A 42,715-nucleotide genomic window follows, 5' to 3' on the forward strand; every position below is an offset into this window, starting at 1 on the left:
TCTGGACGTCGCGCAGCATGCGCTCGGCGGCGTCGATCAGTCCTCGTTGGGCGACCCGCATGAGGTCGGCCAGCAGGGCTTCCTTGCTCGACACGTGGTGATAGATGCCGGCATTGGTCATGTTGACCTCTTTGGCCAGATCGCGAATGCTCGTCGCCGCGTAGCCCCGTTGGGCGAACAGCAGCACCGCCGCCGTCCTGATCCGCCGGCTCGCGTCCGCGTCCCGGTCCTTGAGATCCATGATCCTCCTACCGAACGTTCGGTAGCATCCAATTTAGCCTCTCTCCCCTTGAATCGCCATAGGTTGACCCTGACACCGTGTCAGCCCCTAGACCTGGAGAGGCCATGTTCAGCATTGGAGACTTCGCCAGGTTGGGGCTCGTGTCTGTCCGCATGTTGCGCCACTACGACGCCATCGGCCTGCTGCGGCCCGCCCACGTGGACCCGGTCACCGGCTACCGGTCGTACCAGGCCGCGCAGTTGTCCAGGCTCAACCGCATCGTCGCGATCAAGGACCTCGGTTTCACGCTGGAGCAGGTCGGGGCGATCCTCGACGAGAAGGTGAGCACGGAGGAGCTGCACGGCATGGTACGGATGCGCCGTGCCCAGCTGGAGGCGCAGATCAGCGCCGATCTGGCCAGGTTGCGCAGTGTCGAGGCGAGGCTCCACACGATCGAGACGGAGGGACACATGCGTACTACCGAGGTCCTCTTGAAAAGAGTGCCCCCGGTGTGGGTGGCTGAGCTCAGCGCCAGGGCGGCCAGTTACGAGGGCGAGGACATCGGGCCGGTGATCAAGCCGCTGTTCGGGGAGATCTGCCGGCGGGTGGAGGCGGCCGACGTGTCCGTCGTCGCTCCCGGCCTGGCCTATTACGTGCCGGAGGAGGACGGCTCCGTCATGGTGCACACCTGCCTGCCGGTCTCCGTGCCGCCAGGCTCCTATGACTTCGAGGTCGTCGAACTGCCTGCCATCGAGCTGGCGGCCACGATCATCCATCAGGGGTCGATGGAGGCGGTGGGGCCGACGTTCCAGACGTTGGCCCACTGGATCGAGGAGAACGGCTACCGTTCTCTCGGATTCGCCAGGGAGATCTCCCTGCACTGCCCGGAGAACGAGGACGAATGGGTGACGGAGCTGCAGATCGAGGTGACCCCGGCATAGTGGACGCGGCGGATTTCGAGCGGCACCGGATCGAGTTGACCGGCTACTGCTACCGCATGCTGGGCTCCGGCTTCGAGGCCGAGGACGCGGTGCAGGAGACGTTCGTGCGGGCGTGGCGCACGTACGATCCGGTCAGGGGCCCGCTGCGGCCGTGGCTGTTCCACCTGGCCATGAACATCTGCCTGGACATGCTCCGCGGCCCGCAGCGCCGCGCCCGCGCCATGGACCTGGTCCCTGACGCGATCCCCGGCGCCGACTTGGGGGCACCGCTCCCTCCGGACCGCTGGATCCAGCCCATCCCGGACAGCCGCGCTCTCGACCCGGCGGACCTGTCGGTGTCGCGGGAGACGATCCGGCTGGCGTTCGTGGCGGCGCTGCAGCACCTGCCGCCCCGCCAGCGCGGCGTGCTCATCCTCCGCGACGTGCTGAAATGGTCCGCCGCCGAGACGGCGCAGTTGCTGGGCACCACGGTCACGTCTGTCAACAGCGCCCTGCAGCGCGCCCGCGCCAAACTCCCGCCGGTCGGACCGGCCGACGAGGACGTAGACGAGGGGCTGCTGTCCCGCTATGTGTCGGCGTTCGAGCGTTACGACGTGCAGGCGCTCGTTTCGCTGCTCCACGAGGACGCGACCTCGTCCATGCCGCCGTTCACGTGGTGGCTGCGCGGGCGCGAGCACATCCGCACCGTTCTGCTCGCCGCCGAAGCCGACGCCCCGTGCGCCGGCTCCCGTCTCCTACCGACCAGGGCCAACGGCTCCCCGGCCTTCGGCCAATACCTGAACGGCGAGCCATTCGCCCTGGTCGTTCTCGACGTCGCCGACGGGCTGATCACTGGCGAGACCACGTATCTGGACCCTGGCCTGTTCCCGTATTTCGGCCTGCCGATGAGTTTCGAGTTCGTACTCGGTCGATGAGTTTCGAGCCCGGACTTCGTACTGAGAGGTGAAGGAGGAAACAGAGAAACATGCCAGAGATCATCGAACTTCCTGAGCGCCCGTACGTCGGGGTGCGCAAGACCATCACCATGACCAGTTTCAACCTGGTCGGAGACCGCATCGGCGAGATCATCGGCTGGCTGATCGAGCGCGGCGCGTATCCAGCCGGGGCGCCGTTCTTCAAATACGACAGCATCAACATGGACGCCGACCGGCTGGTGGTGGTGGCGGGGGTGCCGGTGGCCACACCGGTCGAGGGGGAGGGCGACATCTTCGCCGCCACCCTTCCCGCGGGCCGCTACGCCACCGTCTCCCACCACGGCCACCCTGACCAGCTCATCGACGTCACCGGCAAACTGCTGAAATGGGCCGCCGGACAGGGACTGACCTGGGACAAGACGGCCGACGACGACGGGACGGAGCACTGGAGCTCCCGCCTGGAGCTCTACAACACCAATCCCGCCGAAGAGCCCGACATGAACAAGTGGCACACCGACCTGCAGTTCCGCCTCGCTGACTGACCTCGGGGCGTGCCGGGGACCGCACCGGTTCCCGGCACGCCCGCCACGCCGCACCCGCTGGTAGTCACGCACCAAGGTCCTGGCCGCCCATGCCGCCAACCGCGCTAGCGGCGCGCTAGCACTGGGCTAGCGGGCCGAATGAGCATTTAGTCATGCCGCACGTTCTGGTGGCCAGTCAAGTCCTGCTCACCACGGTCTTCGTTGTCTCCGCGTACTCGAAGCTGCGGAGCCGTACCGCACTACAGTCTTTCGCCGTCACCCTGCGATTGCTGCCCGGCCCGGCCCGGTTCCCGGCTGCCATGGCAACGGTGGCCATGGAAGTTGTTGCTGCGGCCACCTTGATCGTGCTTCCACGCACGGGGCTGGCCGCCAGCGGGATGCTGTTGATCGCGTTCTCCATGTGGATCGCCGTTTCCCTTCGCTGGGGGCAGCGCGAGCCATGCCGGTGCTTCGGCGTGTCCGCGACCCCGCTCGGCCCGGTGCATCTGATCCGCAACGGGCTTCTGCTACTCGTTGTCGTGCTGGGTTGGGTGACGCTGATGTTCCCCGGCGGTCCGGTCACCGTGGCCGGTCTCGCCCTGGCAGTGCCGGTCGGGCTGGTCGGCGCCATCCTCTTGATCGTCTTCGACGATATCGCCGATCTGTTCATGGAAGTCTCGGGGAGTTCGTGATGCCGTACCTGATCGCCGCCGTCGTCATGGTCGGCATGCTGTGCATGCTGAATCTCTTGCTGACGGTGGGAGTGATCCGCCGACTGCGGAAGCAGGCCGCGTCAGCGGCATTCTTGCCCGTGGCGGAAGGGCTCGCCATCGGGGAGAAGATGCCGGAGTTCGCCGCCACCACCACCGATGGCGAGCCGATCTCCGATGAGCTGCTCGATGGGCCCGCCCTCATCGGTTTCTTCTCTCCGTCCTGCCAGCCCTGCAGGGAACTGATGCCGCGCTTTATCGACCATGCCCGCCAAACCTCGGCCGCGGTGCTCGCCGTCGTTGTCGCCGGCAGCGACGAGGAGGCCGCCGCCGACGTCGAACGCCTCGCTGAGGTGGCACGTGTAGTGGTCGAGGCACCTCAGGCCGCCATCCAGAGCGCCTTCAAGGTCGCCGGCTATCCGACCCTCTTCGTGATCGGTGCGGACGGGAGGGTCACCGACAACGATCCCACGTTGCCCACCACGGTCAGCGCATGATCGGAACGGCAAAGGTGGCCGCGGGGGTCGCCCTTCGCGCGGCCCCGGGATTGATGGCGGTCTACGTCCTGGTGATGCTGGCTGAGGCGATCGCGCCGATCGCGGTGGCGTGGCTGACCAAACTGGTGGTCGACTCCCTGGCGGGACAGGGATCGGCGGCCGAGCTGAGCACCCTCGCGGTGGGTCTGGCCGCCGCCGGCATCCTGATGACGGTACTGCCCCAGCTCGTGCACTACCTCAACAGCGAGATGGGCAGGTTGTTCACCGCTCGGACCACCGCACAACTGTTCTCCGCGACGCTGCGGTTCGCCGGGTTACGACGGTTCGAGGACCCCAACTTCCACGACCGGCTGCGGTTGGCAAAGAACAGCCTGTCGACGGGGCAGGAAGTCGTCACCGGATCCCTTGGGGTGGTGAGCGCGGTGATCACGTTGACCGGGATGGTCGGCTCCCTTCTGGTGATCAGTCCGGTTCTCACCGGGATCGTCCTGGCAACCGGGGTTCCTGCGCTGGTGGCGCAGTTGCGGCTGTCGCATCGTCGCGCCTCGATGATGTGGGACATCGGCCCGGCCGAACGACGCCAGATGTTTTACGGCGATCTGCTCACCACGGTTGCGGCGGCAAAGGAGATTCGTCTGTTCAACAGCGGCCGTTTCCTGCAAGGCCGCATGATGACCGAGTTGCGCACGTCCAACGCCGCACGCCGCCGGATGGACATCAAGGAACTGTCCGTCGAGAGCCTGCTGACGCTGCTGGGCGCGGTGGTCGCGGGCGGTGGGCTGATCTGGGCCGTCATCTCCGCCGGCTCCGGTGCGTTGAGCGTCGGCGACGTGACCCTGCTGATCGCCGCCATCGGCGCGGTCCAGGCCGCCCTCAGCGGTCTGATCGTCGGTATCGCCGCTCTCCACCAGGATCTGCTCATGTTCGGCCATTACGTGGCTGTGACCTCGGCCGAGCCCGACCTTCCCATTCCCGCCGAGCCTGCGCCACTGCCCCGGCTGAAGCACGGCATCCAGCTGACCAACGTGTGGTTCCGCTACAGCGAGGATCACCCGTGGATCTTGCGTGGCCTGAACCTGTTCATCCCGGCTGCCTCGTCAGTCGCCGTCGTCGGTCTGAACGGTGCCGGCAAGTCCACGCTCGTCAAGCTCCTGTGCCGGTTCTACGACCCGCAGCACGGGAGCATCACGTGGGATGGCGTCGACATCCGTGACGTGCACCCCGATGATCTGCGGCACCGCATCACCGGGGTGTTCCAGGACCATATGGCCTACGACATGTCCGCAGCCGACAACGTCTCCATCGGCTTCGTCCCCGCCCGTGAGGACGAAACCCGAATCCGTGGGGCTGCTCACGAGGCTGGGATCGACGACAAGCTCTCCTCCCTTCCTCGCGGGTACGACACCCTGCTCACGCGGACGTTCTTCAGTGAAGAGGACAAGGACGACCCCGACACGGGTGTCGTGCTCAGCGGCGGCCAGTGGCAGCGCACGGCCTTGGCCCGCGCCATGTTCCGCGGCCACCGCGACCTCGTGATCCTCGACGAGCCCTCCGCCGGGCTGGACCCGGAGGCCGAGGCCGACGTGCACGCTCGGACCCGACGCCGGCGCCACGGCGCGACCAGCCTGCTCATTTCTCACCGGCTCAACACCGTGCGCGACGCCGACCTCATCATCGTTCTGGAGCACGGCGCCATCCGGGAAGCCGGAACGCACGACGCCCTCATGTCCGCCCGCGGCCCCTACGCACGGCTCTTCAACCTCCAGGCGAGCGGGTACCGCGAGCCGGAGGAGGCGGTGGCCCTGTGAGGTGGGTGCTCCTCGTCGTGAGTTGCGCGATCGCGGCTTTGGCCTTGCTGATCGTACGGCTGCGCGCGAGGTATTCCGTGATCCGTGTCGACGGCAACAGCATGGCCCCCACACTGATCGACGGCGACCGGCTTCTGGCCCGGCGAGTGGCCCCGGCGGCCCTGCGAAGCGGCCATATCGCCGTGGTGCTCAGCCCGCTGCCGATGGGTGGCCCGTTCCTCATCAAGCGCATCGCCGCGCTACCCGGTGATCCCATCCCCGAACCGGTGCGGCCACTCGTCCCCGATGCCCGTGTACCCGACGGACAACTCATTCTGATCGGCGACAACACCGACGCGAGCTTCGACTCTCGCGACCACGGTTACTTCCCCATCGCCGATATCCAAGCCATCACCCTTCGAAAACTAACCGCTGCCAGAGACCCCAGCAGAACGGAGAGCGAGCCAGTAGGAGAATTTTGCGACGGAAATCCAATCGGTAACAAAGAAAGGGAACAAACGAAGTGATGCGGTTCATCGAAAATATCGGCGATCGTCTTCTCGCGCTGGTCGTTCCAGAACACCGCGCTGCGGCGGACGAGTGCTACAACCAGACTCGCTGCGGCCCGTACGCCTGTACCTCGAACATGGATCATATGGTCAGGAAGCAGGTCAGAACTGTCTGCCGGGTGTCCGGTACGCAGCCGTGGCGGAATACAAATTATTGCTGCTACATCTGATTGCCGGCTGGGCTCTTGGAGCACCTGGAGACGTGCGCGCAGGTATGTCTGCAGGGCGCCTGGCCCTAAGCCTGGATCCACGGCATGAACATGGGAGCCAGGGTCCGATAGGCAAGCGAGGAGCCCTTTGAGCTGGGAGGATGGGAGTTCTTGACGCTTCCATCCGCCCGCTCCAAGGGGCACTTCGCCCTAATCAGAAATGATCACAATAAGTCAAGCCGTGGATTCGGACTGAGACCGCAACGAAGAAATGGATTTAGCGCGTGAAGATCATAACCAGGCTCGCGGACCGCGCCGTGGCATGGGTCCTTCCCGAGGACTCTGCCGATGCCGTCGTCAAGTGCTACAACAAGCCCATCGGGGGCTATTGGTGGGGGCGGTGTTATTACAACCCCGGCTGCAGTAGCAGGTCAGAGCAGACGAAGTACGCGTGCAACTGGGGGCCAGGAAGCACCTATGGCGTGCGGAGTATTCTCGGCCGCCGGTGTTGCTAGCCGCGTAGCGACCATCCAGGGGTCGGGCAAGTGCCGCAGCGCGGGAAATGCCCGACCCCTGCGCCGGCCAGACCTGAGACGGCAGCTGCCGGAACGGCCAACCAGCCTGGGCAACGGCCGCACGTGCATCTTCTCAAACAGCTGATCAGCTCTGACGCCGGCCGCCCGAGAGGATCAGGCTGCCAGGGTGCCCGTGAAGGATGTCCTGGTAAAGCCGCTGCATTTCGGCGTTCGGCTGAATGCCGAGTTCCTGATCGAGGACCCGGTAAAGCCTCCGATACGCGTCGAGGGCTTCCATGCGACGGCCTCCGGCGTTCAGGGCCCGCATCAGCGTGGCCCACAAGGTCTCCCTGAACGGCTGGGCGGCGATGAATTGCTCCAGTTCGGGGACGAGGTGGATGTTGAGGCCGAGCCGCAGCTCCGCATCAAGGCGCATCTCATAGGCGTTCAGGCGAATCTCTTCCATTCGGCGGCGTTCCTGGCGGACGACTTCGACATCCACATCGGCCAGCAACGGCCCGCGCCACATCCCGAGCGCTTCTCGCAGGCACTCGGCTGCTAGGCCGGGGTCTCCCGTGTTCAAGGCTTCGGCGCCGGCGGTGGTCAGTTTCTCGAATATCCCAAGGTCAACGACGCCGTCCGGCACGGCCAACAGGTATCCGGAACCTTGGGTTCGGAGCTCGACGCCTCGTGCGGCGAGCGGGGCGATCGCCCGCCGTAGGCGATAGACATATGTCTGCAGGCTCGTCTTCGCCGTGGCCGGTGGACCGGCTGCCCACAATTCCGACGTGAGAAGGTCGAAGGTGACCACCCGGTTCGATCTCAGCAGAAGCATGGCCAAGATGGCCCGCTGCTTGGCAGCCTGAACAGGGATCTCTCTCGCGGGGTCCACCACCCGCAACGGCCCCAGCAACGAGAACATCCATTCGCCTCCAAGCGTTTCGAGCACGTAAGGGACGGCGCAGCCGTACCTGGCCGACGCGTAGGTGGCCAGGAACGCGCGATACATGTACACCTGGCCGCCGGTGCCGCAAGACGGGCGCGGACTACGCTACGTTGAGCCGGTTTACTGCTGGTATGTCGCCGGTATGTCGGGTCTTCGAAGGCAAGCGGTTGTGCCATGAGGCGCTGTGTTTGGAGTGGAGGCGAAAGACCTCGGGACGGAGCTGCGCCTCTCCTCCCGCCTACCTGCCGCGGCAGTTAGGTCTCATTGTTGAGACCAAGGGCTATCGCCAGGCGGCGAGCAGTTCCTCAGGGGTCAGGTGCCTGACGCCCTCCACGTCGCATCCGCTACGCGAAACCGCGTAGAGCGGTGTGGAGTCGTCAGCCCCCGGCATCTTCCAACGGTGAACGACGAGCTCGTTCAGATCGTGACGGTCGAATGGCCGGTTCTCGAGCCACTTCACAGAACCCAGCATGGTGATCCGCTTGCCGATCGGCTCGCGATCGGCACCCACGAGGTCGATTTCGGGGTCGTTGGTCCTCGTCCAGAAACCGCCGATCGCTGCGGTCCCCTCGGGCAGGCCCTCCATTCGCCGCAGAGATTCGTGGATGAGGGGCTCGATGGCCGTGCCTCTCCATGACGTCCAGGATCTCCGGATCCGCTCCAGTGCCTTGTCCCCCAGGCCGCGGTCGATGTCGATTCTGCGAGCCTCGATGAAAGGGATCCAGAACCGCAGATGAGTGTCGATCACGCGGTATCGCGACTCGCGGGATGGCCGGGTCGAGAGGGGCCGGTCCATGGCGATCATGCGCTTCTCCAGGAGGAGTTGGAGAGCGCGGTTCATCGACGCGCGGGAGATGCCCGGGGTGGCGGCGGCGATGTTGGCGTGCGTGCGCTGACCGGACCCGATGGCGCCGAGGACCTGGCGGGCGAACGCGTCCGGCGGAAACTCTGCCGCCATGGCTCGTTCCCCGCTGACGATCAGGGCCGAGATCGGGTCTTCGAGCGCTTGCTCCAGGTAATCCCAGAGCGATCTGCCCTTGGCCATTCCTCGCAGATCATTGGCAGGCCACCGGTAACCAGATGCGCGTCGAACGCCTCAGCCGCGGGCAGATCGAGTGCCTGCCCCACGTCATAGGGAGTGAGCGGATTGATTACGAAGTCGACGGCGCGCTGATAGAAGGGGCGGCTGTAGGTGTTGATCGCCTCCATCATCGACAAGTCGGAGCCTATGAGCAGCAGCAAGACGGGCCGCCTGGAGAACTCCTTGTCGAAGAGCTTCTGCAGTACACCCTCGAGGGAGGGGTCGGCCTTGATCAGGTACGGAAGCTCGTCGATGACCACGATGCTGGGGGAGTCTTCGGGAAGGGCACGCGCCAGGAGAGAGAGTGCCTCATGCCATGACGTGGGCCTCCCGAAGTCTCAAGGATGAGACTATCGAGGTTCATTAGTATCAGCAGGCGGTCCTCGCGGTCCTCGAATTCCAGATGGTCTCAAGCGTGAGACTAAGAGCTCTCAAGATTCAGGCGAACCGTCAGATCGTGTTTCAAAGATTCCAGGGACTCCTCGGCTTGGGCTCTGGCCTGTTGCATTTCGCCAGTCACCGGAACCACGACCTCCAGGTAGCACTTCAGCTTGGGCTCCGTGCCCGAAGGGCGGACCACCACGCGGGAGTTCCCAGACAGCCGGTAGCGCAGGCCGTCGGTGGGTGGGAGACCGCCTTCTCCCTTGTTCAGGTCGTCGATGTGCTCCACCGCGCACCCGCCGAGGATCGTCGGAGGGTTCGCACGCAGGCGGGACATGGCGTCCGCGATCAGGGACAGGTCGGCCACGCGGAACGACAGTTGGGACGTGGCGTGCAGGCCGTAGCGGCGGGCCTGGTCGTCCAGGAGGTCCAGCAGGGTGCGGCCGGCGCGTTTGGCTGCGGCGGCGATGGCCGCCACCGTCAGGGCGGCGCCGATTCCGTCCTTGTCCCTGACCGGGAGGCCGGCGTCCGAGCCGACGCTGTAGCCGATGGCCTCCTCGTAGCCGAAGACCAGGCCAGGGCCGGCCTTGATGATCCATTTGAAGCCGGTCAGGGTCTCGCCGTAGCGGACGCCATGCCGTTGAGCGATCTTGCTGAGGAGGGTGGAGGAGACGATGGTGGTGGCCACCATGCGGTCGCCGGTGGTGTGTTTGATCACGTGCTCGGCCAGCAGGCCGCCGACCTCGTCGCCGGTCAGCATGCGGCACGTGCCGTCGGGCAGGGGCACGCCCACTGCGCAGCGGTCGGCGTCCGGGTCGTTGGCGAGGACCAGGTCGGCGCCCTGCTTGGCGGCCAGGGCGATGGCCAGGTCCATCGCCCCCGGCTCCTCCGGGTTGGGGAAGGACACCGTGGGGAAGTCCGGGTCGGGGTCGCGCTGCTCCTCGACCGCCATGGGGCTTTCGAAGTCGGCGGCCAGGAAGGCGCCGGTCAACGTGGCCGCGCCGACCCCGTGAAGGGGCGTGTACGCGACTTTGAGGTCGCGGGCGTCGCCCAGCGGCAGGGACGTGACGGCCTCGATGTAGTCGTCGATGACGCCCTCGCCGAGCTCCGTCAGCGTGCCGGGGCCGTGCAGCGGCAACTCGTCCACCCGGCCGGCGGCGTCGATGGCGGCCGAGATCTCGCTGTCGATGGGCGGCACGATCTGGGAGCCGTCGCCCCAGTAGACCTTGTAGCCGTTGTCGCGGGGCGGGTTGTGGCTGGCGGTGACGGTAACCCCGGCGTCCGCCCTCAGGTGGCGGACCGCGAAGGCGAGGATCGGGGTGGGCAGGGGGCACGGCAGGAGCGAGGCGTGCAGGCCGGCGCCGGTCAGGACGGCCGCGGTGTCGCGGGCGAAGACGTCGGACTTGTGCCTGGCGTCGTACCCGATGACCACGTGCTTGCCGGGGCCGAGGACCTTGGCCAGGCCGGCGGCGGCGCGCATGACGGTGACGCGGTTCATCCGGTTGGGGCCGGCTCCGAGTTCGCCGCGCAGGCCGGCCGTGCCGAACTCGAGCTTGGCGCCGAAACGGTCCTGGAGGGCGGCCATGTCCTCGCGTTCCAGCAACGCGGCCAGCTCGGCGCGGGTGTCGGGGTCGGGGTCCTGAGCCAGCCAGGAGCGGGCCTCGTCGATGAGACTCACAGGCGCTCCACCACCTTGGCGAGCAGCACGCCCATGCGGGCTGCCGTCGCGCGGCCGACCTCCAGGACCTCCTCGTGGTTGAGCGGCTCGCCGGACAGGCCAGCGCCGGGGTTGGTGACCAGGGAGACGCCGAGCACCTCCAGGTTCGCCTCGCGGGCGGCGATGGCCTCCAGAACGGTGGACATGCCGACCATGTCCCCACCCAGCGTGCGGAGCATGCGGATCTCGGCGGGGGTCTCGTACGTCGGCCCGCGGAAGGCCACGTACACGCCCTCGGCGAGGGTCGGGTCGATCTCCCTGACCAGGGCGCGCAGGCGGCGGGAGTAGACCTCGGTGAGGTCGATGAACGTGGTCCCGGTGATCGGGTTGGCGCCGGTCAGGTTGATGTGGTCGCTGATCAGGACCGGGTCGCCGACGCTCTGCGTCTCGGGGCGCAGCCCGCCGGCCGCGTTGGTGAGGACGATCGTGCGTACGCCGGCCGCGGCCGCCGTACGCACACCGTGCACGACCGCGTCCACCCCGAGCCCTTCATACAGGTGTGTACGCCCGAGGAACACCAGCGCCTGCCGCCCGCTGGAGGTGCGGACGACTCGGATCTTGCCGCCGTGCCCGGCCACGGCGGGGGCCTGGAAGCCGGGCAGATCGGTGAACGGGATCTCGCTCACCGTCTCGCCGATCGCGTCGGCGGCCGGCACCCACCCCGACCCCATGACGAGCGCCACGTCGAAGGTGTCGAGGCCGGCGGAGCGGTGCAGCGCGGCGGCGGCCTCACTGGCCAGGGTGTATGCGTCGTTGGTCACAGCTCAGTAGTTTAGGAGGAGCCGGTCCAGCACCCGCACGCCGAACTGCAGCGCCTCCACCGGCACCCGCTCGTCCACGCCGTGGAACATCGAGGCGAAGTCCATGTCCGCAGGCAGCCGCAGCGGCACGAACCCGAACCCGCGCACCCCCAGTTCGGCGAAGAACGTCTTGTTGTCGGTGCCGCCGGACATGCAGTACGGGATCGCCCGCGCCGTGGGGTCCTCGGCCTTCAGTGCCGCGATCATCGACTCGACCAGCGCACCGTCGAACGTCGTCTCCAGCGCGATATCGTGGTGCACGAACTCCCGCCGGACACGCGGCCCGATCAGCGAGTCGACGGTCTTGAAGAACTCCTCCTCGAAGCCCGGCAGGAACCGCCCGTCCACCACGGCCGTGGCCTGGCCGGGGATCACATTGGACTTGTAGCCGGCGCCGAGCTGCGTCGGGTTGGTCGTGTGGCGCAGGGTCGCGCCCACGAACCGCACCAGCGGCCCGATCTTGTCGAGGATCGGCTGGGGGTCCGACTCGTCGAAGGGGATGCCGAACGCGTCGGCGACCTCGGTGAGGAACTGACGCACGGTCGGCGTGTACGTCAGCGGCCACTCGTGCTCGCCGATCCTGGCCACCGCCCTGGCGATCTCGGTGACGGCGTTGTCGGAATTGAGCATCGAACCGTGCCCGGCGGTGCCGTCGGCGATGAGCTTCATCCAGGCCAGGCCCTTCTGGGCCGTCTCGATCAGGTAGAGCCGCAGCGACGGGTCCACTTCCAGCGAGTAGCCGCCGACCTCGCTGATCGACTCGGTGACGCCCTCGAACAGCTCGGGGTGGTGCGCGGTGAGGTATTTGGCGCCGTACACACCGCCGGCCTCCTCGTCGGCCACCCACGCGAACACGATGTCGCGGCGCGGCCGGCGGCCCTCGCGCTTCATCTGGCGCAGCACGGCCAGCATCATCGCGTCCATGTCCTTCATGTCCACGGCGCCGCGGCCCCAGATGTAGCCGTCGCGGGTCTCGCCGCCGAACGGGTCCACCGTCCAGTCGGCGGCGTTGGCCGGCACCACGTCCAGGTGCCCGTGGACGAGCAGGGCGGGCAGGGACGGGTCGGTGCCCTCGACGCGGGTGATCACGTTGCCGCGTCCTGGCTCGCTCTCGACGTACGTCGCCTCGATCCCGACCTCGGCCAGCCTGGCCAGGACGACCTCCGCCGCGGCCCGCTCGCCGGGGCCGCTGCCGTCTCCGTAGTTGCTGCTGTCGACGCGGATCAGTTCCACGCAGAGGTCGGCGACTTCCTTCTCGGCAGGTGTCATGGCGTTTTCTCCAGTGTGAGCAGTCCGGACTTGTGCAGGTGCCCGCGCTTGTAAGCGCGGGTGATGAGAGTGAGGTCGCTGTCGGTGACCTCGTCGAGGGACCCGACGACGCCGGTCATGAAACGGTAGAGGTCCGCCTCGTGGGCGGCCACCACCTGAACGATCAGGGAATGGGTGCCCGAGGTGGCCGCGCAGTAACGCACGTTCGGGTGCCCGGCCAGCCGCTGTCCGACCTGATCCAGCCCGTACGGGCGGACCTTCAGCCACAACATGGCCTCCACCTCCAGGCCGAGCAGCGCGGGCTCCACCTCCGCGCGCGGAAGCAGCAGCCGCCGCTCGATCAGCGAGGTCACCCGGCGGCGCGCGGTCGGCAGGGAGATGCGGAGGCGCTCGGCGACCGCGGTGAAGGCGATCCTGCCGTCGGCGGCCAGAAGCTCGGCGATCTCCAGCTCCAGAGGTGACAGGCCCTCCTCGTCGGGCAGGCCCTCAGGGGGCGGCGCCGGGCGCAGCTCGGCGACCTCCTGCTCGGTGAGGTATGGAGCGTGCCACTCGGCGACGGTCCTGAACGTGTGGAGCACGACTTGAGTCTGCGTCTGCGACACCCCGTCGATCGCGCTGATCTCCGCGGACAGGATGTGGTGCAGCGCCTCGCGCGACGGCGATACCAGCTCGCAGCCGAGGTCGGCGACGCCGGTCAGGGCGTAGACCGAGCGCGTGTCGGGCCGGTCGGCCAGCGCCTTGGCCACCTGGGCCGTGGCGCCGGGGCGCACCTGGACGTCCAGGTGGACGGGGCGGCCGTGCCCGGTACGCAGGTCGTCGTAGATCGCCGTGACCCGCACCACCCCGTCCGTGATCAGCCGCTGCAGGCGGCGGGCCACGGTGCGTTCGTGCTCGCCCACGGCCCTGCCGATCTCGCCCCACGAGGCACGCGGGCTGACTTGGAGCGCGGCGACGAGGCGCCGGTCGAGAACGTCCACCTGCAACCATTTCTGTGTCGGGAATGTAAATCCGCACTCGCAAATTTGACTGTTTCGGTCGTCCAATAGCAGAGTAAGGCATACCGCATATGTCAGCAAAGGAGCCCCGGTGGCGACCTCCCCCGTAACCGAATCCCCCCTCGGCATCCCCAAGAGCCGTTCCCGCCAGCTCATGGCGGCCAGCATCGGCAACGTCGTCGAGTGGTACGACTGGTACGCCTACACGTTCCTGGCCCCCTACTTCTCTGTGCAGATCTTCTCCGAGATCTCCGACAACAGCCTGGTGCCACTGCTGGGCTCATTCGCGGTCTTCGCGGTCGGCTTCTTCATGCGTCCGCTGGGCGGTCTGCTGGTCGGCGCGTTCGCCGACCGGTACGGTCGCAAGTCCGCCATGACGTTCACGATCGTGCTGATGGGCGTGGGGTCGCTGCTCGTCGGGCTGACCCCCACCTACGCGGCTGTGGGCATCCTGGCGCCGATCATCCTCACCCTCGCCAGGCTGATCCAGGGGCTGTCGGTGGGCGGCGAGTTCGCCGCCGCCACCACATTCCTGGTGGAGTCGGCCCCGCAGGGACGCCGCGGCCTGTTCTCGAGCTTCCAGTACGTCAGCACCACCGTCGGCCAGTTGCTCGCCTCCGGGCTGGCGGCACTGCTGGCCACCGTCCTGATCAAGGCCGACATGGAATCCTACGGCTGGCGCATCCCGTTCATCGTGGGCGCGGTGCTCAGCCTCGTGGGCCTGTGGATCCGCAAGAGCGCCGACGAGACCTCGGCCGTGGCGGAGGAGATCCAGCGGGGCAGGGCCGAGCGGCCGAAGATGTTCGAGTTCCTCAAGCACTACCCGAAGTCCGCGCTGATGATCGTGGGTATCACGATCGCCGGCACCGTCGCGTACTACACCTGGACCACGTTCCTGCCCACGTACGCGCAGATCACCGTGAACTTCGACAAGGCGGACTCGCTGCAGATCGGCACGATCTCGCTGGTCTTCTTCATGATCCTGCAGCCGCTGCTGGGCATGCTGTCGGACCGGGTGGGGCGCAAGCCGATGCTGATCACCTTCGGTCTGGGGTTCCTGATCCTGCCCGTGCCGCTGCTCGGCCTGCTCACCGACGCCTACGGCAGCCTGCTGATCGTGCAGCTCATCGGCATGGTCTTCCTCGGCTGCTTCACGTCGATCTCCGCCGCGGTGAACGCCGAGATGTTCCCCACGCGGGTCCGGGCGGCCGGGATCGGGTTCCCGTACTCGGCGACTGTGGCGATCTTCGGCGGCACTGCCCCGCTGATCGGCACCGCGTTCCGGGAGGCCGGGAACCCCGGGTTGTTCCCGTGGTACATGTCGGCGCTCGCGCTGATCTCCACCGTGGTCTACATCTTCGTGCTGCGCGAGACCAAGGACCAGCCGCTCCGCTAGCCGAACGAGGTGCAGGGGCGCTCCCGCAGCTCCTTGACGTAGTCGTCGGGGGCGCCCGCCCGCTCGGCCGCCTCGGCCAGGCTGCCCAGGTAGCGGGCCGAGGGCAGGCCACCCTCGTAGCCGTCCAGCACGTAGAACCAGGCCACGACCTCGCCGTCGAGGGTCTGCACCCGCAGCCGCACCTTGTGGTAAGCACCGCGGACCGCGCCCTCCCACTGGTCCAGCGAGGTCTCCTCCCAGTCCGGCACGTCGTAGAGTACGACGAACACGTGCTCGTCCGGATCCTCGACGATGGTGGCGAGCGCGCCGTCCCAGGCCGGGTCGTAGCCCCCGAACGTCAGCCGCCAGCCGGTCAGCCAGCCGACACCCCAGATGGGGGAGTGCGGGGCGCGCATGGCCATCTGCTCAGGGTCCATGTTCGAGCCGTACGCGGCATAGAGCCTGGGCTCCCCCGAATCTGAAGACCACGCCACGATCCACCCCTCTCGCTGGGTGCTGCTCGTCGTCCAGCTACCGCGACATCCTGCCATGCCGAAGAGCCGAGCCGATCCATCATGACGTTCATGTGCAGCAGAAGGATCCGTCATCCCTCGTCGCTGAGCTGGATGAGGACGCGAGACCGGTCGAATGTCGGGCGGCGATCGGGGCCATCGTTGAAACGCCTGATGCGGATCGTGCGAAACGCCTGACTGATCATTCGTCGCCTGTTGGCCCGCCTGGCGGGATCGTGGTCGTCCATACCGATGTTCCAGTTCCCTATGACAGCAGCCTCGGTGATCTTGATGAGGTCATTGGCCGAAGTGCGCTGCTCGATCTCTGTGCGTAGTCTTGTGATCTCATTGACCAGGACGGTGAGCAGATGGTGCATGTCAGGGGCGAGCCGTTCCAGCTCCTGAACGTATGTTTGCTGCACGATCTCCAGCCTGCGACGCAGGTGCTGGATCTCTTGATCTAGATCCATAGGACGTGCGTGATGCCCTCGTCGGGCGGCTCTGATCCACCATTCAAGTGCGGCCTCCTGGACGAGCTCTTCAAGGCCTGCTGCGCTTATTGACTGGCCACACCCTTTCGCGCCGACATTGTTGGGGTTGTAGCAGCATCGGTAGCGGGGGGCGCGATCTGTAGGACTGTGGCCGCTCATGCGGGAGTCGCAGGAGTCGCAGGTCACCAGCTTCAGGCTGGTCAGTAGATACTTGTCGTCCGTCGCGGGGCGTCCACGGCGAGCCGAGCCTAGAGTGCTCTGCAGTTCCAGCCACGTTGGAATATCCAAGATCGTTCTTTCGCCGGGCATGCGTCCGACGAGAACACCCTCGGAGAAACGAGTGTGCCCTGTGAGCGCGGGACGGCGCAGCTGCTGCTTGAGCGCTTGAATGGTGAAGTTCACGCCGCCCTTGTGCACGATTCGAGTGCCATCGTTGGTGCGGATCTCCGGAGTGGTGATTCCGCGCTCCGCCCAGTCGCGGGCCACCGCTCCGATCCGCTCGCCGGCCAGGATACGGGTAGCCGCTTCTCTGATCAGGGCGGCTTCCGCCGCGTGGAGCGTTCCCGTGGTGATATCGACGAAGCCGAAACGGCGGCGAGGTCCCCCTGTGGTCTCTCCCGCCTTCGCTTTCCTTCTCATGCGACGCGCCACGCGTCTGCGTAGCTTGATGACTTCGCGTTCTCCGTCCATGACGCGGGTCATGAATGCCGCGGCACCTTCCTGAGCTGAGAGATCGAACACCTCATTCGTGCTGGCGGATATAACGCGGAACCCGGTAAGCCGGTGTTGGCCGACGATGTCGCACATCGAGGCGCCGACCACCCCGTCTCTCGTTGCCCGATCGATGTCCCAGACGCAGACCCCGCCCCAGAGTCCAGCACGAACCGCATCCATGAGCCGATTCCATTGCGGACGTTCTGGCGCTCCCGGGGATGCCTTCCTGCCGGGGTCGGAGTACCGCGCGCCCCGCTTGAGATTCAGCTCGTTCAGGCAGTCCGCGTTGTCCTTGTGCTGCTCCTCGCAGCTGACGGATCGACCGTTTCTGCTCACACTGACGCGGTCGTAGGTGGCGACAGGAAGATCGGACACACCTGGCATGCGGAGACCTCGCCTTGGCCGAGAACTGTGCCCTAAATCATTCGCCCCTGTCCTGTCGATATAGATACTGCAAGGTAAGAGCCCGGTTGCAGCTTGGCCGAACTCGTACGGGAGAATGGGACACGTGACGAGGATCGTGATCATCGGTGGCGGACCAGGCGGCTACGAGGCGGCGCTGGTGGCGGCTCAGCTAGGCGCCCAGGTCACGATGATCGAGCAGGACGGGCCGGGCGGCGCATGCGTGCTGACCGACTGCGTGCCGTCCAAGACGCTGATCGCGACCTCCGTCCGCAAGCAGGCGCTGCTCGACGCGCCCTCACTCGGCCTGTCGTTCGACGGCGGGCCCGACGGCGAGGCCGGGACGGTCGGCGTCGACCTGCCGATGGTCAACAAACGGGTCAAGGAGCTGGCCCAGGCTCAGTCCGCGGACATCGCCACCCGTGTCGAGGCCGAGGGCGTCGAGATCATCAAGGCCCGTGGGCGGCTGGTGGATCCGCAGGTCGTGCGGGCGGGGGACCGGACCATCCGGGCGGACGTCGTGCTCGTGGCCACCGGCGCGACGCCGCGGGTGCTGCCCGGGGCCGAGCCCGACGGCGAACGCATCCTCAACTGGCGCCAGCTTTACGACCTGGAGGAGCTGCCCGAGCACCTGATCGTGATCGGGTCGGGCGTGACCGGAGCGGAGTTCGCCGGTGCCTATCGGTCCCTCGGCGCCGAGGTCACGCTGGTCTCCAGCCGGGACCGGATGATGCCCAACGAGGACGCCGACGGTGCCGAGGTGCTCGAAGAGGTCTACCGGCGGCGTGGCATGAACGTCATGGGGCGTTCGCGCGCGTCCTCCGTCAAGCGCACCGCCGACGGAGTGGTGGTGACCTTGGAGGACGGGCGCACGGCCGAGGGGTCCCATGCGCTGATGACGGTCGGCATGATCCCCAACACGTCCGGGATGGGGCTGGAGGAGGCCGGGGTCCAGCTGGACCGGGGCGGCTTCATCAAGGTCGACAAGGTCTCGCGCACTTCCGCGCCGGGCGTCTACGCGGCCGGTGACTGTACGGGTGTGCTGATGCTGGCGTCGGTCGCGGCCATGCAGGGGCGGATCGCCGTGTGGCACGCGCTCGGGGAGGCCGTGCAGCCGCTGCGGCTGGCCACGGTCGCCTCCAATATCTTCACGGACCCGGAGATCGCGGCGGTGGGGGTCGCCCAGCGGTCCATCGAGGCGGGCGAGATCGAGGCGAACGTCGTCAAGCTGCCGCTCGCCACGAACGCGCGGGCCAAGATGCAGGGCTTCAACGACGGCTTCGTCAAGCTGTTCTGCCGGCCGCACACGGGGATCGTGCTGGGCGGGGTCGTGGTGGCGCCGCGCGCGTCGGAGCTGATCCTGGCGGTGTCGGTGGCCGTCCAGCAGCGGCTGACGGTTGATCAGCTGGCGCACACGTTCGCGGTCTACCCGTCGATGTCCGGCTCGATCACCGAGGCCGCCCGCCGCCTCATGCAGCCTCAGACGGCCAGCGGCATCTAGGTTCGCCTACGCCCGGGATCGCCCGCCGGTCCGACGATGGCGCGATCGCCCGCCGGTCCGACGACGGCGTCGGCGGTGTCGGACTGCTTGTGGTGCGCCTGACGCATGCGCTCCCGGTCCTCGTGCGCTGCACCTGATACACCTTCTGTCCGGCGCGGACGCGCCCGCAGGCTGAAGGCTGTGGCGGTGCGGCGTCCACGGCGCGGACCGCCCAGTTGGGATGGAAAGCAAACTAATCGACGGCTCGTTGCCGTTGACGTTTGTTGGTATGGACAGCAAACTAACTCACGAGTTGGCGCAGCCGTTTCGTAAGGAGCTTCCATGCCCTATCGCCCTCCCTTGGTCGCGCATGAGTACTTCGTCGCGGACCCGCCCGAACTTCCGGTTCGCGCACGCGGCGAGGGCGGCCTGTCGGCGGTGACCGCGGCCGAGCTGGTCGCGGCCGACGGCGCCGAGGTGATGCTGAAGGCGGTCACCACGGCGGAGGAGACGCTGGTCGTGCAGGTGGGTGTGGCCGGCGAAGGTGTGATCCGGGTGCGGTTGTCGGAGGACGCGGCCGCCAGGCCACGGTCGGAAGGGGCCATCTCGCTGGTGACCCCCGGCACGTACTCAGGGGCCCGTGCCGGGGTCACTCCAGGTGAGCCGATTGTGATCGACGCGGGATCCCTGAAGGCCGAGATCAGCCTCGCGCCGTGGCATCTGCGCTTCACCGACGCCTCAGGAGCCACGCTGCTCGAGCAGGACGGTGGGCACACCGACATCAGCGGACGGCTGCGTACGCTCCCGTTCGGCCGCTCGAGCGCCGGCGGCGCCGCCGTGGCGTTCCACGAGAGCTTCACCGCCGCGCCCGACGAGGCGTTCGCCGGGTTCGGGGAGTCGTTCGCGCGGCTGGACAAGCGCGGCCAGCGGCCGGTCATGTGGAACTTCGACGCGTTCGGCGCCGAGTCGCAGCGGGCGTACAAGAACGTGCCCATGTACGTGTCGAGCCGCGGCTACGGCGTGCTGGTCGACAGCGGCGCGCCCACCGAGTTCGACGTGTGCCAGTCCACCCACAGCGTCGTGCAGATCCTGGTGCCCGACGACGTCATGGACTACTACGTGCTCGCGGGGCCGACGCCGTCAGACGTTCTGGATCGTTACGACCGGTTGACGTGCCGCCCGTCGCTGCCGCCCAAGTGGGCGTTCGGGACCTGGATCTCGTCCGGGTTCTGCGTGGACAGCCAGGAGCGGGTGCTGGCCAGGGCGCGCACGATCAGGGAGCGCGGCATCCCGTGCGACGTGCTGCACCTGGACACGTACTGGCAGACCGACGGGCACTGGTCGGACCTGCAGTGGGATCCTGCCAACTTCCCGCAGCCGGAGCGGATGCTGGACGAGTTGCATGAGATGGGGTTCAAGGTCTGCCTCTGGATGAATCCCTACATTTCCCATCTCAGTCCAGCCTTCGAGGAGGCGGCCCGCGCTGGATATTTCCTGAAGAAGCAGGACGGGGAGGCGTACGTCGCCGACTGCTGGCACGGGTCGTTTCCGGCCTGCGGGATCGTGGACTTCACGAATCCGGCGGCGACCGGCTGGTTCAAGGGGCTGCTGAGAGACCTGCTGCGCCAGGGCGTGGACGCGTTCAAGACGGACTTCGCCGAGGGCGTTCCCGCGGACGCCGTCGCGTACAACGGGATGAGCGGGACCGACCTGCACAACGTCTACACGCTGCTCTTCAATGACGCGGTCGCCGACGTCACCCGTGAGGTCAACGGGCACGGGCTGGTGTGGGCGCGGTCGTCGTATCTGGGTGGGCAGCGGCACAGCGCCCAGTGGAACGGCGACACCTTCACGAGCTACGCCGCCATGGGCAGCACGATCAGGGGCGGGCTCGCGCACGGCCTGTCCGGGGTGCCGTTCTGGAGCCACGACGCGGGCGGGTTCACCGGCCGGCCGTCGGACGATCTGTACGTCCGCTGGACCCAGTTCGGCGCCCTGTCTCCGCTGGTGCGGCTGCACGGCACGACCACTCGCGAGCCGTGGGAGTTCCCGGCCGTCGAGGAGCTGGCCGTGCAGGCACTGAAGCTGCGTTACCGGCTGATGCCGTACATCTACTCGGCGGCCGTCGAGGCCGCGCGCACCGGCGCGCCCATGATGCGGGCGCTCTGCGTGGACTACCCGGACGACCCCGTGGCCTGGCAGGCAGATCTGGAGTACCTGTTCGGCCGCGACCTGCTCGTCGCCCCCATGGTCGCGCCCGAGGGTGTCAGGCAGGTGTACCTGCCGCACGGCCGGTGGGTCGACTACTGGACGGGCGAGGTGCTGGAAGGCTCCCGCTACGTCCGGGTCAGCAAGCCGCTCGACCAGATCCCCCTGTTCGTCCGGCACGGCGCGCTCATTCCGGTCTCCGAGCAGGGAGACACGATCGACGTGCCGCAAGAGATCACCCTCGTCGCCTTCGGGGGCGGCGACGGCACCACAGAGATCCACGACGAAGACGGCGTGACGGTCGCCGTCGCAACCAGGGACGGCGACGAACTGCGTGTCGCCGTCACCGGCCCGAAGCGCGTCACCGCGGTCGAGATCGCCTCGGTGGCCGGAGCTCCCGCGCGGGCTGAAATCTCGTAACACCCCCTGGAGGGATCATGCGCAAACTCAGAGGCGCGGCGGCGCTGGCCGCCGCTGTCCTGGTCCTGACGGCCTGCGGCTCCGGCGGCACCGAGAGTCCTCCGACGCAGGGCAACCAGCCCCGCGTGCTGAAGCTCTGGCACTACGAGTCGAAAGACAGCGCCATGGCCAAGGCGTGGGCAGAGGCCATCAAGAAGTTCGAGGCGTCGCACCCGAACGTGACCGTCAAGTTCGAGGAGAAGGGCTTCGAGCAGATCCAGAAGACGGCGAGTATGGTGCTCAACTCCGATGAGGCGCCCGACATCATGGAGTACAACAAGGGCAACGCCACCGCCGGCCTGCTGTCCAAGCAGGGCCTGCTGACGGACCTCTCCGAGGAGACCACCAAGCGCGGCTGGGACAAGCTGCTGCCCGGTGGCCTGCAGACCACCGCCAAGTACGACGACCGGGGAGTCATGGGCTCCGGCAGCTGGTTCGGCGTGCCGAACTACGGCGAGTTCGTGATGGTCTATTACAACAAGGACCTGTTCGACAAGCACAAGGTCAAGGTCCCGACCACGTTCGAGGAGTTCACGGCCGGGCTGGACACGTTCGTCAAGGCCGGGGTGACGCCCATTTCGAATGCCGGTGCCGAATACCCTGCGCAGCAGATCCTCTACCAACTCGCGCTCACCAAGGCGCAGAAGCCGTGGCTCGATGCGTTCCAGTCCTACAAGGGCAAGGTCGACTTCCACGGTCCTGAGTTCACCTACGGCGCGGACACATTCGCCGACTGGGTGAAGAAGGGCTACATCGCCAAGAACTCGGCCGGGCTCAAGGCCGAGGACATGGGCGTGGCGTTCATGAACGGCAAGTTCCCCATCATGATCAGCGGCAGTTGGTGGTACGGCCGCGTGGCGTCCACGATCAAGGACTTCGAGTGGGGTCACTTCCTGTTCCCCGGCGCCACCATGTCGCCGGGTTCGAGCGGGAACCTATGGGTCGTGCCCGAGAAGTCGAAGAACAAGGACCTGGCCTACGACTTCATCGACATCACGATGAGCAAGGAGATCCAGAACCTGCTGGGCAACTCCGGCGGCGTTCCCGTGGCCGCCGACCCGGCTGCGATCACCGACGCCAAGAGCAAGGAGCTCATCGAGTCCTTCAACAAGCTGACCACCGCCGACGGCCTGGCCTTCTACCCCGACTGGCCGGCGCCCGGCTACTACGACGTGCTCGTGGCCGGCGTCCAGGAGCTGATCAACGGCAGCAAGGCCCCCTCCGCGGTGCTGGACGAGATCGCCAAGCCCTACGAGGACAACCTCGCCGACATTGGCAACTGAATGAGAGTGCGTACGAGGGGGTACTGGCTCTACCTCATCCCCAGCCTGCTGCTCTTCCTGGGCGTCATCGTCGTCCCGTTCCTCATGAACGTGGGCGTGAGCTTCACCCGCTGGTCCGGGGTGGGCACGCCCAGGTGGATCGGGTTCGACAACTACACCAGGCTGCTCCAGGACGAGCGGTTCTGGCAGTCGTTCCAGCACAACGTGGCGCTGATCGTGGCCATGGCCATCGTGCCGACCGCGATCGGCCTCGTGCTGGCGGCCGCGTTGTTCGACTACATCGGCAAGCGGTTCGGGGCCCGTACGGCCTCGGCGCTGCGTGCGATGTACTACCTGCCGCAGGTCCTGCCGGTTGCGGTGGCCGGCGTGGTGTGGGGCTGGATGCTGCACCCGTCGTACGGCGCGGTCAACCAGATCTTCGGGCTGGAGCTCGACTGGCTCGGTGATCCCGACCTGGCGCTGGCCACGGTCATGGCGGTCATGGTCTGGTTCCAGCTCGGATACCCGGTCGTGATCTTCATGGCCGGGCTGCAGCGGGTGGATCCGGCCTACTACGAGGCGGCCGAGATCGACGGGGCCTCGTGGTGGCGCAAGTTCTGGCACATCACGATCCCGCAGATCCGGCCGGAGATCTTCGTGGTGCTGCTGACGTGCACGATCGCCGCGCTGAAGGTGTTCGGGCCGATCTTCGTGCTGACGCGGGGCGGACCGGGGAACGCCACCATGGTCCCCTCGTACTTCTCGTACCTGAATTTCTTCCAGAAGAGCAACGTCGGGTACGGCTCCGCGATCGCCACGGTGCTGGCGCTGATCATCATCGTGGTGACGTTCCTGTTCCTCCGTGTCCAGGAGCGTGAGCAATGAGGGGTCCCGGACGCTGGGCGGTGCTGTTCGCGCTGGTCGTGCTCGCGGTCGTGATGGTGTTCCCGTTCGCGATCGTCGCGATGAACGCGGTCAAGTCGCCGGCCGAGTACAGCACGCAAGGGCCGCTGAGCCTGCCGGACGGGCTCTATCTCCAGGGCATCATCGACTTCTGGAACCGGGTCGACTTCGGCACCAAACTCTGGAACAGCTTCATCATCAGCGCCTCCGTGGCGGTGCTGGCCGTCGTGCTGTCGGTGCTCAACGCGTACGCGCTGGGCATCGGCAGGGTGAAGGGCCGGTTGTCCATCCTCGTGTTGTTCCTGGTGGCCAACACGCTGCCGCAGGAGGCGCTGGCCTACCCGCTGTACTACCTGTCCAAGGCGGTCGGGCTCTACGACACGCAACTGGCCGTGATCATCGTCATGACCGTGATCCAGGCGGCGTTCGGCACATACCTGCTGAGCGCGGTCCTGGGGCAGTTCCCGAAGGAGATCCTCGAGGCCGCGGCGATCGACGGCGCGGGGCGGCTGCGGTCGCTGTTGCGGATCGTGGTGCCGATCAGCAGGCCCACCATCAACGTCCTGCTGATCTTCTTCTTCATCTGGACCTGGAACGAGTTCTTCCTGCCCCTGATCTTCCTGATCTCGAACGACACCCAGACGGTGCCCGTCGCGCTCGCCGTCCTGCAGGGCGAGAAGTTCATGGACGCCACCATGTCCAGCGCTTCGGCCCTGCTCGGCGTCGTGCCGGCGATCGCCTTCTTCCTGATCTTCCAGCGAACGCTGACCCGAGGTGTGACGGTCGGCGCCATCAAATGATGGAGACCTTTATGCGTTCAAGAATCCCGTTGTTAGCGACCCTCACCCTGGCGGCCTCGCTGCTCGCCGTGCCGCCCGCCCAGGCGGTGGACTACCCCTTCCAGAACCCGAGCCTGCCGCTGGAGCAGCGGGTGAACGACCTGCTCGGCCGGCTCACGCTGGATGAGAAGCTGAGCCTGCTGCACCAGTCACAGGCGGCGATCCCCCGGCTGGGCATCGCCTATCACAAGAACGGCACCGAGGCGCTGCATGGCGTCGCCTGGTCGAACCACCTCAACGACGGCTGGAGGCAGAAGCTCGCCAACGGCACGGTGTTCCCGCAGGCCGTGGGCCTGGCCAGCACCTGGGACCCGAAGCTGATGAAAAAGGTCGGCTCCGCGGTCGGCGACGAGGTACGCGGCTTCAACGACGTCGACCCGATCCTGTGGGGTCTACAGGTATGGGCGCCCGTGGTGGACCCGCTGCGTGACCCGCGGGCGGGCCGCAATGAGGAAGGATATTCGGAGGACCCGCTCCTGACCGGAGCCATGGCGACGGCCTACGGCAAGGGCCTGCAGGGCGACGATCCCTTCTACCTGAAGGCCGCGCCCGTGCTGAAGCACTACATGGGCTACAACAATGAGAACAACCGCAGCCTCACCTCCTCCAACCTGACGCCGAAGCTCAAGCGCGAGTACTACGAGCAGGGGTTCAAGGCGCCGATCTCGGCGGACGCCGCCACCGGCGTCATGGCCTCGTACAACCTGGTCAACGGGCGGCCCGCGCACGTCAACCCCGACCTGAACACCGAGGTCAGGTCGTGGACGGACAAGACGCTCTACAACGTCAGCGACGCGTGGGGCCCGCACGCGCTCACCGACCTGCAGAAGTACTTCGACAACAAGCCCGAGGCGTTCGCCGCCGTGCTGAAGAGCGGGCAGGACAGCTTCACCATCGACGACAGCAACAGCGGGCCGCTGGTCACGAACCTCAAGGCCGCCCTCGACCAGGGCCGGATCGCTGAGGCCGACGTGGACAACGCGGTGCGCCACGTCCTGTCGATCCGGACCCGGCTGGGACACTTCGACCTGGACGGCGGGCCGTACAAGAAGATCACCAAGGATGTGATCAACAGCCAGGAGCACCAGAAGCTCAACCGCGAGACCGCGGCCAAGGCCGCGGTGCTGCTCAAGAACTCCGGCGTGCTGCCGCTGGCCAAGCCTCAGTCCGCGGCCGTGGTCGGCCCGCTGTCGGCCAAGCTCTACCGCGACTTCTACTCCGGTCAGATGCCCTACCAGGTGACCCCGCTCGACGGGATCAAGGAGCGGGTGAGCGACGTCAGCACCGGTGAGGGCCTGGAGCGGATCGCGCTCAAGCACCTGGCCACCGGCAAGTACATCACCGCCACCGGCACGGGCGCCGACGACAACGCGGCGCTCACCGACACCGCGCCCACGGCCGCCTCCCAGTGGGACCTGACCGACTGGACCAGCGGCGTGTCCACGCTGCGCAACGCGGGCAACGGCAAACTGCTCGGCGGCGACTGGCGCTCGCTCGACACCGACGACGCCGAGCCCGACGGCTGGTACGTGGGGCAGCAGTTCGCGCTGGAGCGCCAGCCCGACGGCAGCTACCTGATCAGGTATGCCGGCTACGAGAACGTCGAGGGCTGGTACGGCCTGCCGGACCCGTACGTCACGGTGACCGCCGATGGCGCGCTCGCCCTGGCCCCGAAGGCCGAGGCGGCGAAGTTCGGCAAGGAGGTCGTCGCCGACGGCATCGCCGCGGCCGCCGCGCAGGCCGCCAAGGCCGAGGTCGCGGTCGTGGTGGTGGGCAGCCACCCGTTCGTGGCCGGGCGCGAGTTCCACGACCGCGACAACCTGCAGCTCGGCGACGGGCAGAAGCGGCTCATTGAGGCCGTGCGCAAGGCCAACCCGAAGACCGTCGTGGTTCTGGAGACCAGCTACCCGGTGATCGTGGATGCGCCGAACCTGCTGTGGACCACGCACGCGGGCGCCGAGACCGGCCGCGCGGTCGCCGACGTGATCTTCGGCGATGTCAACCCGGCCGGCCGACTTACCCAGACCTGGCCCGCGTCGGACAACCTGCCGAACAAGCTGGACTACGACCTGACCAAGACCGGCATGACCTACCTGTACGGGAAGGGCAAGCCGCTCTACTCCTTCGGCCATGGGCTCAGCTACACCACGTTCGGCTACCAGGGCCTGGAGGTCCGGGGTGACAAGGTGAGCGTGAAGGTCACCAACACCGGCAAGGTCAAGGGCGACGAGGTCGTCCAGCTCTACACCCACCAGCGCGAGTCCCGCTTCAAGCAGCCGGTCAAGCAGCTGCGCGGCTTCGAGCGGATCACGCTGAACCCGGGCGAGACCCGTACCGTCTCCTTCACCCTGAAGAAGCCGGACCTGGCCGTCTGGGACCACACCCGGAACAAGTGGGTCGTCGAGAACGCCACCCACGACGTCCTCGTCGGCTCCGCCTCCGACCGGATCCGCCAGACGACCACCCTGCGCGTGTCCGGTGAGAGCGTCCCGGTCCGCGACCTGGCCAAGACGACCAGGGCGATGGACTTCGACGACTACTCGGGGATCTTCTTCGCCGACGAGACCAAGGTGAGCGGCGAGGTCGTCGAGGGCTCGGCGGGTGACTGGATCTCCTTCACCGGCGCTTCCTGGGGCACCCGCCTCACGGCCTCGGTGTCCTCGGTGAGCGGCGGCTCGGTCGAGGTGCGCAGCGGCTCGCCGACGGGCACGCTGCTGGGCACCCTCCAGGCGCCCGCCACCGGCGGGATCTACCAGTACGGCACGGCGAGCGCGACCGTGAAGGCGGGCACGGGGAGCCTGTTCCTCGTGTTCAAGGGCGACCTGCGCATCAAGGACTTCGCCCTCACTCGGTGATCATGTCGTGATCGGCGTCCGGCAGAATCTGCGATCCACTCCGCGGACATAAAAGGAGATCCATGAAGCGGATGATCGCAGGCGCCGTCGTGGCGGCCATGGCCGTGCTCATGGCCGCCACTCCGGCCGAGGCGTCCGACCCCCTTGCCGCGCTCAAGTCCAAGCTGGGCGCGGGCAAGGGGGTGACGTTCACTGAGGCCACGTCCCACGTGGACGACACCGGGACGACGACGTTCCTCAAGCGCACCGGGAAGATGCAGTTCGGCAAGTCCGGCATCGTCGCGTCCGACATCACCGCCGACTTCAAGCGGTACCAGGGCGGCATCTTCGACTACATGTACCGGCTGCGCTCGGGACGCACGATCTGGGTCGGCGGCAAGACCTACAGCACGGCCCCGATGCTCTATGAGGTCCCCGAAGGCAAGAAGTGGCTCAAAGAGCCGCTGGGCACGACCGGCGGCTGGCTCGGCACGTTCGCGCAGCTGGTCAATCCGGCCGAGCCGGCGACGCTGAAGGTGCTGCTCAAGGGGAAGAAGCAGGGCCGGACGTACTCAGGGAAGATCACCTACAGCGCGCTCGCGAAGGTGTCGCCGTGGTTCCGCGTGTCGTCGCCGTTCAGCGAGAAAGAGAAGACGGTGATCGAGTACAAGCTCACGCTCGGATCCGACAATCTGCCTAAGAAGCTTGTCACCTCCCACCTGGCGTCCAGTCACGTCGCCGAGGGCGTCGAGGTCGGGGACGGCAAGTTCAGCACCGAGACCCGCTATGAGCGCTGGGGCGCTCGGGTGAGCATCTCCGCCCCGCCGAAGAGCCAAGTCGCGAGCTGACGAAATAAAGATTCCCTCCCACGCTGTTGGATAGTATCGTTATCCAACAGCAGGATAGTCCTGCTATCTAAAGGGGGAAGTGAATGACCGTCATCGTTCTACTGGTCGCCACGCTGGTGTTCCGCCTCCTCGGCGTGCTGGGCGTGGCCCGCTTCGCCACCTGGCGGGTCAGCGCCGCCCATGGACTAGCCGTCATGCTGGTCATGACGGCCAGTGCCCATTTCGTCCCGGCGGGCGTCACCTTCATGCCCAACCATGGCGACATGGTGGCCATGGTGCCGCCGTTCGTGCCGTTCCCCGCCTTCATGGTCTACCTGACCGGTGTGCTGGAGCTGGCCGGGGCCGTGGGGCTGATGCTCGAGAAGACCCGCAAAGCCGCCGGCGTCTGTCTGGCGGTGCTCTTCGTGGCCATGCTTCCGGCGAACGTGCACGCCGCGCTCAATGACGTCACTCTCGGCGGCGAGCCCGCGACGCCGCTGTGGCAGCGCGTCCCCGAGCAGGTCCTCTACATCGGGATCGCGTTGTGGGCCGCTCGTACACGTATCCAGTCCACGGTGAACTCCTTCGGGTAAGTGCCTCCTGGCTGGAACTCGTAGATGTTGAGCATGAGCTGCATCGGATACGCCGGCGACTGGTTCACCGTCCGCACGTGCCGCCCGTCCACGGAGAAGGAGACGTGGCCGGGCGTCCAGTCGGCGGCGTAGACGTGGAACTCGCGGGCGTCGATGGGCAGCGTCTCCCCCGTGAAGTCGTCGGTGATGGCCGGGTCGCCGAACGGGTGCACGCCCATGCCGATCCGCGCCTCGGTCGGCGTGACGTCGCGGCCGAAGATCTCCGCGACGCAGATCTCGGCTGAGTGCTCGGGCACGGCCTCGAAACCGATCAACCACAGGGCCACCATGCAGTTCGGGTCGTCGATCGCCTTCGCGCGCATCTCGATCCGGCCGTACTGGGGGGTGTAGAGCCGGGCCTCGGGGTGTTCCTCGCGGACCACGGCGCCGCGGCCGTGCTGCCCGATCCGGCTGCCGACCGGGCCGGAGAAGAGGCCCGTCTGGAGAGAGGACACCCGCAGGTCACCCTCCAGTTCGGGGGACCACGGCGGCTGGTCCTCCTCGATCAGCAGGGTCAAATGGCCGTCTTCGAGCCGGTAGCGGGCCGCCGCGGCGGCGCGGGTGGTCCACTGCGGCAGGTAGTAGGGGATCCACTTCGTCTCGTCCAGGCGGTCGCCCTCGAAGGTGTCCTCGAAGTCGCTCATCGAACCGTCCACCCCCCGTCCACGACCAGCGTGTGCCCCGTGACCAGGGACGCGGCGGGCGAGACCAGGAACAGCACGGCCCCGGCCACGTCCATGGGCTCGCCGATGCGGTGCAGCGCCGCGATCCGCTCGATCACGTCCGCCTCGAACGCCGGGTCGGACAGGGCCTCGGCGGTGCCCGGCGTGCGGATGAACGTCGGCGCGACGTTGTTGACCGTGATGTCGTGCGGGCCCCACTCGACCGCCAGGCAGCGGGTGAGGTGGGCGATCGCCGCCTTCGTCATGCAATAGATGGATTCGCCGGGCAGGGCGACCTCGCCGGCCTGGGACCCGACGTTGACGATCCTGCCGTGCTGCTGCTGGATCATGACCCGGCCCGCGGCCTGGGTGGCCAGGAAGGTGCCCTTCAGGTTGACCGCGAGCGTGCGGTCGAAGTCCTCCTCGGTGACGTCCTCCGCCGGGTTGCCCGGCGCGATCCCGGCGTTGTTGACCAGGATGTCGATCCTGCCGAACCGGTCCACAACGTCCCGCACCGCCTGGGCGATCTGCTCCGGGACGGTCATGTCCATCTGGAGAGGCAGCGTGGAGCGCCCTAGGCCGGCGATCTCGCCGACCAGCCCGCCGTCCTCGTCGGCGTCCCGCAAACCGATCGCGACGTCGGCCCCGGCGTTGGCCAGCGCCAGTGAAATGGCCCGGCCGAGCCCTCGCGCCGCCCCCGTGACCAGGGCGACCTTTCCGTCCACCCGAAACTCGGGAAACACTGCCCTCACCCCTTAATTCGTTGTGTATCCAAACTATTGACCTCCACCTCGCACGTGTGTGAGCCTTCTAAATGAGCTCATGCGCGAAGGCGCGGTGACGGTCAGGGTCCTGCAATCTGATCGTGCATGGCGGTCATCTGACGCCTTTGGGGCGCCTGTTGGCGTGCCTGGAAAGGGAGAGCCGCGCATGCGAAGAAGATTATTCGTCATGCTGACGACCGCCGCCGTCCTGCTGGTGGCGGCTGTCGTGAGGATGTCGCCGGTTTCGGCCGTCGCCTCGGATCCGTACGCGTACAAGAACGTCAGGATCGACGGTGGCGGCTTCGTACCGGGGATCATCTTCAACCAGACGGAGCGGAGCCTCATCTACGCCCGCACCGACATCGGCGGGGCATACCGCTGGAACCAGTCCACCAAGTCCTGGACCCCCTTGCTCGACTGGGCCGGCTGGGACAAGTGGGGCTACAACGGCGTGATCAGCCTCGCCACCGACCCCGTGCAGACCAACCGCGTGTACGCCGCCGTCGGCATGTACACCAACAGCTGGGACCCGAACAACGGCGCGATCCTGCGCTCGACCGACAAGGGCGACACCTGGCAGGCCACGGCGCTGCCGTTCAAGCTCGGCGGCAACATGCCCGGCCGCGGCATGGGCGAGGCACTGTCCGTCGACCCGAACGACAACCGGGTGCTCTACTTCGGCGCCCCCAACGGCAACGGCCTGTGGCGCAGCACCGACTACGGCGCAACGTGGGCCAAGGTGGCGAGCTTCCCCAACCCGGGCAACTACGCTCAGGACCCGAACGACGCCAACGGCTACTTGAGCCACAAGCCGGGCGTGGTGTGGGTGACCTACGACCCACGCTCGTCCACCAAGGGCACGGCGACCAAGACGATCTACGTCGGCGTCGCCGACAAGGAGAACACCGTCTACCGCACCACGGACGGCGGCGCCACGTGGTCGCGGCTGGCCGGGCAGCCCACCGGCTACCTGGCCCACAAGGGTGTGCTCGACACCGTCAACGGCTACCTCTACATCGCCACGAGCGACACCGGCGGCCCGTACGACGGCGCCAAGGGAGACGTGTGGCGCTACGCCACTGCGACCGGCACCTGGACCCAGATCAGCCCCGTCCCGTCCTCCAGCAGCGACGACTACTTCGGCTACAGCGGCCTGACCATCGACAGGCAGAACCCGGGCACGATCATGGTGGCCACGCAGATCTCGTGGTGGCCTGACGTGATCTTCTTCCGGTCCACCGACTCCGGTGCCACGTGGACCCGCGTGTGGGACTGGACGTCGTACCCGAACCGCAGCTTCCGCTACAAGATGGACATCACCGAGAACCCGTGGCTGACGTTCGGCGGCAACCCGCAGCCGCCCGAGGTCACGCCGAAGCTCGGCTGGATGACCGAGTCGCTGGAGATCGACCCGTTCGACTCCAACAGGATGATGTACGGCACCGGCGCCACCATCTACGGCACCGAGAACCTCACGCAATGGGACGCGGCGGGTGGCCAGTTCACCATCAAGCCCATGGCCAAGGGCCTGGAGGAGACGGCCGTGCTCGACCTGATCAGCCCGCCCAGCGGCGCACCCCTGGTCAGCGGCCTCGGTGACATCGGCGGGTTCCGCCACACCAACCTGGACGCCGTACCGCCGATGCTGTTCACCCAGCCGAACTTCACCTCCACCACCAGCCTCGACTACGCCGAGAAGTCGCCGTCGATCATGGTAAGGGCCGGCAACTTCACCGACGCCGACCGCCCGAACGACAGCCACGTGGCCTTCTCCACCGACGGCGGCGCGAACTGGTTCCAGGGCTCGGAGCCGGGCGGCATCAACGAGGGCGGCACGGTGGCCGCGGCGGCCGACGGCTCCCGCTTCGTGTGGGTGCCCAAGGGCGTCGCACCCGTCTACTCGGTCGGGTACGGCAACTCCTGGCAGCAGGCGTCCGGCCTGCCCACTGACGCCGTCGTGGAGTCCGACCGGGTCAACCCGATGAAGTTCTACGGCCTCAGCGGCGGCCGCCTCTACGTCAGCACCAACGGCGGCGCCACCTTCACCGCCACCACGGCCACGGGCTTGCCCACCAGCGGCAAGTTCAAGGCGGTCCCCGGCATCGAGGGCGACCTCTGGCTGGCCGGCGACGGCGGTCTATGGCACTCGACCAACAGCGGCGCCTCCTTCACGAAGGTGTCCGGGATCACCAAGTCCGTGAACGTCGGCTTCGGCAAGGCCGCCCCCGGCGGGAACTACATGGCGATCTTCGCGGTGGCCACGATCGACGGCGTCACCGGCCTGTACCGCTCGGACGACGGCGGGTCGAGCTGGCTGCGCATCAACGACGACAAGCACCAGTGGGGCAACATGGGCGAGGCGCTCACGGGCGACCCGCGCGTGTACGGCCGCGTCTACCTGGGCACCAACGGCCGCGGCATCATCTACGGCGACCGCACCGGCCCGCCCGTCACGGTCACCCCGACGGTCACCCCCACCGTCACGGTGTCGCCCACGGTCACTCCCACCGTCACCCCGACCGTGACCCCGACGACGGGCACGGGGTGCACCGCCACCTACAAGCCCGGCAACCAGTGGCAGGGCGGCTTCCAGGCCGAGGTGTCGGTCCAGAACAGCGGCTCGTCGGCGATCACCGGCTGGAAGGTCACCTGGACGTGGCCGGGTGACCAGAAGATCACCCAGCTGTGGAACGGCACCCCGACCCAGACGGGCGCCAACGTGAGCGTGACGAACGCCAGCTACAACGGCAACCTGGCGGCGAACGCGTCCACGTCGTTCGGCTTCACGGGCAGCGGCACCGCAGCCACTCCTCCCACCCTCACCTGCACCCCCGCATAGGACGAGAGGGCGCCCCGGCACGCGTACGTGCCGGGGCACCTCGCGCAAGTAGTCGACCTTGCGATGCAGCTCGCGGCGGGGTCCGCGGTAACCCGGGAACGCTTGGTGGAGTCCGGGACGCCAGAGCTGTTGGTCATAGTTGTTGCCGCGCCCGAGCAAGGACACGTAGAAGCCGAAGGAGAGCTCCTCGGCGACTGACAGTGGGTTGGGAGGCAAACCGGTGCGTTACATCTGCTGCTCGGCTTCATCGATCCTCTGCCGGGCGCCGTAGGTCAGGGACACTCGGGGATGGGTCCACCAATCCCGGCGTCCGAACATGGCCGAGAGCTGCCTCGTCATGGCGGTGCGCAGAGAGATCTCCAAGTACTGAAGCGGCCCGTAGAACGCCTCGCTGATCTCGGTGTTCCAACAATGCAGGCGCAGGGCGGCGACAGGGTCGTCCGGGCAACGCAGTTCGTACTCGGCCATGCGAATCGGGGAAAGCAGATCCCTCAGCCGCTTGGCTTCCGCTTCCTGCATCCGAACTTCCGTCTCGACGGCGTGGTACGGTAACTGCATAAGCCCCGGTGTTGCCTCTGCTCAGCAAGCAGCCGGGGCACAGCTCTGTATGGTGACTGAGCCGAAACACCCAGAGCGCGTGAAACGGCTTCGGTCCTCCTGCAGCTGACGAGCGCAAGGCGCATGATCGCGAATTTGGCAGGGTGGTGGCGCGGACGCCGACTGTCATACATAGGTTACGGTACGTGGCCATGCCTCAGCCGCCGCCATGTTCTCCGAGGCAGTGACGCATGCCGACCTGCTCCAGCGTAAACCCCGAGATGGGGGCCCAGGTGGCACGATCCGTGGGGTAGCGGTCGTTGACGCCATCACCCCGGCGGTCGGAGGGTGGAGGTGTGCAGCAGCGCCGCATCGTATTCGTGATCTTCGACGGGTTCCAGTCCCTCGACCTGGTGGGCCCGCTCGAGGTGTTCCAGCACGCGGGCGGCTACCTCTGCCAGATCGTGGCCCCCCGTCCAGGCGCGGTGCGGGCCTGGAGTGGCCTCCCGGTGCACGCAGAACACGGCGTCACAGATCTCGACCCCACGGGCATCGACACCCTCGTGGTGGCCGGCGGAACCGGAGTGGACCAGGCCCGGCACGATCCCACGCTGATCGCCTGGATCAGGGCGGCCGCCGCCGGGGCCCGCCGCGTCACCTCGGTGTGCAGCGGCGTGTTCCTGCTGGCCGCTGCGGGCCTGGTCAGCCGGCGGCGGGTCACGACCCACTGGGCCCGCGCGCGGCAGCTCGCCGAGGAGCATCCCGACGTGCGGGTCGACACCGACCCGATCTTCATCAGGGACGGGAACGTGTGGTCGTCGGCCGGGGTGACCGCCGGCATGGACCTGGCACTCGCCCTGGTGGAGGACGACCTGGGCCAAGACGTCGCGCTGCGGGTGGCCCGCTACATGGTGCTGTTCCTCCGCAGGCCCGGCGACCAGTCCCAGTTCAGCGTGGCGTTGTGGTCGGCACAGCCGTCCAGCGACCCCATCCGCGCGGCCGTGGCCGCCATCCACTCCGATCCAGGCGACCGGCACGGCATCGCCGACCTGGCGGCGCACGTCGGGCTGAGCCCGCGTCACCTGCAGCGCCGCTTCACCGCCGAACTCGGCGTGCCGCCCGGCGCCTACGTCGAGCGCGTACGGGTGGAGGCGGCGCAGCGCGCCCTGGTCGCCGGCGACGACCCCGTCGAGGCCGTCGCCCGCCGGTGCGGCTTCGGCAGCGCCGAGACCCTGCGCAAGACCTTCCACCGGCACTTGGGGGTCGCGCCATCCGACTACCGCGACCGTTTCCGTACCACTGTCAGAAAGTGAGGCTCACCCGTGGCCACCTATGGACTGTTGATCTTCGATGAGGCCGAGGAGCTGGACTTCGTGGGCCCCTGGGAGGTGTTCACCTGCTCGTCGCGGGTGCGGGGCGGCACCGACACGGCAGTGCTCGTCGCCGAACGGCCCGATCCGGTGCGCTGCGCCAAGGGCATGCGGGTCCTGCCCGATCACACCCTTGACGACCACCCGCCGCTGGACGTGCTGCTGGTGCCGGGCGGCCGGGGCGCGCGCGAGGTCCAGGTGCACAACGAGGCGGTGAAGGGCTGGATCGCCAAGACCGCCGCGCAGGCCACGTGGGTCAGCAGCGTGTGCACCGGCGCGCTGCTCGTGCACGCCGCCGGACCGGGGCGCGGGCGCCGCATGGCCACGCACTGGGCCTTTGAGGACGCGCTGGAGGAGCAGGGCGACGTCACAGTCGTCCGCGACGCCCGCTACGTCGTGGACGGCAACCTCGTCAGTAGCCAGGGCGTGTCGGCCGGGATCGACAGCGCGTTGTGGCTGATCGGACGGCTGCACGGGCGCGAACACGCCCGCGCGGTGCGCCGCCACCTCCAGTACGACCCCGCGCCTCCGTACCTGGCGGACGAGCCGAGCTAGCCGACGAAGATGTCCTCGGGCAGGAACGCCGACACCAAGAAGCTCGGCACGTCGACCAGCTGGCTGACCTTGAGGTCGACGGCGACGCTGCAGAGCGCGTACGCCTGCTGCGCGCTCCACCCCCGCTCCCCGAGATGGTCGATCATCTCGAGCAGCGCGTTACGTGCCGCCAGCGTCGCGTCCTCGGCCGCCACCTGCCCGTCCCGGCGTGCACCGCGAACCGAACCCGCAGCGTGGCGTTCATCTCGATGGCGGTCCCACAGGCCTCGCAGTCGCCCTGCGCGAAGTGCGCGTCCCCCGCCGAGAACAGCACCCCGGCGTGTCCAAAGCGGCATCTTCGACTACATGCAGGACCAAGAAGCGGTCAACCGTCACCCCGCACCCACCCCGCGGCAACTCGTCGAGGTCGCCCTGGCCCACCCGCCCGCCTTCCGGCCCGGCCAGGGCTGGCAGTACTCACAGACCAACTACGCCCTGTCGGCATGCTCATCGAGCGGGTGACCGGCGGCGCTCTGGCGGACGAGATCTCCAAGCGGATCACCCGTCCCCTCGGGCAGACCGGCACCTACCTCCCGCGCGGCGCCGACACCAAGATCCGCGGACCGCACTCACGGCACTACTTCAAGCTCCACTTGCCCGACCCCAACGCCAAGATCTACGACCTGACCGAGCTCAACCCGTCAACGTTCTGGGCTGCCGGCGGCATGATCTCCACGGTCGGAGACCTCAACCGCTTCTTCGGCGCTCTCCTGAGCGGCCGCCTCCTCCCGCCCAAGGTCCAGCGGGAGATGTTCACCACGGTCCCGACCAAGGACTGGGTTCCCAACGCGGCCTACGGCCTGGGAGCCTCCTCGGTGAAACTTTCGTGCGGGAGGACGGTCTGGGGGATGGGTGGCGCCATCTTTGGCTCGTGGTCGTACGCCTACGGCAGCCGCGACGGAAAGCACCTGATAACGACCAATGTCAACGCCGACTGGGTCGGCTGGCCGCCGCCTCAACCTTCGCCGCGTCGCGTTCGGGGTCGACCAGCAAGGCGAACAGCGCTCCTCCCACGATGGCGACACCACCGGCCAGCATGAACACGGTGGCGTAGCCCTCGGCGAGCGTGCCCGCCGCTCGTGCCGTGTCGAGGACGTGACCCGTGATCAATGGCCCGGTGGCGGCCAGGAGACCGGCCACGGCCAATCCGGCCGACAGCACGCTCCTTTGCTGTCCCGGTGGCGCTATCAGCACGAGAACCGGATTGAGCACGGCGTTGACGCTGATGGCCAGTCCATAGCCCAGCATCAGCAGGGCGAACGGCACCACCGGCCCGGAGGCGAGCGGCAGGGCGGCGAGAAAGGCGCCGCCCAGCGCGAGCAGCACACCGCCCCACAGCCCGCGGGCGCGGCGGGCCGACGTCCCCCTCCTGAGCATTCGGTCGCTCCATGCGCCGTACCCGTACAGGAACACCATGGCGGTGATACTCGGCACGCCGAACAGAGAGCCCGCGGCCACCGCAGAGAAGCCCAGGCTCACCTGGAAGTAGGACGGCAGCCAGGTGAGGACGACGATCGCGAGCATCGCCACCGCGGTGTACGCGGCCACGAAACCGGCGAACGTGCCCGTCAGCAGGATGGAGCGAAGCGGCGCACGCGATCCGGTTTCCGCGACGGTCTCGGTGGCCGCCGCCTGGCCATGTGGCCCCTCTCGCCCGATCAACAGCCAGCCCACGCCCCAGGCGAAGCCCAGGAGGGCGACGGCGAGGAATCCGGCCTCCCAGCTGAAGGCGGCGATGAGGAAGGCCAGAGGCGGGGCGAAGAGTAGTTTGCCGAAGGAAGCTCCGGTCGTGAGCAATGCCGTGGGCAAGCCGCGCCGCTCGTTCGGCCACCAGGTGTAGGCGGTGGCGTACGCCGCCGGTGCCGCAGGGCCCTCGGCCGCGCCGAGCATGAAACGCGTCGCCAGGAGCAGCGTGCCGGAGGCGGCGAAGACGATCGGCAACTGGAGCAGCGACCAGATGACGACGACCGTGAAGAGGGTGACTTTGACCGGCAGCCGGTCGGCTACCAGGGCGTACAGGAGTGCCGAGAGCGGACCGAGCAGGCCCGCGGCGCTGCTGATGGCGCCGAACTCGGCTGCCGAGAGCCCGAGATCGGTCATGGCCGGCTGGGCGACGAGCCCGAGGATCGCCTTGTCCAGATATGAGATCAGCATGACGCCGATCAGCATCACCGTAATGCTCCAGGCCGGCACCGGACGAGGCTTGGTCGCTGTGATCGGCGCGATGATCGGCTCGCGATGCGGCAGAACATGCTCGCTCACCATGATGGGCTCCTCCCTGGGAGGCCGACGTTGAGCGCGGCGTTGATGAGGACGTCGAGCTGGAGTTCGCAGCCGCCGGAACCGGTCCGGGCTCCGGGAGCCGTGGCGGGCTCAGCCGTTGACGAAGGTGAGGCTGGTCGCGTCGTAGCGGGTGCCCGCGACCTGCTCGGGCGGGGCGGCGGCCTCGATGGCGGCGAGGTCCTCGGTGGACAGCTCGACGTCCAGGGCTGCGAGGTTCTCCTCCAGGTACCGCTGCCGCCGGGTGCCGGGGATCGGCACCACGTCGTCGCCCCGGTGCTGGACCCAGGCCAGGGCGAGCTGGCCGGCGGTGACGCCCTTCGCCGCGGCCAGCTCGTTCAGCTTCGCGACGATCGCCAGGTTCCGTTCGAGGTTGCCGTCGGCGAAACGCGGCTGGCTGCGCCGCACGTCGGTCTCCGCAAGCCCTTCGACCGAGCTGTACCGGCCGGTCAGGAAGCCGCGCCCGAGCGGGGAGAACGGGACCAGGCCGATGCCGAGATCGCGGCAGACCGGGGCGATCTCCGCCTCCAGGTCGCGGGTCCACAGCGACCACTCGCTCTGCAGCGCGGCGATCGGGTGCACCGCGTGCGCCCGCCGGATGGTTCGCGCGCCGGCCTCGGACAGCCCGAGGTGGCGGACCTTCCCGGCCCGCACCAGCTCGGCCATGGCGCCGACGGTCTCCTCGATCGGGACCTGCGGATCGACCCGGTGCTGGTAGTAGAGGTCGATGTGATCGACCCCGAGCCGGCGCAGCGACGCCTCGCACGCCTGCCGCACGTAGGCGGCGTCGCCGCGGATCTGGGTGGGCTCACCCAGGCGGTTGGCGAAGCCGAACTTCGTGGCCAGCACCACCTCGTCGCGGCGCCCAGCGATGGCCCGTCCGATCAGTTGCTCGTTGTGCCCGGCGCCGTAGAAGTCGGAGGTGTCCAGAAAGGTCACGCCGAGGTCGAGGGCGTGGCGCAGCGTCGCGATCGACTGCGCGTCGTCGGCGGCGCCGTAGCCGTGGCTCATGCCCATGCACCCCAGGCCCTGCGCGGGGACCGCCAGTTCGCCTAGGTGCCGGGTGGGGACGTCGGTCATGCTGCTGCCTCCTGGGCTCGGGATCATCTGCCCAGACGCTAGGGGTTAGAGCGCGCTCCAAGTCAACCGGGCGTGAACGTCATCACCGGCCCTTTGTGGCGCAGGCGCGTTGTCCGGGCAGGTTCGGCGTCATGCTCGCTGAGCTGCACCTTCACCCTGGGCGTCTCCTCTGTGACGTTGTCGTGCGGCACGACGACGGTCTGAGGGATGGGCGGCGGGCTTCCTGCGGTGATCTTCGCCTCTGTGCGATTCGCCAACCGTCCTCCCATCGAGAGTTAGCTACTCTTTGCATATCGGCCCCGAGATATCGCCACTGCTATGCATGCGACCCGGGGCAAGCCTTTTGGGTTGTAATCGCACACTCCGGCTGCACCCGGCCTCGCCCACATCACGCTCTGCGTCGTTGTGCGAGTCAAAGAAATCATTGGTTGAGATCGTATTTCGGGCATTCACGTTGCTGGTGAGAATTGGGACCACCAAGGCTAGCTCCAATGCGGAAGGGTTCAATGCATGCGGGATTGACGGGACATATGGTCCCTTCGTAGCGTTTCTGTCGCGATCCCGCCAACGTGCACGAGCGTTTTCTGTCGACTCATGACAGTTACGGAGGAACTTTCGGCATGCCCGAAAACAGACCGACGCGATACCGGTGAGGAACGCCTCAGGAAGCCTGCAACGTATTGGCGCGCGACGCAGAAATCGACAGGCGCGCCTAGCCGTCGCCCTGCTCTATGTGATCATGAGCATGCCCATCGGCGGATGGGCCGCCCGAGTCCCCGAAGTGCGCCGGCAGGTGGGTGCGGACGATGCTATCTGGGGCTTGGCGAACACCGTGCCGAGCATGGGAAACGTCGTCGGGCTCTGCGTGATCGTCCTGTTGGCGGGGCGGGTCAGCAGCCGTCTGCTTGCCGTCGTCGGGGCTGGGCTCGTCCTCCTGACCGTGCCTTTGACGGCATGGTCGAACAGCTTCACGTCGGTGGTGTTCGGCCTGACGACGTGGGCTCTGGTCGCCCACATCATGGACATCCCCATGGGCGCACTCGCGCTCGAGGTTCAACGTCGCTACCGCAGGCCCCTCATGGGCAGCTTCGACGCCTGCTTCGGTGCAGGGACCCTCATCGGCGGACTGGCCGGCACGTTGTCCGCGGCCCTGGACGTACGGCCGTGGGTACAGTTCGCCGTCACAAGCGGACTGCTCGCGCTGTGCTTGGCGATGGCGGCTCGATGGCTGCCCCAGGAGACCATGGAGGGAAACGGGACGCTCCGAACGTCGGTGCGCAGAAGGTTCAACCGCCGGGTGCTCCCGATCACCGCTATGGCCTTCCTGTCCGGATACGTGTCCGAGTCGGCGATCCTCTGGAACGCCATCTACGTCTCCGACACCATGGGCGCGGGCTCCGTTGCCGGCGGCATCTCCTACACCGCTGCCGCTACTGCTGGCACCCTGGCGTTGCTGGCCGTGGACCGAGCCACGGCACGCCTGGGCATTGTCCGCCTCGTGCGGATGTCCACCTTATTTGCGGCGGCAGGATTCGGTGTATGTCTCGTGATCAGTAGTCCTGCAGCGGCGATCATTGGATTCGTCCTGCTAGCGGCAGGGATGTCAGCCGTGAATCCGAGCATCTACACCCTTGCCGGAAATCAGGAGGGTCTGTCGTCGAGCGAGGGCGTCTCAATGGTGGAGATCGGGCAGATGCCGGGAGCGTCGATCGTTGCGCCGGCGTTGATCGGTGCCTTGGGCGGCGCGATCGGACTCGGCTTCGCTTTGACATCCATCGTCATCGCGGTATTGCTGCTCAGCGTGCTGGTGGGACGAGTCCGCCATGTCAATTGCCAGGGGTAATGTGGCGGCCATCGTGGACAAGGTGAAGGAAGCAGCGCCCGTGTTCGCGATGGGGCCGCTGGCACCGCAGTCGCAAACTGCTACACCTCCGTGAGGACGTAGAGCAGAGCATTCATGCTGGTTCCGCTGACGATGTCGCGCTTGTCGATCAGACGGCGAATGTCGGAGAGCGGTACCCACTCGATGCGCTCGGCCTCCCAATCTTCGGTGGGCGGCCCCATGTGCTGGGCGCTGTCCGTGCGGAATATGTAGTGCTCGGAGTCGGAGATGCCGTTGGTCGGCTGGGTGTAGAGCAGTGGCCGCAATGGGCCAGGCCGCCAGCCGGTCTCTACTTCGACCTCGCGAGCGGCGGCTGCGACTGGCTCCTCGCCCTCGTCGATCTTGCCGATCGGGATCTCCCAGCCCCAGGTGTCGGTGATGAAGCGGTGCCGCCAGATGAGCAGTACGCGGTTCTGGTCGTCGGTGACGACGGCACCTGCTCCTGGCGCGGTACGAATGAGCCGGTGATCGAGATGCCTCCCGTCCGGAAGCTCCACGTCGGCCACCCGCACGTCGAGCCAGCGGTCGGTGTAGAGCGGTTCTTCCGAGTGAACCTGCCAGTGCATGCGGCTGCACCCCTAGGTGGACGCCTGGACCGACACCACGCTACAGGGGGATGCCCGCCTGCTGCCTGGGGCGAGCGACAAACGCCTTGACCGGTGGCGTGTCGTCCGCGCTCAGGGCCGTGATCACCCACTCGATGCGTTCGGCAAGGCGCTCCGACTCCATCCCCTCGGTGCAGTCGAGCATGCTCTCCGCGGTAGAGGCGGCCTGTTCTAGTTCACCACGTTCGGCCACTCGGGCGGCCAGCGCTCGTAGGGTCTGAAGTGTCTGGCCGGACTAGGCGGCAGTGTGCGGGCTGAACGAGAAGCTTGAGCGATCGTCGTCCAAGGCGATGTTCAGCGACGCATCAAGCGCCCTGGTGAGCCGTGCGAGCAGGGCGAGAGTGGGCACCGTCCCACCGCTCTCAATGTTGGAGATCTGCGGCTGAGTCATGCCCGCACGCCGCGCAAGCTCCACCTGGGAGAGGCCCAATGCGGTCCGCCGGTCGTAGACAGCCTGTCCGAGCGCGAACGCATACCCCGCTTCCACGTACGCCTCGGACACCTCGACCTTCTCGCCGAGCAATGCACGGGTACGCCGCGTCTTCCACTGTGAATGGTTCAACTTTCTGTCACCTCCCGGACATAGATGTGGCCCGCCACCGGATGATCGGCTTCGCACACTTTCTGGACCTGCCTGGCCCGCTCGATCTCAGCATCCTCTCTCATGCGTGTCTTACGGGAAACCGTCAAGAACACGATTCGTCGCCCAGGCGCGAGCCAGTACGTCAGTCGTACCGCACTGCCCTCCAAGTTGAACCGCAACTCCCGTACCTTGCCGCCCAGGTGCCTGGAGTAAGGTTCGCCCAGCGTGGTCGGCTGCTCTGCGAGCATGTCAGCGGCGCGCTCGACCTTTTAGCCCGGGTTGATCGGCTTCCAGCTTTCGGATAGCGAGGCTTGCAACTCTTCCTCGACGGCGATCCTTTCCGCCAGCTCGTCAAGGGTCCACGCAAGGAGGCCGTAGGACAAGCCTTGGTCGTACTGGTCTTGGGTGTAGCGGATAAGTCTTGTCGAGTTGGACGAATCACTGAGGTGATCTCAGAGAAATAATTCGGGGCGATTGGGGATTTCTGGGACGCAGGCGGTGCCGTTTCGGGCCTTTCGGGAGGAGTCGTCGAAGGCCGGAGACAGGCGTGGAGCCTCCGGTAGATGAGT

At 67.3% G+C, this 42,715-nt stretch carries 42 protein-coding genes and 1 pseudogene (1 of these 43 running past the window's edge); 22 read left to right on the forward strand and 21 right to left on the reverse strand.

Going from position 1 to position 42,715, the window contains the following annotated elements:
- Nucleotides 1-241: the beginning of a TetR/AcrR family transcriptional regulator gene (locus ACTWPT_RS21660; protein ID WP_443179234.1), read on the reverse strand. Its footprint begins 452 nt before the window's first position; the window shows 241 of its 693 coding nt (coding positions 1-241); it begins with the start codon at nt 239-241; its stop codon lies beyond the left edge, outside the window.
- Between the two features lie 104 nt (nt 242-345).
- Here ACTWPT_RS21660 and ACTWPT_RS21665 point away from each other — a divergent pair, with 104 nt between their 5' ends.
- The 7 genes from ACTWPT_RS21665 (at nt 346) to ACTWPT_RS21695 (ending at nt 6,117) form a co-directional block, all read left to right on the forward strand.
- Nucleotides 346-1,161 carry a MerR family transcriptional regulator gene (locus ACTWPT_RS21665; RefSeq protein WP_443179235.1) on the forward strand — a complete coding sequence of 272 codons (816 nt, stop codon included), beginning with the start codon at nt 346-348 and terminating at the stop codon, nt 1,159-1,161.
- Entirely contained in the window at nt 1,161-2,075 is a 915-nt protein-coding gene (locus tag ACTWPT_RS21670; RefSeq protein ID WP_443179236.1) for a sigma-70 family RNA polymerase sigma factor, read from the forward strand. Before ACTWPT_RS21665 ends, ACTWPT_RS21670 begins: the two co-directional genes overlap by 1 nt.
- Nucleotides 2,076-2,125: 50 nt before the next feature.
- Entirely contained in the window at nt 2,126-2,617 is a 492-nt protein-coding gene (locus tag ACTWPT_RS21675; protein WP_443179237.1) for a GyrI-like domain-containing protein, read from the forward strand.
- 152 nt (nt 2,618-2,769) lie between these two features.
- Nucleotides 2,770-3,288: a MauE/DoxX family redox-associated membrane protein gene (locus tag ACTWPT_RS21680; protein WP_443179238.1), complete on the forward strand. Its 519-nt coding sequence runs from the start codon at nt 2,770-2,772 to the stop codon at nt 3,286-3,288.
- The gene (locus tag ACTWPT_RS21685; protein WP_443179239.1) at nt 3,288-3,803 is read left to right on the forward strand and encodes a TlpA family protein disulfide reductase; all 516 of its coding nucleotides are present in this window, start codon (nt 3,288-3,290) and stop codon (nt 3,801-3,803) included. Before ACTWPT_RS21680 ends, ACTWPT_RS21685 begins: the two co-directional genes overlap by 1 nt.
- On the forward strand, nt 3,800-5,611 hold the full coding sequence (locus ACTWPT_RS21690) for an ABC transporter ATP-binding protein (protein ID WP_443179240.1): 1,812 nt from the start codon (nt 3,800-3,802) through the stop codon (nt 5,609-5,611). The genes ACTWPT_RS21685 and ACTWPT_RS21690 overlap by 4 nt, the downstream gene beginning before the upstream one ends.
- A 5-nt stretch (nt 5,612-5,616) precedes the next feature.
- On the forward strand, nt 5,617-6,117 hold the full coding sequence (locus tag ACTWPT_RS21695; protein ID WP_443179241.1) for a S26 family signal peptidase: 501 nt from the start codon (nt 5,617-5,619) through the stop codon (nt 6,115-6,117).
- An 851-nt stretch (nt 6,118-6,968) separates the two neighbouring features.
- Here the strand turns inward: ACTWPT_RS21695 and ACTWPT_RS21700 are convergent.
- The 7 genes from ACTWPT_RS21700 to ACTWPT_RS21730 all read right to left on the reverse strand — a co-directional run bounded on the left by ACTWPT_RS21700 (nt 6,969) and on the right by ACTWPT_RS21730 (nt 13,994).
- Nucleotides 6,969-7,832: an AfsR/SARP family transcriptional regulator gene (locus tag ACTWPT_RS21700; protein ID WP_443179242.1), complete on the reverse strand. Its 864-nt coding sequence runs from the start codon at nt 7,830-7,832 to the stop codon at nt 6,969-6,971.
- Between the two features lie 217 nt (nt 7,833-8,049).
- On the reverse strand, nt 8,050-8,727 hold the full coding sequence (locus ACTWPT_RS21705; protein ID WP_443179243.1) for a DUF234 domain-containing protein: 678 nt from the start codon (nt 8,725-8,727) through the stop codon (nt 8,050-8,052).
- 20 nt (nt 8,728-8,747) lie between these two features.
- Nucleotides 8,748-9,110 (reverse strand): hypothetical protein, encoded by a 363-nt coding sequence (locus ACTWPT_RS21710; protein ID WP_443179244.1) that lies wholly within the window; start codon nt 9,108-9,110, stop codon nt 8,748-8,750.
- Between the two features lie 161 nt (nt 9,111-9,271).
- On the reverse strand, nt 9,272-10,909 hold the full coding sequence (locus ACTWPT_RS21715) for a phospho-sugar mutase (RefSeq protein WP_443179245.1): 1,638 nt from the start codon (nt 10,907-10,909) through the stop codon (nt 9,272-9,274).
- Entirely contained in the window at nt 10,906-11,709 is an 804-nt protein-coding gene (locus ACTWPT_RS21720) for a purine-nucleoside phosphorylase (RefSeq protein WP_443179246.1), read from the reverse strand. The genes ACTWPT_RS21715 and ACTWPT_RS21720 overlap by 4 nt, the downstream gene beginning before the upstream one ends.
- A 3-nt stretch (nt 11,710-11,712) precedes the next feature.
- On the reverse strand, nt 11,713-13,017 hold the full coding sequence (locus tag ACTWPT_RS21725; RefSeq protein WP_443179247.1) for a M20/M25/M40 family metallo-hydrolase: 1,305 nt from the start codon (nt 13,015-13,017) through the stop codon (nt 11,713-11,715).
- The gene (locus ACTWPT_RS21730; RefSeq protein WP_443179248.1) at nt 13,014-13,994 is read right to left on the reverse strand and encodes an Lrp/AsnC family transcriptional regulator; all 981 of its coding nucleotides are present in this window, start codon (nt 13,992-13,994) and stop codon (nt 13,014-13,016) included. The genes ACTWPT_RS21725 and ACTWPT_RS21730 overlap by 4 nt, the downstream gene beginning before the upstream one ends.
- Nucleotides 13,995-14,103: 109 nt before the next feature.
- Here ACTWPT_RS21730 and ACTWPT_RS21735 point away from each other — a divergent pair, with 109 nt between their 5' ends.
- Entirely contained in the window at nt 14,104-15,408 is a 1,305-nt protein-coding gene (locus tag ACTWPT_RS21735) for an MFS transporter (protein WP_443179249.1), read from the forward strand.
- On the opposite strand, the gene ACTWPT_RS21740 is transcribed toward ACTWPT_RS21735, so the two are convergent.
- Nucleotides 15,405-15,881, reverse strand: coding sequence for a gamma-glutamylcyclotransferase (locus ACTWPT_RS21740; protein ID WP_443179250.1), 477 nt, complete (start codon nt 15,879-15,881; stop codon nt 15,405-15,407). The two genes, ACTWPT_RS21735 and ACTWPT_RS21740, sit on opposite strands and share 4 nt — an antisense overlap.
- 110 nt (nt 15,882-15,991) lie before the next feature.
- Nucleotides 15,992-17,479 (reverse strand): recombinase family protein, encoded by a 1,488-nt coding sequence (locus tag ACTWPT_RS21745; RefSeq protein WP_443179251.1) that lies wholly within the window; start codon nt 17,477-17,479, stop codon nt 15,992-15,994.
- A 133-nt stretch (nt 17,480-17,612) separates the two neighbouring features.
- Here ACTWPT_RS21745 and ACTWPT_RS21750 point away from each other — a divergent pair, with 133 nt between their 5' ends.
- From ACTWPT_RS21750 to ACTWPT_RS21785, 8 genes are all read left to right on the forward strand, one after another.
- Nucleotides 17,613-19,007: an NAD(P)H-quinone dehydrogenase gene (locus ACTWPT_RS21750; RefSeq protein WP_443179252.1), complete on the forward strand. Its 1,395-nt coding sequence runs from the start codon at nt 17,613-17,615 to the stop codon at nt 19,005-19,007.
- 321 nt (nt 19,008-19,328) lie between these two features.
- Nucleotides 19,329-21,614 carry a TIM-barrel domain-containing protein gene (locus ACTWPT_RS21755; protein WP_443179253.1) on the forward strand — a complete coding sequence of 762 codons (2,286 nt, stop codon included), beginning with the start codon at nt 19,329-19,331 and terminating at the stop codon, nt 21,612-21,614.
- Nucleotides 21,615-21,631: 17 nt separating this feature from the next.
- Complete coding sequence (locus tag ACTWPT_RS21760) at nt 21,632-22,936, forward strand: ABC transporter substrate-binding protein (RefSeq protein WP_443179254.1); 1,305 nt, start codon at nt 21,632-21,634, stop codon at nt 22,934-22,936.
- Nucleotides 22,937-23,800 carry a carbohydrate ABC transporter permease gene (locus tag ACTWPT_RS21765; RefSeq protein ID WP_443179255.1) on the forward strand — a complete coding sequence of 288 codons (864 nt, stop codon included), beginning with the start codon at nt 22,937-22,939 and terminating at the stop codon, nt 23,798-23,800.
- Complete coding sequence (locus ACTWPT_RS21770) at nt 23,797-24,618, forward strand: carbohydrate ABC transporter permease (RefSeq protein ID WP_305920202.1); 822 nt, start codon at nt 23,797-23,799, stop codon at nt 24,616-24,618. The genes ACTWPT_RS21765 and ACTWPT_RS21770 overlap by 4 nt, the downstream gene beginning before the upstream one ends.
- Nucleotides 24,619-24,629: 11 nt before the next feature.
- Complete coding sequence (locus tag ACTWPT_RS21775) at nt 24,630-27,512, forward strand: glycoside hydrolase family 3 C-terminal domain-containing protein (RefSeq protein WP_443179256.1); 2,883 nt, start codon at nt 24,630-24,632, stop codon at nt 27,510-27,512.
- Between the two features lie 62 nt (nt 27,513-27,574).
- On the forward strand, nt 27,575-28,339 hold the full coding sequence (locus ACTWPT_RS21780) for a hypothetical protein (protein ID WP_443179257.1): 765 nt from the start codon (nt 27,575-27,577) through the stop codon (nt 28,337-28,339).
- 83 nt (nt 28,340-28,422) lie between these two features.
- Nucleotides 28,423-28,911: a DoxX family protein gene (locus ACTWPT_RS21785; RefSeq protein WP_443179258.1), complete on the forward strand. Its 489-nt coding sequence runs from the start codon at nt 28,423-28,425 to the stop codon at nt 28,909-28,911.
- On the opposite strand, the gene ACTWPT_RS21790 is transcribed toward ACTWPT_RS21785, so the two are convergent.
- The gene (locus tag ACTWPT_RS21790; protein WP_443179259.1) at nt 28,845-29,594 is read right to left on the reverse strand and encodes a glycoside hydrolase family 16 protein; all 750 of its coding nucleotides are present in this window, start codon (nt 29,592-29,594) and stop codon (nt 28,845-28,847) included. The genes ACTWPT_RS21785 and ACTWPT_RS21790 overlap by 67 nt on opposite strands.
- Nucleotides 29,591-30,355, reverse strand: a complete 765-nt coding sequence (locus ACTWPT_RS21795) for an SDR family NAD(P)-dependent oxidoreductase (RefSeq protein WP_443179260.1) — start codon at nt 30,353-30,355, stop codon at nt 29,591-29,593. The genes ACTWPT_RS21790 and ACTWPT_RS21795 overlap by 4 nt, the downstream gene beginning before the upstream one ends.
- Before the next feature lie 187 nt (nt 30,356-30,542).
- Here ACTWPT_RS21795 and ACTWPT_RS21800 point away from each other — a divergent pair, with 187 nt between their 5' ends.
- On the forward strand, nt 30,543-33,215 hold the full coding sequence (locus ACTWPT_RS21800; RefSeq protein ID WP_443179261.1) for a cellulose binding domain-containing protein: 2,673 nt from the start codon (nt 30,543-30,545) through the stop codon (nt 33,213-33,215).
- A 225-nt stretch (nt 33,216-33,440) separates the two neighbouring features.
- Here ACTWPT_RS21800 and ACTWPT_RS21805 read toward each other — a convergent pair whose 3' ends face one another.
- Nucleotides 33,441-33,773, reverse strand: coding sequence for a hypothetical protein (locus ACTWPT_RS21805; RefSeq protein WP_443179262.1), 333 nt, complete (start codon nt 33,771-33,773; stop codon nt 33,441-33,443).
- A 335-nt stretch (nt 33,774-34,108) separates the two neighbouring features.
- On the opposite strand from ACTWPT_RS21805, the gene ACTWPT_RS21810 reads away from it, so the two are divergent.
- Together ACTWPT_RS21810 and ACTWPT_RS21815 are read left to right on the forward strand one after the other, a co-directional pair.
- Nucleotides 34,109-35,065, forward strand: coding sequence for a GlxA family transcriptional regulator (locus ACTWPT_RS21810; RefSeq protein ID WP_443179263.1), 957 nt, complete (start codon nt 34,109-34,111; stop codon nt 35,063-35,065).
- Between the two features lie 9 nt (nt 35,066-35,074).
- A complete protein-coding gene (locus ACTWPT_RS21815; protein ID WP_443179264.1) occupies nt 35,075-35,677 on the forward strand; it encodes a DJ-1/PfpI family protein in 603 nt (200 codons plus the stop codon).
- Here ACTWPT_RS21815 and ACTWPT_RS21820 read toward each other — a convergent pair.
- Nucleotides 35,674-35,990, reverse strand: a pseudogene (locus tag ACTWPT_RS21820) (acetamidase/formamidase family protein). The gene ACTWPT_RS21815 and the pseudogene ACTWPT_RS21820 sit on opposite strands and share 4 nt — an antisense overlap.
- Nucleotides 35,991-36,022: 32 nt before the next feature.
- Between ACTWPT_RS21820 and ACTWPT_RS21825 the strand changes: the two are divergent.
- Nucleotides 36,023-36,178, forward strand: a complete 156-nt coding sequence (locus ACTWPT_RS21825; RefSeq protein ID WP_443179265.1) for a hypothetical protein — start codon at nt 36,023-36,025, stop codon at nt 36,176-36,178.
- The gene (locus tag ACTWPT_RS21830; protein WP_443179266.1) at nt 36,160-36,756 is read left to right on the forward strand and encodes a serine hydrolase domain-containing protein; all 597 of its coding nucleotides are present in this window, start codon (nt 36,160-36,162) and stop codon (nt 36,754-36,756) included. The genes ACTWPT_RS21825 and ACTWPT_RS21830 overlap by 19 nt, the downstream gene beginning before the upstream one ends.
- Here ACTWPT_RS21830 and ACTWPT_RS21835 read toward each other — a convergent pair.
- The 3 genes from ACTWPT_RS21835 to ACTWPT_RS21845 all read right to left on the reverse strand — a co-directional run bounded on the left by ACTWPT_RS21835 (nt 36,641) and on the right by ACTWPT_RS21845 (nt 39,333).
- On the reverse strand, nt 36,641-37,981 hold the full coding sequence (locus tag ACTWPT_RS21835) for an MFS transporter (RefSeq protein WP_443179267.1): 1,341 nt from the start codon (nt 37,979-37,981) through the stop codon (nt 36,641-36,643). The genes ACTWPT_RS21830 and ACTWPT_RS21835 overlap by 116 nt on opposite strands.
- A 108-nt stretch (nt 37,982-38,089) precedes the next feature.
- Nucleotides 38,090-39,076, reverse strand: coding sequence for an aldo/keto reductase (locus ACTWPT_RS21840; protein ID WP_443179268.1), 987 nt, complete (start codon nt 39,074-39,076; stop codon nt 38,090-38,092).
- 62 nt (nt 39,077-39,138) lie between these two features.
- The gene (locus ACTWPT_RS21845) at nt 39,139-39,333 is read right to left on the reverse strand and encodes a hypothetical protein (protein ID WP_443179269.1); all 195 of its coding nucleotides are present in this window, start codon (nt 39,331-39,333) and stop codon (nt 39,139-39,141) included.
- Between the two features lie 476 nt (nt 39,334-39,809).
- Here ACTWPT_RS21845 and ACTWPT_RS21850 point away from each other — a divergent pair, with 476 nt between their 5' ends.
- Nucleotides 39,810-40,919, forward strand: a complete 1,110-nt coding sequence (locus ACTWPT_RS21850) for an MFS transporter (RefSeq protein ID WP_443179270.1) — start codon at nt 39,810-39,812, stop codon at nt 40,917-40,919.
- Nucleotides 40,920-40,999: 80 nt separating this feature from the next.
- Here ACTWPT_RS21850 and ACTWPT_RS21855 read toward each other — a convergent pair whose 3' ends face one another.
- The 4 genes from ACTWPT_RS21855 to ACTWPT_RS21870 all read right to left on the reverse strand — a co-directional run bounded on the left by ACTWPT_RS21855 (nt 41,000) and on the right by ACTWPT_RS21870 (nt 42,394).
- On the reverse strand, nt 41,000-41,524 hold the full coding sequence (locus ACTWPT_RS21855) for an NUDIX hydrolase (RefSeq protein WP_443179271.1): 525 nt from the start codon (nt 41,522-41,524) through the stop codon (nt 41,000-41,002).
- A 40-nt stretch (nt 41,525-41,564) separates the two neighbouring features.
- A complete protein-coding gene (locus ACTWPT_RS21860) occupies nt 41,565-41,708 on the reverse strand; it encodes a hypothetical protein (RefSeq protein ID WP_443179272.1) in 144 nt (47 codons plus the stop codon).
- Nucleotides 41,709-41,798: 90 nt separating this feature from the next.
- Complete coding sequence (locus ACTWPT_RS21865) at nt 41,799-42,125, reverse strand: helix-turn-helix domain-containing protein (protein WP_443179273.1); 327 nt, start codon at nt 42,123-42,125, stop codon at nt 41,799-41,801.
- On the reverse strand, nt 42,122-42,394 hold the full coding sequence (locus ACTWPT_RS21870) for a type II toxin-antitoxin system RelE/ParE family toxin (RefSeq protein WP_443179274.1): 273 nt from the start codon (nt 42,392-42,394) through the stop codon (nt 42,122-42,124). Before ACTWPT_RS21870 ends, ACTWPT_RS21865 begins: the two co-directional genes overlap by 4 nt.
- Nucleotides 42,395-42,715: the final 321 nt, after the last annotated feature.

The organism is Nonomuraea sp. 3N208, assembly GCF_052245935.1.
Lineage (GTDB): Bacteria > Actinomycetota > Actinomycetes > Streptosporangiales > Streptosporangiaceae > Nonomuraea.

Excerpts from the sequence above, each read along its gene's own strand:
- ACTWPT_RS21665 (WP_443179235.1), top strand. The coding sequence starts at position 346 with ATGTTCAGCATTGGAGACTTCGCCAGGTTGGGGCTCGTGTCTGTCCGC.
- ACTWPT_RS21675 (WP_443179237.1), top strand. The coding sequence starts at position 2,126 with ATGCCAGAGATCATCGAACTTCCTGAGCGCCCGTACGTCGGGGTGCGC.
- ACTWPT_RS21680 (WP_443179238.1), top strand. The coding sequence starts at position 2,770 with ATGCCGCACGTTCTGGTGGCCAGTCAAGTCCTGCTCACCACGGTCTTC.
- ACTWPT_RS21685 (WP_443179239.1), top strand. The coding sequence starts at position 3,288 with ATGCCGTACCTGATCGCCGCCGTCGTCATGGTCGGCATGCTGTGCATG.
- ACTWPT_RS21690 (WP_443179240.1), top strand. The coding sequence starts at position 3,800 with ATGATCGGAACGGCAAAGGTGGCCGCGGGGGTCGCCCTTCGCGCGGCC.
- ACTWPT_RS21700 (WP_443179242.1), bottom strand. The coding sequence starts at position 7,832 with ATGTATCGCGCGTTCCTGGCCACCTACGCGTCGGCCAGGTACGGCTGC.
- ACTWPT_RS21705 (WP_443179243.1), bottom strand. The coding sequence starts at position 8,727 with ATGGCGGCAGAGTTTCCGCCGGACGCGTTCGCCCGCCAGGTCCTCGGC.
- ACTWPT_RS21725 (WP_443179247.1), bottom strand. The coding sequence starts at position 13,017 with ATGACACCTGCCGAGAAGGAAGTCGCCGACCTCTGCGTGGAACTGATC.
- ACTWPT_RS21755 (WP_443179253.1), top strand. The coding sequence starts at position 19,329 with ATGCCCTATCGCCCTCCCTTGGTCGCGCATGAGTACTTCGTCGCGGAC.
- ACTWPT_RS21760 (WP_443179254.1), top strand. The coding sequence starts at position 21,632 with ATGCGCAAACTCAGAGGCGCGGCGGCGCTGGCCGCCGCTGTCCTGGTC.
- ACTWPT_RS21765 (WP_443179255.1), top strand. The coding sequence starts at position 22,937 with ATGAGAGTGCGTACGAGGGGGTACTGGCTCTACCTCATCCCCAGCCTG.
- ACTWPT_RS21770 (WP_305920202.1), top strand. The coding sequence starts at position 23,797 with ATGAGGGGTCCCGGACGCTGGGCGGTGCTGTTCGCGCTGGTCGTGCTC.
- ACTWPT_RS21775 (WP_443179256.1), top strand. The coding sequence starts at position 24,630 with ATGCGTTCAAGAATCCCGTTGTTAGCGACCCTCACCCTGGCGGCCTCG.
- ACTWPT_RS21780 (WP_443179257.1), top strand. The coding sequence starts at position 27,575 with ATGAAGCGGATGATCGCAGGCGCCGTCGTGGCGGCCATGGCCGTGCTC.
- ACTWPT_RS21785 (WP_443179258.1), top strand. The coding sequence starts at position 28,423 with ATGACCGTCATCGTTCTACTGGTCGCCACGCTGGTGTTCCGCCTCCTC.
- ACTWPT_RS21790 (WP_443179259.1), bottom strand. The coding sequence starts at position 29,594 with ATGAGCGACTTCGAGGACACCTTCGAGGGCGACCGCCTGGACGAGACG.
- ACTWPT_RS21800 (WP_443179261.1), top strand. The coding sequence starts at position 30,543 with ATGCGAAGAAGATTATTCGTCATGCTGACGACCGCCGCCGTCCTGCTG.
- ACTWPT_RS21805 (WP_443179262.1), bottom strand. The coding sequence starts at position 33,773 with ATGCAGTTACCGTACCACGCCGTCGAGACGGAAGTTCGGATGCAGGAA.
- ACTWPT_RS21825 (WP_443179265.1), top strand. The coding sequence starts at position 36,023 with ATGCAGGACCAAGAAGCGGTCAACCGTCACCCCGCACCCACCCCGCGG.
- ACTWPT_RS21830 (WP_443179266.1), top strand. The coding sequence starts at position 36,160 with ATGCTCATCGAGCGGGTGACCGGCGGCGCTCTGGCGGACGAGATCTCC.
- ACTWPT_RS21835 (WP_443179267.1), bottom strand. The coding sequence starts at position 37,981 with ATGGTGAGCGAGCATGTTCTGCCGCATCGCGAGCCGATCATCGCGCCG.
- ACTWPT_RS21840 (WP_443179268.1), bottom strand. The coding sequence starts at position 39,076 with ATGACCGACGTCCCCACCCGGCACCTAGGCGAACTGGCGGTCCCCGCG.
- ACTWPT_RS21855 (WP_443179271.1), bottom strand. The coding sequence starts at position 41,524 with ATGCACTGGCAGGTTCACTCGGAAGAACCGCTCTACACCGACCGCTGG.
- ACTWPT_RS21860 (WP_443179272.1), bottom strand. The coding sequence starts at position 41,708 with ATGCTCGACTGCACCGAGGGGATGGAGTCGGAGCGCCTTGCCGAACGC.
- ACTWPT_RS21870 (WP_443179274.1), bottom strand. The coding sequence starts at position 42,394 with ATGCTCGCAGAGCAGCCGACCACGCTGGGCGAACCTTACTCCAGGCAC.